General features: G+C 71.0%; 46 protein-coding genes and 2 pseudogenes (1 of these 48 only partly in view). 22 read left to right on the top strand and 26 right to left on the bottom strand.

The genetic code is table 11. The features are described from left to right. Both ACIBI9_RS21550 and ACIBI9_RS21545 read left to right on the top strand, forming a co-directional pair. A protein-coding gene (locus ACIBI9_RS21550; protein WP_397223930.1) for an AAA family ATPase crosses the window boundary here: on the top strand, positions 1 to 496 show its 3' portion. 1499 nt of this gene lie to the left of the window's left edge; only the last 496 of its 1995 coding nucleotides appear in the window; its start codon lies off the left edge, out of view; its stop codon occupies positions 494 to 496. 15 nt (positions 497 to 511) lie between these two features. Continuing rightward, positions 512 to 1207 carry a LuxR C-terminal-related transcriptional regulator gene (locus ACIBI9_RS21545; RefSeq protein WP_397223929.1) on the top strand — a complete coding sequence of 232 codons (696 nt, stop codon included), beginning with the start codon at positions 512 to 514 and terminating at the stop codon, positions 1205 to 1207. A 24-nt stretch (positions 1208 to 1231) separates the two neighbouring features. On the opposite strand, the gene ACIBI9_RS21540 is transcribed toward ACIBI9_RS21545, so the two are convergent. The 4 genes and pseudogenes from ACIBI9_RS21540 to tnpA form a co-directional block, all read right to left on the bottom strand. After that, entirely contained in the window at positions 1232 to 2887 is a 1656-nt protein-coding gene (locus ACIBI9_RS21540) for an ABC-F family ATP-binding cassette domain-containing protein (protein WP_397223928.1), read from the bottom strand. After that, positions 2880 to 4505, bottom strand: a complete 1626-nt coding sequence (locus ACIBI9_RS21535; RefSeq protein ID WP_397223927.1) for an ABC-F family ATP-binding cassette domain-containing protein — start codon at positions 4503 to 4505, stop codon at positions 2880 to 2882. Before ACIBI9_RS21535 ends, ACIBI9_RS21540 begins: the two co-directional genes overlap by 8 nt. Positions 4506 to 4695: 190 nt before the next feature. After that, complete coding sequence (locus ACIBI9_RS21530; protein ID WP_397223926.1) at positions 4696 to 6249, bottom strand: RNA-guided endonuclease InsQ/TnpB family protein; 1554 nt, start codon at positions 6247 to 6249, stop codon at positions 4696 to 4698. Between the two features lie 6 nt (positions 6250 to 6255). Then, positions 6256 to 6653, bottom strand: a pseudogene (tnpA, locus tag ACIBI9_RS21525) (IS200/IS605 family transposase). A gap of 546 nt (positions 6654 to 7199) precedes the next feature. Here tnpA and ACIBI9_RS21520 point away from each other — a divergent pair. Continuing rightward, positions 7200 to 8183 (top strand): LacI family DNA-binding transcriptional regulator, encoded by a 984-nt coding sequence (locus ACIBI9_RS21520; protein WP_397224188.1) that lies wholly within the window; start codon positions 7200 to 7202, stop codon positions 8181 to 8183. 308 nt (positions 8184 to 8491) lie between these two features. Here the strand turns inward: ACIBI9_RS21520 and ACIBI9_RS21515 are convergent, their stop codons facing one another. Beyond that, positions 8492 to 9988, bottom strand: coding sequence for an alpha-N-arabinofuranosidase (locus ACIBI9_RS21515; RefSeq protein WP_397223925.1), 1497 nt, complete (start codon positions 9986 to 9988; stop codon positions 8492 to 8494). Positions 9989 to 10196: 208 nt separating this feature from the next. Between ACIBI9_RS21515 and ACIBI9_RS21510 the strand changes: the two genes are divergently transcribed. From ACIBI9_RS21510 to ACIBI9_RS21500, 3 genes are read left to right on the top strand one after another with little or no spacing between them, the layout of a single operon-like run. Then, a complete protein-coding gene (locus tag ACIBI9_RS21510; protein ID WP_397223924.1) occupies positions 10197 to 11531 on the top strand; it encodes an extracellular solute-binding protein in 1335 nt (444 codons plus the stop codon). A gap of 40 nt (positions 11532 to 11571) precedes the next feature. Continuing rightward, the gene (locus tag ACIBI9_RS21505) at positions 11572 to 12492 is read left to right on the top strand and encodes a carbohydrate ABC transporter permease (RefSeq protein WP_397223923.1); all 921 of its coding nucleotides are present in this window, start codon (positions 11572 to 11574) and stop codon (positions 12490 to 12492) included. After that, a complete protein-coding gene (locus tag ACIBI9_RS21500) occupies positions 12489 to 13322 on the top strand; it encodes a carbohydrate ABC transporter permease (protein ID WP_397223922.1) in 834 nt (277 codons plus the stop codon). The genes ACIBI9_RS21505 and ACIBI9_RS21500 overlap by 4 nt, the downstream gene beginning before the upstream one ends. On the opposite strand, the gene ACIBI9_RS21495 is transcribed toward ACIBI9_RS21500, so the two are convergent. Next, positions 13316 to 14470 (bottom strand): hypothetical protein, encoded by a 1155-nt coding sequence (locus ACIBI9_RS21495; protein ID WP_397223921.1) that lies wholly within the window; start codon positions 14468 to 14470, stop codon positions 13316 to 13318. The two genes, ACIBI9_RS21500 and ACIBI9_RS21495, sit on opposite strands and share 7 nt — an antisense overlap. Positions 14471 to 14559: 89 nt before the next feature. Here ACIBI9_RS21495 and ACIBI9_RS21490 point away from each other — a divergent pair, with 89 nt between their 5' ends. The 4 genes from ACIBI9_RS21490 (at position 14560) to ACIBI9_RS21475 (ending at position 18700) form a co-directional block, all read left to right on the top strand. Beyond that, complete coding sequence (locus ACIBI9_RS21490) at positions 14560 to 15405, top strand: sulfotransferase family protein (protein WP_397223920.1); 846 nt, start codon at positions 14560 to 14562, stop codon at positions 15403 to 15405. Beyond that, positions 15402 to 16592 carry a glycosyltransferase family 4 protein gene (locus ACIBI9_RS21485; protein ID WP_397223919.1) on the top strand — a complete coding sequence of 397 codons (1191 nt, stop codon included), beginning with the start codon at positions 15402 to 15404 and terminating at the stop codon, positions 16590 to 16592. Before ACIBI9_RS21490 ends, ACIBI9_RS21485 begins: the two co-directional genes overlap by 4 nt. Before the next feature lie 97 nt (positions 16593 to 16689). Further along, positions 16690 to 17571 carry a D-alanyl-D-alanine carboxypeptidase family protein gene (locus ACIBI9_RS21480; protein WP_397223918.1) on the top strand — a complete coding sequence of 294 codons (882 nt, stop codon included), beginning with the start codon at positions 16690 to 16692 and terminating at the stop codon, positions 17569 to 17571. Between the two features lie 58 nt (positions 17572 to 17629). Continuing rightward, positions 17630 to 18700, top strand: a complete 1071-nt coding sequence (locus tag ACIBI9_RS21475) for a WD40/YVTN/BNR-like repeat-containing protein (protein WP_397223917.1) — start codon at positions 17630 to 17632, stop codon at positions 18698 to 18700. Positions 18701 to 18714: 14 nt separating this feature from the next. Here the strand turns inward: ACIBI9_RS21475 and ACIBI9_RS21470 are convergent, their stop codons facing one another. After that, on the bottom strand, positions 18715 to 19344 hold the full coding sequence (locus tag ACIBI9_RS21470; RefSeq protein ID WP_397223916.1) for an alpha-ketoglutarate-dependent dioxygenase AlkB: 630 nt from the start codon (positions 19342 to 19344) through the stop codon (positions 18715 to 18717). Between the two features lie 170 nt (positions 19345 to 19514). On the opposite strand from ACIBI9_RS21470, the gene ACIBI9_RS21465 reads away from it, so the two are divergent. Next, on the top strand, positions 19515 to 20282 hold the full coding sequence (locus tag ACIBI9_RS21465) for a VOC family protein (RefSeq protein WP_397223915.1): 768 nt from the start codon (positions 19515 to 19517) through the stop codon (positions 20280 to 20282). A gap of 255 nt (positions 20283 to 20537) precedes the next feature. Here ACIBI9_RS21465 and ACIBI9_RS21460 read toward each other — a convergent pair. Continuing rightward, positions 20538 to 21799, bottom strand: a pseudogene (locus tag ACIBI9_RS21460) (RNA-guided endonuclease InsQ/TnpB family protein). Positions 21800 to 21835: 36 nt separating this feature from the next. On the opposite strand from ACIBI9_RS21460, the gene ACIBI9_RS21455 reads away from it, so the two are divergent. Next, a complete protein-coding gene (locus tag ACIBI9_RS21455; protein ID WP_397223914.1) occupies positions 21836 to 21997 on the top strand; it encodes a type II toxin-antitoxin system prevent-host-death family antitoxin in 162 nt (53 codons plus the stop codon). Here the strand turns inward: ACIBI9_RS21455 and ACIBI9_RS21450 are convergent. The 5 genes from ACIBI9_RS21450 to ACIBI9_RS21430 form a co-directional block, all read right to left on the bottom strand. Continuing rightward, positions 21979 to 22569: an ABATE domain-containing protein gene (locus ACIBI9_RS21450; protein ID WP_397223913.1), complete on the bottom strand. Its 591-nt coding sequence runs from the start codon at positions 22567 to 22569 to the stop codon at positions 21979 to 21981. The two genes, ACIBI9_RS21455 and ACIBI9_RS21450, sit on opposite strands and share 19 nt — an antisense overlap. Before the next feature lie 65 nt (positions 22570 to 22634). Further along, on the bottom strand, positions 22635 to 23603 hold the full coding sequence (locus ACIBI9_RS21445; RefSeq protein ID WP_397223912.1) for a hypothetical protein: 969 nt from the start codon (positions 23601 to 23603) through the stop codon (positions 22635 to 22637). Between the two features lie 5 nt (positions 23604 to 23608). Continuing rightward, complete coding sequence (locus ACIBI9_RS21440) at positions 23609 to 24610, bottom strand: hypothetical protein (protein ID WP_397223911.1); 1002 nt, start codon at positions 24608 to 24610, stop codon at positions 23609 to 23611. A 78-nt stretch (positions 24611 to 24688) separates the two neighbouring features. Beyond that, positions 24689 to 25063 (bottom strand): DUF2203 domain-containing protein, encoded by a 375-nt coding sequence (locus ACIBI9_RS21435; protein WP_397223910.1) that lies wholly within the window; start codon positions 25061 to 25063, stop codon positions 24689 to 24691. 10 nt (positions 25064 to 25073) lie between these two features. After that, positions 25074 to 25748: a GntR family transcriptional regulator gene (locus ACIBI9_RS21430; RefSeq protein WP_397223909.1), complete on the bottom strand. Its 675-nt coding sequence runs from the start codon at positions 25746 to 25748 to the stop codon at positions 25074 to 25076. Between the two features lie 93 nt (positions 25749 to 25841). Here ACIBI9_RS21430 and ACIBI9_RS21425 point away from each other — a divergent pair, with 93 nt between their 5' ends. From ACIBI9_RS21425 to ACIBI9_RS21400, 6 genes are all read left to right on the top strand, one after another. After that, positions 25842 to 27170, top strand: coding sequence for an MFS transporter (locus tag ACIBI9_RS21425; protein ID WP_397223908.1), 1329 nt, complete (start codon positions 25842 to 25844; stop codon positions 27168 to 27170). A 66-nt stretch (positions 27171 to 27236) separates the two neighbouring features. Then, positions 27237 to 28169, top strand: a complete 933-nt coding sequence (locus ACIBI9_RS21420; RefSeq protein ID WP_397223907.1) for an SPFH domain-containing protein — start codon at positions 27237 to 27239, stop codon at positions 28167 to 28169. A 163-nt stretch (positions 28170 to 28332) separates the two neighbouring features. Then, positions 28333 to 29040 (top strand): sirohydrochlorin chelatase, encoded by a 708-nt coding sequence (locus ACIBI9_RS21415; protein ID WP_397223906.1) that lies wholly within the window; start codon positions 28333 to 28335, stop codon positions 29038 to 29040. A 43-nt stretch (positions 29041 to 29083) separates the two neighbouring features. Beyond that, a complete protein-coding gene (locus ACIBI9_RS21410) occupies positions 29084 to 29632 on the top strand; it encodes a GNAT family N-acetyltransferase (protein WP_397223905.1) in 549 nt (182 codons plus the stop codon). 78 nt (positions 29633 to 29710) lie between these two features. Next, on the top strand, positions 29711 to 30166 hold the full coding sequence (locus tag ACIBI9_RS21405; protein WP_397223904.1) for a hypothetical protein: 456 nt from the start codon (positions 29711 to 29713) through the stop codon (positions 30164 to 30166). A gap of 96 nt (positions 30167 to 30262) precedes the next feature. Then, a complete protein-coding gene (locus ACIBI9_RS21400) occupies positions 30263 to 30529 on the top strand; it encodes a hypothetical protein (RefSeq protein WP_397223903.1) in 267 nt (88 codons plus the stop codon). Between the two features lie 6 nt (positions 30530 to 30535). Here the strand turns inward: ACIBI9_RS21400 and ACIBI9_RS21395 are convergent, their stop codons facing one another. The 8 genes from ACIBI9_RS21395 to ACIBI9_RS21360 form a co-directional block, all read right to left on the bottom strand. After that, positions 30536 to 31081 (bottom strand): TetR/AcrR family transcriptional regulator, encoded by a 546-nt coding sequence (locus ACIBI9_RS21395; protein ID WP_397223902.1) that lies wholly within the window; start codon positions 31079 to 31081, stop codon positions 30536 to 30538. Positions 31082 to 31152: 71 nt separating this feature from the next. After that, positions 31153 to 37044, bottom strand: coding sequence for a CHAT domain-containing protein (locus ACIBI9_RS21390; RefSeq protein WP_397223901.1), 5892 nt, complete (start codon positions 37042 to 37044; stop codon positions 31153 to 31155). An 80-nt stretch (positions 37045 to 37124) separates the two neighbouring features. Continuing rightward, entirely contained in the window at positions 37125 to 38909 is a 1785-nt protein-coding gene (locus ACIBI9_RS21385) for a hypothetical protein (protein WP_397223900.1), read from the bottom strand. Beyond that, the gene (locus tag ACIBI9_RS21380; protein ID WP_397223899.1) at positions 38906 to 40423 is read right to left on the bottom strand and encodes a glucoamylase family protein; all 1518 of its coding nucleotides are present in this window, start codon (positions 40421 to 40423) and stop codon (positions 38906 to 38908) included. Before ACIBI9_RS21380 ends, ACIBI9_RS21385 begins: the two co-directional genes overlap by 4 nt. A 10-nt stretch (positions 40424 to 40433) precedes the next feature. Next, entirely contained in the window at positions 40434 to 41255 is an 822-nt protein-coding gene (locus tag ACIBI9_RS21375) for a carbohydrate ABC transporter permease (protein WP_397223898.1), read from the bottom strand. Then, the gene (locus tag ACIBI9_RS21370) at positions 41252 to 42175 is read right to left on the bottom strand and encodes a carbohydrate ABC transporter permease (RefSeq protein WP_397223897.1); all 924 of its coding nucleotides are present in this window, start codon (positions 42173 to 42175) and stop codon (positions 41252 to 41254) included. Before ACIBI9_RS21370 ends, ACIBI9_RS21375 begins: the two co-directional genes overlap by 4 nt. A 43-nt stretch (positions 42176 to 42218) precedes the next feature. Continuing rightward, complete coding sequence (locus ACIBI9_RS21365; protein WP_397223896.1) at positions 42219 to 43484, bottom strand: sugar ABC transporter substrate-binding protein; 1266 nt, start codon at positions 43482 to 43484, stop codon at positions 42219 to 42221. 21 nt (positions 43485 to 43505) lie between these two features. Then, positions 43506 to 44540, bottom strand: a complete 1035-nt coding sequence (locus ACIBI9_RS21360; RefSeq protein WP_397223895.1) for a LacI family DNA-binding transcriptional regulator — start codon at positions 44538 to 44540, stop codon at positions 43506 to 43508. A gap of 141 nt (positions 44541 to 44681) precedes the next feature. Here ACIBI9_RS21360 and ACIBI9_RS21355 point away from each other — a divergent pair, with 141 nt between their 5' ends. Continuing rightward, complete coding sequence (locus tag ACIBI9_RS21355) at positions 44682 to 45086, top strand: nitroreductase family deazaflavin-dependent oxidoreductase (RefSeq protein WP_397223894.1); 405 nt, start codon at positions 44682 to 44684, stop codon at positions 45084 to 45086. A 48-nt stretch (positions 45087 to 45134) separates the two neighbouring features. On the opposite strand, the gene ACIBI9_RS21350 is transcribed toward ACIBI9_RS21355, so the two are convergent. Beyond that, the gene (locus ACIBI9_RS21350; protein WP_397223893.1) at positions 45135 to 48479 is read right to left on the bottom strand and encodes a S8 family serine peptidase; all 3345 of its coding nucleotides are present in this window, start codon (positions 48477 to 48479) and stop codon (positions 45135 to 45137) included. A 91-nt stretch (positions 48480 to 48570) separates the two neighbouring features. Between ACIBI9_RS21350 and ACIBI9_RS21345 the strand changes: the two genes are divergently transcribed. Then, positions 48571 to 49752 (top strand): TrmB family transcriptional regulator, encoded by a 1182-nt coding sequence (locus tag ACIBI9_RS21345; protein WP_397223892.1) that lies wholly within the window; start codon positions 48571 to 48573, stop codon positions 49750 to 49752. 461 nt (positions 49753 to 50213) lie between these two features. Here the strand turns inward: ACIBI9_RS21345 and glgA are convergent, their stop codons facing one another. Beyond that, on the bottom strand, positions 50214 to 51386 hold the full coding sequence (glgA, locus tag ACIBI9_RS21340) for a glycogen synthase (protein WP_397223891.1): 1173 nt from the start codon (positions 51384 to 51386) through the stop codon (positions 50214 to 50216). Between the two features lie 183 nt (positions 51387 to 51569). Here glgA and glgC point away from each other — a divergent pair, with 183 nt between their 5' ends. Further along, positions 51570 to 52805 (top strand): glucose-1-phosphate adenylyltransferase, encoded by a 1236-nt coding sequence (glgC, locus tag ACIBI9_RS21335; RefSeq protein ID WP_364260351.1) that lies wholly within the window; start codon positions 51570 to 51572, stop codon positions 52803 to 52805. 437 nt (positions 52806 to 53242) lie between these two features. Here glgC and ACIBI9_RS21330 read toward each other — a convergent pair whose 3' ends face one another. Then, positions 53243 to 53800 carry a TetR/AcrR family transcriptional regulator C-terminal ligand-binding domain-containing protein gene (locus ACIBI9_RS21330; protein WP_397223890.1) on the bottom strand — a complete coding sequence of 186 codons (558 nt, stop codon included), beginning with the start codon at positions 53798 to 53800 and terminating at the stop codon, positions 53243 to 53245. A gap of 125 nt (positions 53801 to 53925) precedes the next feature. On the opposite strand from ACIBI9_RS21330, the gene ACIBI9_RS21325 reads away from it, so the two are divergent. Continuing rightward, positions 53926 to 54549, top strand: coding sequence for a VC0807 family protein (locus tag ACIBI9_RS21325; RefSeq protein WP_397223889.1), 624 nt, complete (start codon positions 53926 to 53928; stop codon positions 54547 to 54549). Between the two features lie 971 nt (positions 54550 to 55520). On the opposite strand, the gene ACIBI9_RS21320 is transcribed toward ACIBI9_RS21325, so the two are convergent. Both ACIBI9_RS21320 and ACIBI9_RS21315 read right to left on the bottom strand, forming a co-directional pair. Further along, positions 55521 to 56738, bottom strand: a complete 1218-nt coding sequence (locus tag ACIBI9_RS21320; RefSeq protein WP_397223888.1) for a hypothetical protein — start codon at positions 56736 to 56738, stop codon at positions 55521 to 55523. 104 nt (positions 56739 to 56842) lie between these two features. Beyond that, a complete protein-coding gene (locus ACIBI9_RS21315) occupies positions 56843 to 57316 on the bottom strand; it encodes a hypothetical protein (RefSeq protein WP_397224187.1) in 474 nt (157 codons plus the stop codon). Between the last annotated feature and the right edge of the window lie 355 nt (positions 57317 to 57671).

The following is a 57671-nucleotide window of genomic DNA, read 5'->3' as shown; positions in this document are numbered from 1 at the left end:
ACTGACCCCGGACGGCGCGGGCCTGCCCGCAGTGGTGCGCGGCATCAACAAGGCCTTTCGCCTGATTCTCGAGGGCGGCTCGGTGGCCGGACAGGCCCACCTCACGCCGGACCCGGCCGAGCACATGCCGTCCGAGCTGCGCTTTGTCGTCGCCTTCCAGTCACTGCACCGCGCCGACCTGGTGGGCATGCTCAAGGAGGCGGTCGAACTCGTCGAGGACTGCCGGACGCAGGGACGGCTGGGGCGCCTGCCGCAGGCGATGACTCTTCTGTCCATCGCCCAGTTGCTGAACGGCAGGCACCCTGCCGGGCGCGCCACGGCGGCCGAGGGGATGGCGCTGGCCGCTGACCTGGGCCAGCCGTTGTGGCGCGGTTATCTGGCCGGGGTGCACGCCTGGCTGTCCGCGGTCGCCAGCGCGGAGGAGGAGGCCTCGGCGCTGGCCGATGAGGCGATCCGCGAGGCCGACGCCCGCGGCTGGATGCCCGCAGCCTGCTAGGCCGAGTGCGCGCGGGTGATCCTCGACTTCGGGCTGGGCCGCTACGAAGCCGTGCTCGACCGAGTGGACCGGGCGATGGCGGGTCCCACGCGCCATGCCTTCATCTGGCGCTACTGCTGGGCGGACTACATCGAGGCCGCTGTCCGGGTGGGAGATCGACAGCGCATGTCGGACCGGCTGCGGGCGTACACGGAGTGGGCCGAGGCCACGCGTCAGGCCGTACCTCTCGCCGTCCTCCACCGCATCCGCGCACTGCTGGCCTCCGACGATCAGGCAGGCGGGCTGTTCGAGCGGGCGCTGGCCCTGCACGCCGAGGGCGACCAGCCTTTCGACGAGGCGCGTACCCGCCTGGTCTACGGCGAGTGGCTGCGCCGACACCGAGGCCGCGCCGAGGCCCGCAGCCATCTGCAGAGAGCCAAGGAGGCGTTCGACCGCCTGGGTGCCGCGCCTTGGTCCGCTCGCGCGGCCGGTGAGCTGCGCGCCGCCGGCGTCTCGGTCCCCAACCGCGCCACCGACGACCCGCTGGCCTCTCTCACCCCGCAGGAACTCCAGGTCGTACGGCTGGCCGTCACGGGAGCGTCCAACCGCGAGATAGCCACCCAACTGTTCCTGAGCCCGCGTACGGTCGCCTCCCACCTCTACAATGCCTTCCCCAAGCTGGGCATCACCTCCCGCGCCGAGCTGGCACGGCTCACACCCGGCGGTAGGTGATCGGCCGCACGGCGACGCCGTCCGTCAAGAGTCACAAAGCCGGACGTGACGGCCCTGCCAGCGCGCTCGCAACCACCGGTCGTGGCTGGCGATCACGATCGCGCCGGGTCCTGCGGCGCCCATCGCCTCCTCCAGCTCGTCGGAGAGGCGGGGCGAGAGGTGGTTGGTGGGCTCGTCGAGCAGGAGCACCTCCGGCGGGTCCGCCACCAGCAGCGCCAGCGCGAGCCGTCGGCGCTGGCCGACCGACAGCTCCCCCACCCGCAGGTCCACGTCCCGCGCGCCGATCAGGCCGAGGGAGCGCAGCGGGACTGACTCGGCGCGCTCCGCTCCCAGGGCCAGCTCGTACGTCTCCCGCACCGTGCGGTCCGGCCGCTCGAACACGGTGTCCTGGGCCAGCAGCCCGACGGTCAGCCCACCCCGCCGCCGCACCTCGCCCTCCGCGTCGAGCCGGCCGGCCAGCACCGCCAGGAGCGTCGACTTGCCCGCCCCGTTCGGCCCCGTGACCAGCAGGCGCTCCCCGGGCGACACGTCGAGCCGGTCGATGGCGAGCCGTCCCGGCACCCGCACCCCGCGCAACGACAGCAGGGGCGCGTCGAGAGCGGAGTCCTCCGGCGCGTGGGCGGCCAGGGCAGGAGCGGCATCCTCCGGCGCGTGAGTGGCCAGGGCGGGAGCGTGGAAGCGGAGCGGCGCCGGTGGAGGGGGCACCTGGTCGCGTTCCAGCTCGGCCAGCCGCCGGGCGGCGTTGCGCACCCGGCGCGAGATCTGGCTCTGGACGCGCCCGCCGCGGTGCCCGTACCCCATCTTCTCGTTGTCGCGCCGCAGCCCGTCCAGCGCCACCCGCCGCGCCGTCACCGCGACGGACCGGCGCAGCTCGCCGAGCTCCTCCTGCTCCTCCACGTGCCGCCGCTCCCAGCGCTCCCGCTCGGCGCGCTTCTCGGCCAGGTACGCGCCGTACCCGCCCCCGTACCGGACGGGCCCGTCCACCGCGGGGTCGAGATCGACCAGGTCCGTGCAGACCGCGTCCAGGAACGCCCGGTCGTGGCTGGCCACGACCACCACCCCGGTCATGCCGCACAGTTGCTCCTCCACGAACATCGCGGCGGCGTCGTCCAGGTGGTTGGTGGGCTCGTCGAGCAGCAGCGCCGCGGGCCGTCTGATGAGCAGCGCCGCCAGGGCGAGCCGCCCGCGCTGCCCGCCCGACAGCGACGCGAGCGCGCGGGAAAGCGGCACGCCGCCCAGGCCGAGCCGGTCGAGGACGATCTCCGCGCGCCGGTCCGCGTCCCAGGACTCGCGCTGTTGCGCCTGGTCGAGCCGGGCCCCGTACGCTTCGAGCAGAGCGGCGTCGTCCGGGGCGTCGGCGAGCGCCCGGGTGAGCCGGTCGAGTTCGGCCAGGTCCGCGCGCGCCTCGCGCAGGGCGTCGTCGAGCACGTCGGCGATCGTGGCCCGGCCGTCGAACGGCAGCTCCTGGTGCAGGAAGCCGAGGTCGGCGGGGCGGACGACGGCGCCGGAGTCGGGCTGGTCCACCCCCGCCAGCAGCCGCAGCAGGGTGGACTTGCCCACGCCGTTCTCGCCGATCAACCCGATCCGGCGGCCGGGGGCGGCGGTGAGGGTGACGCCGTCGAGCACGCGCCGCGTGCCCAGCGTCCGTACGAGGTCGCGGGCGAGCAGCGCGTCACTCACCGGCGGGCCCTCCGGTCTCCAGCAGCCGGCCGCCGGACAGCTCCAGCCACCGCTCCACCCCGATCTCCGCGAGGAACCGCTCGTCGTGGCTGACCACGACGAACGCGCCCTCGTACGAACCGAGCGCGCTTTCCAGCTGCCCCACGCTGACCAGGTCGAGGTTGTTGGTGGGCTCGTCTAGCAGCAGGAGCTGGGGCGCCGGATCGGCGCAGAGCACGCAGGCCAGCGTGGCGCGCAGCCGTTCGCCGCCCGACAGCACGCCCACCGGCAGGTGCGCGCGGGGGCCGCGGAACAGGAAGCGGGCGAGCAGGTTCATCCGCTCCGCCTCCGGCATGCGGGGGGCGAACGCGGCCAGGTTCTCGGCCACGGTGCGCTCGACGTCGAGCAGGTCGAGCCGCTGCGACAGGTAGGCGACCCGGCCGTCGGCCCGCCTGGTCGTGCCGCCGTCGGGCTCCAGGTCGCCGCTGATCAGGCGCAGCAGGGTCGACTTGCCCGCGCCGTTGGGGCCGGTCAGCGCGATGCGTTCGGGTCCGCGGACCGTCAGGTCGATGCCCGGCTCGGCGAACAGGTTGCGGGCCTGCAGGTGCTCGCCGTGGAAGACCGTGCGCCCGGCGGGCACGTTCGTGCCCGGCAGCTCCAGCGTGATCTTCTGGTCGTCGCGCAGCGCCCGCCCGGCCTCGTCGAGCCTGGCCTTGGCGTCGCTGACGCGGGCGGCGTGCATCTGGCCCGCCCGCCCGGCCGACTCCTGGGCTCCTCGCTTCATGTTCCCGGCGAAGATGCGCGGCAGGCCGGCGTTCTTGAGGTTGCGGGCGGCGTTGCTCGCCCGGCGGTCGGCGCGCTCGCGGGCCTGCTGCATCTCTCGCTTCTCGCGCTTGAGCTCCTGCTCGGCGCTGCGCACGGTCCGCTCGGCGGCCTCCTGCTCGGCGCGTACGGCCTCCTCGTACGCGGTGAAGTCACCGCCGTAGAAGCGGACCTCGCCACGGTCGAGCTCGGCGATGCGGTCCATCCGGTCGAGCAGCGCGCGGTCGTGGCTGACCACGAGCAGGCAGCCGTTCCAGTCGCCGAGCACATCGTAGAGCCGGCGGCGGGCGTCGAGGTCGAGGTTGTTCGTCGGCTCGTCGAGCAGCAGGACGTCGGGCCGCCTGAGCAGCTGCGCGGCCAGACCGAGCGAGACGACCTGGCCGCCGCTCAGCGTCCGCAGCGTGCGGTCGAACACCAGGTCGCCGAGCCCGAGCCGGTCGAGCTGGGCACGGGTGCGCTCCTCGATGTCCCAGTCGTTGCCGATAGTGGTGAAGTGCTCCTCGCTGGCGTCGCCCGACTCGATGGCGTCCAGGGCGGCGATCACCGGGGCGATGCCGAGGACCTCGGCCACGGTCAGGTCGCCGGTGAGGGGCAGGCTCTGCGGCAGGTAACCGAGCAGCCCGCTGACGGACACGCTGCCGCCTCCGGGCCGGTATTCGCCGGCGATCAGCTTGAGCAGCGTGCTCTTGCCCGCGCCGTTCGGGGCGACGAGGCCCGTACGGCCGCCGCCCACGGTGAAGGACAGGTCGCTGAAGACGGGCGTGTCGTCAGGCCAGGAAAAGGACAGGCTGGAGCAGATGATGAACGCATCGGACATGCGAGAAGACCTCGTGAAAGAACGCGGGCGCGCCGAAGCCGCCCGGCAAAGGGGTTTCGGGGAACGACGACGAGGGCCACATCGGCGGCGGTCAATGTGCGCCTGCCGGGGCCGCTCAACCTCCGGTATCACCCGGAGATGTCGTCGTCACCTGCCACGTCTGGTCTCCTAGCTTCTGATCACGAGCTTTTCACACCATAGCACCCCGCCGGGCGCTACCTAACCGCTGATCCCTTTCGCCCGGGTCCGGGCCACCGCCTCCGCGACCGCGCCGCGGTTTCCGTCGGCCCAGCCGACGTGCTGGACGACGCGCTCGATGCGCCAGCCGTCCGGCGTGCGGAGCATGTGGTTGGTGTACGAGCCGCGCAGCAGGTAGAAGTCGCCGCCCTCGGACCCTTCGAGGAGGTGCTGCGCGCGTACATGTAGGAGTGGCAGTTGAAGCGCTCCCCACGACTGAAGTCGGGGGGATTCCAGCCAGCTCGGGGCTCACCGTAGCGTGGCCCTGAGCTGCTGTTGCTTGGCGGTTCGCCTTCCGGCCCACACGGTTGCGTGGTTTGCGCGCCCCAGCCCGCGCACCCGGTCTGGGTTGTGCGTGCTCCGCCCTCCCGGCGGTGAGGATGTTCTTGGCGGCGTTCACGTCGGCGTGCTCGGTGTGTCCGCACGAGGTGCACCGAAAGACCGCTTGGCTCTGGCGGGACTTCCGATCCACCACCGTGCACACGTTGCACGTCTGGCTGGTGTACGCCGGGTTCACGGTGATCACGTGGGTGCCCGTGTAGCGGGCCTTGCTGCGGGTGGCCAACTCGATCCGGTGCCAGCCTTTGTCCAGGATGGACCGGTTCAGACCAGACTTGCTCGCGGCCCCGTTGGGCAGGAACGCGCCCGGCTGTCCGGGGTCTGGTTTGGGCGCCACCCCGGCGGTCATGTTCTTGGTCGCCAGGGCCTCGAACACGATCAGCTCGAAGCCGGCGGCCAGGGTATGGGCGATCTTGGCGGCGAAGTCAGCGCGGCGACGCCGCACCTTCGCCAGCGCCTTGCCGAGCTTCGCGGCGGCGTGCTTGCGCCGGGCAGAGCCCTTCTGAGTGCGGGCCAGGCGACGCTGGAGCGTGGCGGCGTGTTCGACCTCCCGCTCGCGGGCGAAGAGCTGGTGGTGGAAGATGCCGTCCGAGCGGGTGACGACCTTGGCCACACCTCGGTCGATACCGACCGCGCTGCCCGGGTGGTCGTGCCGCTCCGGCGTGACCACGCCGTCTTCGACGAGGAAACTGACATACCAGTGCGTGCCGTCCCGGCTGACGGTGGCGTTCTTGACCCTGCCGCCGAGCGGGCGGGTGATGCGGAAGCGGACCCAGCCGAGCTTGGGGAGTTTCGCCCGCGCCCAGCGCCGGTTGAGCCGCTCGATGGCGATCTTGGCGCCCTCGGGGAACCGGAACGACGGCCGCGTCTTGGCCTTGGATTTCCAGCGGACCTTCCAGGTCCCGTGCCGGGCACACGCCTGGTCCAGGTCGATGAGCGTCTGCTGAAGGCAGTGGCCGGGCACCTCTGCCAGCCACGTGAACTCGCCCTTGGCCTCAGCGAGCTGGCGGGCCTGTTCGTGGTAACCGATCCACGCGTCCCGACGGCGGTAGGTGCGGCGCTGCTCCAGGGCGGTGTTCCACACACTGCGGCAGACGGCGCCGATCCGCTCAGCGAACTCTGCCTGACCAGGGGTCAGGTCCAAGCGGTACTGACGTCCGGTCAGCATCCGCGATCACCGGTTCTTCTGGTTGGCGACGTACCGCTTGACCACATCCAAAGGTGCCCCGCCCACGGTGGCCACGATGTAAGAGTTGGTCCACAGCGTCGCAAGTTTCGATGTCAAGCTCGGGAACTCCTGACGCAGGACGCGGGAAGAGCGGCTCTTGATGGCCTTGACCAACTTGTGGATCCCGAACTGCGGGTCCACCTCGACCAGCAGGTGAACGTGGTCGGGCATGACCTCCAGTTCCACCGGCCACGCGTCTTTGTCCGCGATCACCTCGCGGATCAGCTCTTTCAGTCGCGTCTCGATCCGGCCGCCCAGCACTGGCCTGCGGTACTTGGGCACCACACCACGTGAAAGGCGCACTGGAAGGCGATGTTGCTGTTCGTGCGCAAGGTCACAGCCACACGGATCAATATACGGAGTTGATCTATCTATCGCTCAAAGATTCGACAGAAGGGCTTACCCCCATGGCTGAAGCCAGGGGTCCGCGCCCTAGATCTACGATCGTCGAAGGCGCCTGACACGGCGCTTCTGTCCACCGACGACGACTGATGACGTGTCCGTGTTCCAGGGCTGGGGCAGCACGAGGGCGGCCCGGCAAGCTACCCCGCCCGAGATCGGGGCGTGCTCCCCACGGCCCATCGCGCAACCAGACGACGTGGGGGGTGGCGAGCGAAGCGAGCGGGGGTTTCCGGGTGGGCTCCAGCAGGCCCACCGCGTAACCAGGCAACGGGCGGGCCCACGGCGAACGAAGCGAGCGCAGGTTTCGGGGTCGGAGGGGGCGCTGTCTGGAATCCCGAGCGGGAAGCGCACGTCGTGAAAGGCCGTGCTTTTCTGGAGGCGGGTCGGGCGGTGATAATGGTCCGCGCGTTCGGGGTCGGCGGCTGTTAGCGTTATCGGCAAGGGGGTGAGCCTCCGTGAAATCCAGGGACGGCAGGCCTGCGGTGCTCATGGACGTAGCCGTGCTCGCCGGAGTCTCGGCCATGACCGTGTCGCGCGTGCTCAACGCGCCGGATCGGGTGCGGGCCGAGACCAGGGCGCGCGTGCTCGCCGCCGTACAGGAGCTCGACTACCGGCCCAACCAGGCCGCGCGCCAGCTCGTCACCGGGCGGTCCGGGGTGCTCGGGGTGGTGAGCATCGACACCACCCTGTACGGGCCCGCCTCCACGCTCTACTGCATCGAGCAGGCCGCCAGGAACGCCGGGTTCAACGTGAGCATCGCCAGCCTGCCCTCGCTCAGCCGCAGGTCGATGGAGGAGGGCGTGGAACGGCTGCGTGACCAGGCGGTGGACGGCGTGATCATCGTCGCGCCGCACGAGTCGGCCGCCGACGGGCTGCGGCATCTGCCGGCCGAGATGCCCGTGGTCGCGGTCGACGCCGGAGACGACATCCCCGTGCCCGTGGCCAAGGTGGACCAGCGTACGGGCGCCGCCAGGGCCACCCGGCACCTGCTCAGCCTCGGCCATCACACGGTGTGGCACGTGGCCGGGCCGGCCGACTGGCTCGACGCGAACGGGCGCATCGAGGGGTGGCGGGGCGTGCTGGAGTCCGCCGACCGGCCGGTGCCCGAGGTGCTGCGTGGCGACTGGAGCTCGCGTTCCGGCTACCAGCTCGGGCAGCAGCTCGCCCGGGATCCCGAGGTCACCGCCGTGTTCGCGGCCAACGACCAGATGGCGCTCGGCGTGCTGCGCGCCCTGCGCGAGGCCGGGCGGCGGGTGCCGGAGGACGTGAGCGTGACCGGGTTCGACGACATCCCCGAGTCGGCCTACTTCTGGCCGCCGCTGACGACCGTACGCCAGGACTTCGGCGAGGTGGGCAGGCACGCCTTCCACCTGCTGCTGGACCGGATGGCGGGGGCCTCGGTCGAGGCCCGGCGGCTGGTGGAGCCCGAGCTGGTCGTGAGGGAGAGCACCGCCCCGGCCGCGGAGGCGTAGCGGGGAGGTTTGCCCCGGTCACCCCGGCGCCCGCCGCCTCGTCTCCGCCGGCCCGTCCCGCGCCTGACCAGCTCCCGCCTCAAGCGAGGTCGGCGATCAGTGCCGCCCCCGTGGCCGTGCGACGCCGTGCACACGCCCGCCTCCTCCGGCCGACCGCCGGCGAGGTGACCAGCCAGCTCCCGCCTCAAGCGACGTCGGCGCTCTATGCCGCCCTCGTGACGGCGGCGATGAGCTCCGATGCTCCGGCGGCCGGGCCGCGTATGCGCACGTCTCGGGTCAGGGCGAGGGGCGGGCCTTGGCGTGAGTGATCAGGGGCGGGCCAGGCGGATCACGTTCCAGGAGACCGGGGGCAGGAGCACACGGGCCGGGTCCTGCTCCACGTCCGGGTTGGCCCGGGGCGCGATCCGCTCCGGGTCGTCGGCCGTGTTGCGGGCGTAGACGTCCGGGTCGGTCAGGGTCGTGGCCTCGACGATGCGGGCGCCGCCGAGCGCCCGGGTGTCGATCTCCAGGGAGAGCGGCCCGTCGGTGGAGCGGTTGACGGCGAACAGCGTCGTCCCCTCCTCCGAGTGGGTGGCCACTGCGTGCAGCAGCGGCACCTCGCCGAACTGCGCCGTCTCGTACGCGGGCGACACCGGCTCCACCCGCAGCACGTCACCGGCGGCGAGCCGGGACGCCTGCGCGAACGGGTGGAAGGTGGTCTGGCGCCACGCCCGCCCGCCCGGCTCGGTCACGATGGGTGCGATGACGTTGACGAGCTGGGCCAGCGACGCGGCCGTGACCCGGTCGCTGTTGCGCAGCAGGGTGATCAGCAGGCCGCCGAAGGCGACGGCGTCGGCCAGGTGGTAGTGGTCCTCCAGCAGCCGCGGCGCGACCGGCCAGTCGGCGGGCGGGGCGGCGTTCTGGAAGCGCGACAGGTACCAGACGTTCCACTCGTCGAAGGAGATGTCGATCCGCTTGCGCGACTTCAGCCGGGCGCCGACCGCGTCGGCGGTGGCCACGACCGAGCGGATGAAGTACTCCATGTCGGTCGAGCAGGCCAGGAAGCTGCCCAGGTCGCCGTCCTTCTCCTCGTAGTACGCGTGGCAGGAGATGTAGTCCACCACGTCGTACGCCTCCTCCAGCACCGTGGCCTCCCACGCGCCGAAGGTCGGCATGCTGGAGCTGGAGCTGCCGCAGGCGACCAGCTCCAGGGACGGGTCCACCATGCGCATGGCGCGGGCGGTCTCGGCGGCGAGCCGGCCGTACTCGTGGGCGGTCTTGTGCCCGGTCTGCCAGGGGCCGTCCATCTCGTTGCCCAGGCACCACATCCTGATCCCGTGCGGCTCCTTGGAGCCGTTGGCGATGCGCTGGTCGGCCAGCGCGGTGCCGGACGGGTGGTTGCAGTATTCCAGCAGGTCGAGGGCCGCCTCGATGCCGCGGGTGCCGAGGTTGAGCGCCATCATGGGCTCGACGCCGGCCTTGCGGCACCAGCGCATGAACTCGTCGACGCCGACCTCGTTCGTCTCGGTGCTGTGCCAGGCCAGGTCCAGGCGGCGGGGACGCTGGTCGACGGGGCCGACGCCGTCCTCCCAGCGGTAGCCGGAGACGAAGTTGCCGCCCGGGTAGCGGACGGTGGACACCCCCAGCTCCCTGGTCAGGTCGAGCACGTCGCCGCGGAAGCCGTCCTCGTCGGCGGACGGGTGGCCCGGCTCGTAGATGCCGGTGTAGACGCAGCGCCCGAGGTGTTCGACGAACGTGCCGAAGGTGCGCCGCCGGACCGGGGCGACCTTGAAGGCGGGATCGAGCGTGAGTTTGGCCTGGTGCACGGAGAGATCTCCTGGGTTTCGCGGGCGTTACGTGATCCAGATTGTTAGCGATAACAAGGAGGCCGGTCAAGAGGGCGCACGACCATGTCGGGCTGGTCGGGGAGGGGACTTGACACACCGAGTGTTACCGCTAACACTCGGGTAACCCCAACGAAACAAACGGCCCCCGACCTCAGCGGAAAGCGACAGCTCGCAGGAAGAGGCCACCGTGCAAGATCCCCCTCACATCTCCCGCCGCCTGCTTCTCGGCGGGAGCCTCGCACTCGCCGGCGCCGCCGCCACCGGATGCGCCATCCCCGTCGGGTTCGGCTCGTCCCAGACCCGCGTCCAGTACTGGCACTTCCTCGGCGCGAGCGACGGGATCATCATGAACAAGATGGTCCAGGCATTCGCCAAGGACAACCCGGACACCTTCGTCGAGGAGAACGTGCTCGCCTGGGGCGAGCCGTACTACACGAAGATCGCGATGGCCGGCTCCGGCGGCCGCTCCCCCGATCTGGCCACCTGCCACCTGGCCCGCCTGGCCGGGATCGGCGCGGGCCAGATCCTCGACCCCATCAACGTGAAGCTGCTGGAGGAGGTCGGCCTGCGGGCCGCCGACTTCAGTCCGCCCATCTGGGAGCGTGCCCACCTCGACGGCGTGCTGTACGCGATCCCGTTCGACGCCCACCCGATGGTGCAGTACTACAACACCGACATCTGCGGGAAGGCCGGGCTGCTCGGCCCCGACGGCAAGCTCAAGCCCACCACGGGCGTGGACGAGCTGGTCGCGGCGCTGAACAAGGCCAAGGAGGTGATGGGCGGCAAGCCCCCGCTGGCCTACGACGCGCTCGGCATCGGCACCGTGGGGCCCTGGCGCGTGTGGTACTCGCTCTACCCGCAGAGCGGCGGCACGCTGCTGTCGGACGACGGCACCAAGATCGCCATCGACGACGCCAAGGCGCTCGAGGTGCTGCGGTTCATGCGCCGGCTCGGGGAGGAGGGGCTGTGCGACCGGCGCACCGACTACGGGGCGTCTGTGGCCAACTTCACCAACGGCCAGGCCGCGTTCCTGTGGAACGGCGACTGGGAGACCACCGGGCTCAAGGAACGCAAGACGCCGTTCAGCATGACCCGGTTCCCCAACGTGTTCGGCTCGGGGGCGGCGCAGGCCGACTGCCACTCGTTCGTGCTGCCGCACCAGCGCAACCGCGACCCCGAGGTCGAGCGGGCCACGTACCGGTTCATCGCCTACCTGGTCAAGAACAGCGCGGACTGGGCGGTCGCCGGGCACGTGCCCGCGTACCTGCCGGCGCTGGAGGAGCCCGAGTACCTGTCTCTCCAGCCGCAGTCGGAGTACCGCTCGGTCATCACCGACGTCGCGCTCGACCCGCAGGTGTGGTTCACCGGGTCGGCGTCGCGGCTGTGGCTCGAGTTCGGGCAGGCCTTCTCCCCGGTCATCACCGGGGACCGCACGCCGGAGGAGGGCCTGGCCGCGGCCAAGGCGGCGCTCAACCGGCTGCTGTCCGCCCCGAACCCCTTCCCCGCCGAGGAGCGCCCATGACCGAGCTTGCCGAGGTCAAGGAACCGACGAAGGAGGGCGCATGACCACCACCGTCGCGGCCCCCGCGACCGCCGCCCCCGTCGCCGAGGCGAAGGTCCGGCGCGGCTGGACGCAGCACGGGCTGCTGTTCGTGGCGCCGTTCCTGCTGATCTACCTGGCCTTCCTGGTCTGGCCGACGGTGCTCGGCTTCCGGATGAGCCTGTCGAGCGTGAACATCGCGGGCGGCAACAACCACCTGGTCGGGTTCGCCAACTACGCCGAGGCGTTCACCGACCCGCGCATGTGGCACTCGCTGTGGAACACGCTGGTCTTCACCGTGCTGAGCACGGTCCCGCTGGTGCTGCTCGGCCTCGGGTTCGCGCTGCTGGTGCACCATCTGCGGTTCGTGCAGTGGCTGTGGCGGCTGTCGTTCTTCGGGCCGTTCCTGCTGCCGTCCGCCGTCGTGTCGCTGCTGTGGCTGCAGATGATCTACCCGCCCGACTACGGCCTGCTCAACGGCACGCTCGGCACCGACGTCCTGTGGCTGGGCGACCCCTCGGTCGCCATGTGGTCGATGGTGCTGACCACGGTCTGGTGGACGGTCGGCTTCAACTTCCTGCTCTACCTGGCCGCGCTGCAGTCGATCCCGCAGCACCTGTACGAGGCCGCCGCCATCGACGGCGCCTCGGCCTGGGACAAGCTGCGCTCGATCACCCTGCCGCTGCTGGGCCGCACGACCGCGCTCATCGTGGTGCTGCAGCTGCTGGCGTCGCTGAAGGTGTTCGACCAGATCTACCTGATGACCGCCGGCGGGCCGCAGGACTCCACCAGGCCGATCATCGAGTACGCCTACGACGTCGGCTTCACCGGTTACCGCACCGGCTACGCCTCGGCCGTCTCGTACATCCTGTTCGTCCTGATCGTCATCGTGTCCCTGGCGCAGCTGCGGCTGTTCCGCAAGCGGGCGGAGGTCTCGTCATGACCAAGCGGTTCAGCTTCAGCCAGCTCGTCCTGCTGGTGGTCGCCCTGGCCCTGGCGGTCGTCTGGCTCGCGCCCATCGCCTGGGCGATCGCCACCTCGCTCAAGCCGGAGACCGAGACCACGAAGGTCCCGCTGCAGTGGTTCGGCAGCGAGATCACCCTGGACTCCTACCGGCTGGTCCTGGGCACGGGCGGCATCGTCAAGTGGGCGATCAACTCGACCGTCACCGCGGTGATCGTCACGTTCCTGACCGTGCTGTTCTCGGCGATGGCGGCGTACGGGTTCGCGCGCACGCAGTTCAGGGGGCAGCGGGTGCTGCTGGCGGTGATCCTGGCCGGGATCATGGTGCCGCCGCACGTGCTGATCGCGCCGCTGTTCGCGGAGATGGTGGCGCTCGGGCTGGTCGACACGTGGTGGGCGATCATCCTGCCGCAGGTGGCGGCGCCGCTGATCGTGTACGTGCTGTTCAAGTTCTTCCAGGACGTGCCGCCGGAGCTGGAGCAGGCGGCCTTCGTGGACGGGGCCGGGCGCTGGCGGGTGTTCTTCACGATCGTGCTGCCGCTGTCGCGCCCGGTGCTGGCCGCCGTGTCGATCTTCACGTTCATCACGACCTGGAACAACTTCCTCTGGCCGTTCCTGGTCTCCACCGACCCGAACACGATGACGCTGCCCGTCGGGCTGGCCAACGTGGTGCAGGGGACGTTCGGGCTGCGGTACGCGCAGATCATGGCCTCGGTCGTGCTGGCCGGGCTGCCGCTGCTGGTGGTGTTCGTGCTCTTCCAGCGGCAGATCGTCCGGGGCGTGGCCCACACCGGCCTGGCCGGTCAGTGATCCCGCAGGTGCTCCCGCAGGGCGTCCCGGTCGTCCGGGACGCCGTGGGCGCGCAGGACCTCCTGGAGGTTGATCCAGCTCCACGCGTCGTCGCTCAGGTCGGCGATGGCCGTGAGGGCGGCCCGCCGTAGCTCCGGCGCGTCCTCGACGGTCTCCAGGAGGTCGCCCGCGATCGGGAAGGCGTCCATGGGCTTCGCGGCCGCCAGGCGGGCGATGAGGGCCTGCGCCCTGGCGGGCGCCTCGCCCGGCAGGCGTCGCTTGCTGACGCGGGCGGCCAGCGTGGCCAGGTCGCCCTCGGCGTACGGGAGCCGGGTGGGACCGGTGGCGGTGAGGAGCCTGACGACGGCGTCGCGGGCCTGCCGGGGCACGTCCTCCCCGTGCAGGTTGACCAGCGCGAGGGCGGCGACGTCGCGTACGAGGCCGTCGGCGTGGCCGAGACCGCGCTCGATCGCCTCCGCCGGCCTGGGCAGCAGGGAGAGCGCGAACATCGCCGTCGCGACCGTGACCGGGTCGGCGTCGGCCTCGGCGAGGCCGGCGAGTGCGGGCCCGGTGGTGTCCGCCTCCTCGGGGAACCAGCTCACGAGGTACGCCGCGGCCGTCCTGACCTGCGGATCCCCGTCGGTCAGGAGGGAGATCGGCAGGTTCTCCCTGACGGCGTCGTAGGAGGCCAGCATGGCGGCGTCGAACATGCGCTCCAGCTTGTAGTCGTACGTCTGCCGGACGTAGGCCCGGTCCCTGCGGACGGCGTCGTTCGGCGCCTCGTTGACCCACTGCTCGAGGTGGGCGTCGGACTCCTCCTTGCTCCTGGACTGCACGCCCGCGCTCTCCTCGCGCCAGCGCGCGATGCCGACGCCTTCCGGCAGGTGGCCCTCCTCGTAACCGAGGGCCAGGGAGGCGAGCAGATAGAGGATCGGCTCGCGGTCGGGCGTGGCGGGGTCGGCGGCCAGGCGGGCCAGGAACGGCACCGCGTGCGGGGTGGCCGGGAAGCGGGTGCCCTGGTGGAAAATGTTGCCGTAGAGCGCCGACATGGCTTTCTGGCGTTCGCCTTCGTCGGCGGACGCGAGCGCCCGAATCTGGCCGGGCACGTCCGTGGCCCTGCCGTAGGCGTGCTTCAGCTTGCCCCAGGAAACGCGATCGAGATCGTCCACGCGCGCGAGCGTAGCGGTAAATATGGGATTACGTCCGCTGTTTACCGTTGCCAGGGAATTGCCAGGAACGATGGGTAGTCTGCCTCGGCATGAACTGGCAGCGCAAAATGAACAAAGCGCTGGTCAGGTTCACCGGATTCCAGATCGAACGTGTAGGAAAAGCGGCTCCTCCCCAGCCCGTTCCCGAGATCAGACCGCCCGCGGATCCGGCGACCGACCGGCTGCTCGACTCCCCCGTGTTCCTCCTGTCCCCCGTGCGGTCCGGTTCGACGCTCCTGCGCGCGATTCTGAACGCCCACTCCGCCCTGCACGCCCCCCATGAGCTGCACGTACGCCGGCTCCGCGTGCAGTTCGACACGACCCTGGCGGCCAAGGCCATGGCGGCGCTCGGCCACAACCAGGCCGATCTGGAGCATCTGCTGTGGGACCGCGTCCTGCACCGGGAGCTGGTCCGCAGCGGCAAACGGGTCATCGTGGACAAGACCCCCGCGAACGCCTTCGCCTACCAGCGCATCGCCGCCTGCTGGCCCGATGCCCGTTTCGTCTTCCTGCTCCGCCACCCCGCGTCGATCGCCGCGTCCTGGCACGAGGCCAGCCCCGACAAGCGCACCCCCGAGGAGGCCGCGCTGGACGCGCTGCGGTACATGAAGGCCGTGCAGCGGGCCAGGTCGGCCCTGCCCGGCCTGACCGTCAGGTACGAGGAGCTGAGCACGGATCCGGAGACGGTGACGCGCGAGATCTGCGAGTTCCTGGGCCTGGCGTGGGAGCCGGGGATGCTCGCGTACGGGAAGCAGGCCGTCCTGGAGAAGGGCCTCGGGGACTGGCGCGACAAGATCCGCTCCGGCGCCGTGCAGCCCGCGCGGGAGCTCCCCGCCGCGGACCAGGTCCCGGACGCACTGAAACCCATGTGCCGGACCTGGGGGTACGTGACGTGAAGATCCGCTATCTCATGCTGCACGCGTACGGCATGGGCGGCACCATCCGCACCGTCGTCAACCAGGCCAACGCGATGGCCGCCGCGGGCCACGACGTCGAGCTGGTCAGCCTGGTGCGGCGACGCGACACCCCCCAGTTCACGCTCGACCCGCAGGTCGGGATCACCACGCTGGTGGACCAGCGCGCCGGCAGGGTGCCGGACTCGTTCGGGCGCAGGGCCTGGCGCAGGGTACGCGGCAAGATCGTGCCGAAGGGCGAGTTCGCGGCCGACTACTTCACCGAGCGGGTGGAGTGGGCGGCGATGGAGTACGTCTCCAGCCTGCGCGACGGCGTCCTCGTGACCACCAGGCCCGCCCTGAACCTGATCGCCGCCCGCCGCGCCGCCAAGGACGTCGTCAAGGTCGCCCAGGAGCACATGAACCTGTCGGCGTACCCCGACACCATCCGCAGGGAGATCGCCCGCCACTACGGCCGGTTCGACGCGGTCACCGTGCTGACGCGCACCAACCGGCTCGAGTACCAGCGCCTGCTGCCCTCGACCCCCATCGTGCAGATCCCGAACGCGGTCCATCAGGCCGACCAGGAACGTTCCCAGCAGGTCAATCCCGTCGTGGTCGCGGCCGGGCGGCTGGTGCCGCAGAAGGGGTTCGACCTGCTCATCACGGCCTTCGCACAGGTGGTGCGGGAAAATCCGGAATGGCGGTTGCGCATCTTCGGCACCGGGCCGCGCAGGGGTCAGCTGCAGGGGCTCATCGACGGGTTCGGGCTGGGTGAGCACGTGTCGCTGCGCGGGCGCACCGAGCGGCTGGACAAGGAGCTGGCGGAGTCCTCCGTGTACGCGCTGAGCTCCCGGTTCGAGGGCCTGCCGATGGTGATGATCGAGGCCATGACGCACGCGCTGCCCGTGGTCGCCTTCGACTGCCCGACCGGGCCCCGGGACGTGCTGACGGACGGGGTGGACGGCGTCCTCGTGCCGGCGCGGGACGTGGACGCGCTGGCCGCCGCGCTGAGCCGGGTCATGGGGGACCGGGAACTGCGGGTGCGGATGGGGAAGGCAGCGCACAAAGCGTCGCGTGCGTACGCGCCTGAATTGGTGATGCCATTGTGGGAGGATTTGTTCTCCGAGTTGCTGGCGGGTGAGCGCGTGACCGACAACTTCTGGACGTCCGGCAAAAGATTTACCTGAACGATTCCTCCGGCGTAGCCGAGCTTTCCGCGCCCTTTGTCACGAAATTTCGGTTATTTCGGCAAAAGCAGCTCAAAGAGCGCGGCAATCTGGAGCGATGCGTATCCGGAAAGCTCACCTGACCGCTGCGGCAGGTGCCCTTGCCCTGGTCACGGGGCTCACCGCGCCCGCAGCCGCCGCCACTCCCGCCGCCGCCCCCGTTCACGCCGTCCAGCAGGACGCGCCCACGGTGTACGGCAGCGCCGCCTACCTGATGGACGCCTCCTCCGGCAAGATCCTCTTCAGCAAGAACGCCGACGACCGCCTCCCGATCGCCAGCGTCACCAAGATGATGACCGCGTACGTCGTCCTGAAGACCGCCAAGCCCACGGACGTGGTGCAGATCAAGCGGGAGGACGTCCAGTACGCGGAGGACGGCGGCGGCACCACCGCCGACCTGCGGCCCGGCGACCGCCTCACCGTCGGCGAGCTCCTGTACGGCCTCATGCTCCCCTCCGGCGCGGACGCCGCCCACGCGCTCGCCCGCACGTACGGCCCCGGCGTCGGCGGCTTCGTCGCCAAGATGAACGCGACGGCGCGCGAGCTGGGCATGAACGACACCGAGTACGTCAACGCCGACGGCCTGCCCAAGCGGGGCGGGGACGGCTACTCCACCGCCCGCGACCAGAGCGTGCTGGCGGTCAAGGCGGTGCAGGTCCCGCTGATCAAGGAGGTGGCCGGGACCCGGTACCACTCGCTGGACGCCACCTCCGAGCACCGCTCGTACAGCTGGCGCAACACCAACAAGCTGCTCGGGACGCCGGGCGCGATCGGGCTGAAGACCGGGTTCACGCGGGCGGCCGGGTTCACGCTGGCGTTCGCGGGCGAGAAGCGCGGCCACACGCTGGTGGGCGTGCTGCTCGGCGAGTCGGTCTCCAGCCGCCGCTTCGACACGGCGGAGGCCCTGCTGTCCTGGGGCGCGGCCCGCGAGTCCGCCTGACCCCTGAGCCGGGCGGACACCATGGACGGTGTTGATCCTTTGGGCTAGTTTGCCCGACATGAAGCTTCGAATCGCGTTGAGTGCGCTGTCAGCGGCCGCCGCCGTACTCGCCGCCCCGGTAGTCCGCGCTGGCCCCGCCCACGCCGGCACCCCCAAGCTCGGCTGGGAGCTCAAGGAGACCGGGGTGACCGCGCGCCTGCGCGGCCTGTCGCCCGTCAGCCGGGACGTGGTGTGGGCCTCGGGCTCGGGCGGCACCGTGCTGAGGACCGTCGACGGCGGGCGGAGCTGGCAGAACGTCTCCCCGCCCGACACCTCCGCGCTCCAGTTCCGCGACATCGAGGCGTTCGACGAGCGCAGGGCCGTGGCGCTGTCGATCGGCGAGGGCACGGACTCGCGCGTCTACCGGACGGAGGACGGCGGGCGCACGTGGACGGAGACGTTCAGGAACGACGAGCCCCGGGCGTTCTACGACTGCCTGGCCTTCTTCGACCGGCGACACGGGCTGGCCATGAGCGACCCGGTGGACGGCCGGTTCCGGATCCTGGCCACGGACGACGGCGGGCGGAGCTGGCGGGTGCTGCCGGCCGACGGGATGCCCGAGGCGCTGCCGGGCGAGGCGGGGTTCGCGGCGAGCGGCCAGTGCCTGGTCACCGCGGGCGGCCGGGACGCCTGGCTGGCCACCGGCGGGGCGGAGCGGTCACGGGTGTTCCACTCGGGCGACCGCGGGCGTACGTGGACGGTCTCCGACACCCCGATCCCCGCGGGCGACCCGGCACGCGGCGTCTTCGGCCTGGCCTTCCGCGACCGCCACCACGGCCTCGCGGTCGGCGGCGACTACCGCCCCGACCAGCCCTCCCCCAGCGCCGCCGCCCTCACCCGGGACGGCGCCACCACCTGGCAACCCGCCACCGCCCCGCCGCCCGCCTACCGCTCCGGCGTGACGTGGCTCCCCCACCTGCCGTTCGCCGCCATCGCGGTGGGGCCTTCGGGCAGCGACGTGACGTGGTCGGGCGGGCGCGCCTGGGAAACCTTCGACAACGGATCGTTCGACACGGTCTCCTGCACGCGCGACCTCTCCTGCTGGGCCTCCGGCGAACAGGGCCGCCTCGCCCACCTGACCCTCCGCTGACCGCGTAGGGGGTGTCAGCGGACGCCGCGGGGGCGGAACTGGATGCTGATGCGCGGCCCCGCCGGGCGGGAGGTCTTCGGGATCGCGTGCTCCCACGTGCGCTGGCAACTCCCGCCCATCACGATCAGATCCCCGTGCCCCAGATCCCGCCGGATGGACGGCCCGCCGCCACGGGGCCGGAGCAGGAGCGGGCGGGGGTCGCCGACCGAGACGATCGCCACCATGGTGTCCTCGGTGCTCCCCCGCCCGATCGTGTCGCCGTGCCAGGCCACGCTGTCACGGCCGTCGCGGTAGAAGCAGAGCCCCGCCGTACGGAACGGCTCCCCCAGCTCATCCCCGTAATGATCGTCGAGTGCCCGGCGGCAGTCCTCGAGCACCGGATCCGGCAGGGTCTCGTCCTCGTCGTAGAACTTCAGCAGCCGCGGCACGTCCACCACCCGGTCGTACATGCGCCGCCGCTCCGCCCGCCACGGCACCGTCTCGACCAGCCGCTCGAACAGCGTGTCGGCCCCCGTGAGCCAGCCCGGCCGCAGGTCGATCCAGGCGCCGTGGTCGAGGTGTGTCCTGCGGACCGTGGCGCCGAGCGGCCCGACTCCGAGCTCCTCGTCGAGGCCGAGCAGAGACGCTTGGAACGAGGCTGTCATAGGGCCAAGTGTATGCCTTTGTTCAAACATGCATTCGACTGGGGTGTCGGCTCGCCTTTGCCGGTCGGTCGTGCGAGGCTGGCAATCGCCGGATACGAGTGGCATCGCCCTCAGCCCGCACCGCGAGGTGAAGAGGCCACCCATCGCTTCGTCACACGAAGGAGCAGGCCATGCTCACCACCGACTACCTACCGGGCGCTCCCTGCTGGATCGAGGTCAACACTCCCGACGCGGAGGCGGCGAACACCTTCTACACGGGGCTGTTCGGCTGGGAGTCCGTCACGCTGGGCCCCGAGTACATGCAGTATCGCTTCTGCCAGGTCGACGGCAAGACGGTCGCCGGGATCAGCCAGGTGACGCAGGACGGCTGGAGCCCGGCGTGGCTGACGTACTTCCAGGTGCCCGACGTCGACGTGATCGCCAAGACGATCGAGCAGGCGGGCGGCACGGTGCTCTTCCCCCCGAGCGACGTCGAGGGCCAGGGCCGCATGGCGGTCTTCGCCGACCCGGCGGGGGCCGCGTTCGCGGTGTGGCAGCCGGGCCGGACGAAGGGGCTCGGCATGGTCACCGAAGCGGGCTCTCTCGGCTGGGTCGAGCTCCACACCCCCGACCCCGCCGCCATCCGGGCCTTCTACCAGTCGGTGTTCGGCTGGCGCATCGAGGACCTGCCGATGGGTGACATGTCCTACCCCGTCATCTCGCCCGCCGACGGCGGTGAGGCTTCGGCGATGGCCGGGATCATCCAGCTCCAGCCCGGCGACAGCCCGCACTGGCTGCCGTACTTCGAGGTGCCCGACTGCGACGCCACGGCGGCCATGGCGCAACAGCTCGGCGGCACGATGCGGGCTCCCGCCATGGACGTGGAGGGAGTGGGCCGCATGGCCTTCCTCGCCGACCCCTACGGCGCCCGCTTCGCGGTCATCACCAGCTCGACCTGACCCGCCACAGGCCCGGCCTGCGCTGGCGGCGTATTCGGCGAGTTCGGCCCTGCTGGCGGGCGCGGTGCTCCAGGCCGCCGCCGTGGCCGTGTTCACAGCCGGGCGCCGCGATAGAGCCGAAACTTCGCGCTCAGCCCGTGGCGGGCGACGAGGTGCGTGAGCGGTGGGCGGCGGCGCGTTCGCGGGCGCAGCGGGTGCTGCATTGACGCGCTCCCCGGGCTGAAGCTCGGGGATTCGGCCTGTGCTGCCGCGTACTCACGCGGCAGCACTTCCGTGGCTTCCTGCTTCGCCGACCGTGCCCTTCCGCCGGCGCGTGCGCGCGGGCGGCTTGGTCTTACCGGCCTCCACAGGCGTTTTACGTCTCCGCTTCCCGCCCATTCCAGGCATGGGTTTCCGTCCAGCGGCGACGATTCGATGTCCTTCGTTGCGGACGTTGATCGCGGCGTTGATGTCGCGGTCGTGGACCGCCCCGCACGGGCAGGCCCATTCCCGCACCCGCAGTGGCATGCTGTCAGCGACCGTCCCGCAGGTCGAGCACAGTTTTGACGACGGGAAGAACCGGTCGACGCGTGCGAACGTCCTGCCATACAGCTTGGCCTTGTACTCCAGCATGCCGGTGAACGCCGACCACCCGGCGTCGTGCACGCTCTTGGCCTGCCGACTCCGCGCCAACCCATTCACCGCCAGGTCCTCCACGTACACCGCTTGGTTCTCGCGGATGATCTCGTGGAGAGCTGGTGGCAGAACTCGCGGCGCGCGTCGGCGACCCTGGCGTGCGCTCGGGCGACCTTGAGGCGAGCCTTGGCCCGGTTCACCGAGCCCTTCTCCTTCCTCGTCAGCACCTTGTTCAGGCGCTTGAGCTTCTTCTCCGCCCGGCGCAGAAACCTAGGCGAGTCGACCTTGCGGCCATCAGATAGCACGGCGAAGTGACCGAGCCCCAGATCGATCCCCACCTCGCCACCGGTCTCGGGCAGCGGCTCAGGCTTGACCGCGACCACGAACGAGGCGAAGTACCGGCCCGCCGCGTCCTTGATCACCGTGACCGAGGAGGGTTCGGCGGGCAGGTCCCGCGACCAGCGCACCGCGACATCCCCGATTTTGGGCAGACGCAGCCTCCCGTCCGCCGTGATGGCGAAGCGGGCGTTCTTGGTGAACCGGATCGCCTGCTTGTTGTCCTTGCGGGACCGGAAACGCGGCGGCCCCAGCTTCGGCCCCTTGCGCCTGCCTGCGATCGAGTCGAAGAAGTTGCGGAACGCGGCGTTGCAGTCGGCCAGGGCCTGCTGCAGCGCCACCGCCGACACCTCGGCAAGCCAGGCCCGCTCGGGGGTCTTCTTCGCCACCGTGATCACCCGGACGGACAGTTCGGCGTCGGTGACGAACGGTTCGCCGTTCTCGTGAGCCTGGTTGCGGATCGCGAGGGCGTCGTTGAACACCACCCGGGCGCACCCGAACGTCTTGGCCAGCCCGATCTGCTGACCCAGGCTCGGGTCGATCCGGTAGGAGTAACGAAGCTGCACGGTACACAGTGCACCATTGGATCTATGGCTACTCGCATGGGAATTCGAGAAATCCGCGAACACATCGGCGAACGCGTCAACGCCGCCCGCTACCTGAACGAACCCACCATCGTGGAACGCAACGGCACCCCATACGCGGTCCTAGTCCCCTACCAATGGTGGGCCGAACACCAGGACCATCACGACACCACCCAGTGACGCCGGTTCGCCCTGGCGCCGAACCGGCTGTTCCTGCCCAGCTCCGCGGGACGATCCGCTTCACCTCCGTCTTGAAGGCCGGAGCACTGCGGACGACTCTGGTAGCGTCGCGGGCTGCCGTCCCCGAAGTCCAGGTACGGCCGCCCGCAGCCCCGCGCGGCGCACAGCCCGCCGGGAATGCGCTGGTGGTCGGCCAGCAGCACCGCCAGCGCCATCGCCGACGACGCCAGGAACCACTCCCCCCACGGCGCGTCGTCCCCGCTGTCGACGTGCACGTGCCAGCTCGTCGTGCCCCCGTGGCTGGTGAGTCTGGGCGCTCGGGCCGATCCGGCGAGCAGCCGGTTGAGCAGGTCGGCCGCCTCGCCGGCGGTGGCCGCGCCCAGGACCTCGCGCAACCGCGCCGCCGCCGCCCGCATCGCCGTCACGTCGGCCTCGCCGAGGTCGAGGTCCCCGATCTCCCCGTGGTCGCGCAGGACCCGCGACACCGACTCGACGGACGGCCGTTCGTGCAGCAGTGCCACGCACAGGTCGACGGCCCTGGCGGCCATCGCCTTGGTCGAGTGAACCTCCACCTCGAGAAGGTTATGCCAGTGCGGGCCCGGGGAATCCCCGCCGCCTCCCCGGGCCCCGCGCCGCCTCAGCCGCCGCACGCCGCGAAGACGAACATGCCCTTCAGCATCCGGTACTGGTCCCGGACCTTGACCGCGCCCGTCTCGGTGTCGATCTGGACGATGGTCATCCTGTTGCCGCTCTCCAGGTACCGGACCAGGTGGACGGTCACCTGGGTGTCCCCGGTCCAGTCGACCATGTCGATGTCCCCGGCCGGCAGCTTGATCTTCTTGCGGCCGACGACCTGGTCGCTCTGCATGTCGTACAGGACGAGCTGCGGCTTGCCGCCCGCCACGAGGGCCGCGACCGTGCGGCCGTCTGCCGACAGCGCCTGCGGCGAGTTCGACGACACGACCTGCGGCGGCGTGCCGCGTACGAGCTGCTCGCCCGTGTCGCTGTAGACGGCCAGGTCGGTGACGCCCTCGTCGCCGTCGGCGCTGGTGAGCACCTCGCCCCCGTCGCCGCTGAAGCCCAGCACGATCATGTCACCCGGCACGGAGCCGAGCCGGGCGCCGGTGGCGGTGTCGAACACGCGCGTGCTCCGGACCTTCTCGCCGGAGATGACGGCGGCCAGCCGGGCGCCGTCGTCGGACAGGCGCAGGGTGACGTTGCTCTGGTCCACCCGGGGCAGCGCGTCCTTGCCGAACAGCTTGACGCCGCCCCCGAGCGTGCGCACGGCCAGCTTGCCGGTCTTGGTGATGTACGCGACCCGCTGGCCGTTGCCGCTGACCGCGATGGGCGCCGAGGCGTACACGAGCTTCTTGCCCTTCACGTCGAGCGCGACCGTCTGGGCGTCGTGCAGCATGCTCTGGCTGCCGTCGTGCATGACGAGCCGCCAGTCGCCGCACGGCTTGGCGTCCCCGTCCTTGCCGCAGCTCTTGATGGCGGCGTACCGGACGCTGTCGTGCCCGTGGTGTGCGTCCGGCTCCGCGTACGCGACGCCCCCCGGCACCGCGACCACGGCGGCCGCGAGGACCGCGAAGATCTTGGCTTTCATGTCGTTCACTCCCCCGCCTTCACATAGGCGTACCTGGTCTTGCTGATCGTGTATCGGCCGGTCTGCTTGACCGCCCCGGATTCGGGATCGACGGTGAGCTCCCGTACCACCGCCGTCTCCCCGATGTCACCGCTCTCCACCGTGGCGTGGAGCAGGCCGTCCGGGCCCCACCACGCGAGGTCCGGCGGCACGCCGGGCGTGAGCGGCAGATCCGCGCCGCCGGACAGCTGCCCGGTCTCCACGTCGTAGGTGCGCACCCTCGGCGGCTTCTTCGTGTCGGCGTTGCCCGCGGTGAACACCGCCACCGTCCGGCCGTCGGGGGCCAGGGCGAGCGTGGGGGCGTTCGCGACGAGCTGGGGCGGCGTCGCCCTGATCGAACCGCCGCCGAGCCGGTGCGCGGTCAGGCGGAGCGTGTTGTCGCTCAGGTAGCGCTTGGTCAGCACCTCGTCGCCGTCGCCGCTGAACCCGGCCAGGTCCTCCCCGCGGGGCAGCGTCGTGATCCTGCCGGTCGCGACCGTGATCACCTTGGCGGGCAGGCGGACGGACTCGTCACCGTAGTCGATCACGACCGTGTCGCCCTTGGGAGACAGGTAGACGCCGACGTCGGAGGTGCCCACGCCCTTGGGCACCGCCGCCTTGGGGAGCGTCCTGGCCGGGCCGCCCGCGACCGGCTGGACGACCAGGCGGTGGTCGCCCTTGCGCTCGTACGCCATCACGCGGCCGTCGGCGCTGATGGCGAACGTGTTGGTGTCGTGGATCTCGTTGCCCTTGGCGTCGGTCTGCGAAATGGCCGCGCCGGGCACGGCGACCTTCCTGCCGTCCCGCATGATCAGCTGCCAGTGACCGCAGGGGTAGTCGACGTCGTCCTTCTTGTGGGTGCAGGTCTTGACCCAGGCGGCGCGGGCCACCGGGGACGCTGACTGGGCGTGGGCGGCGCCGGGCGCGAGCCCCAACCCGCCGATGACCGCCGACGCCAGCAGGGCCGCGGTCGCTGAGGGGTGCCTCATCGGTGTGATCCTTTCGCTCACACCGTTAGACACCCACTTGACGTGCCCGGTTGGTCACAGATCGGCCACGGCTGCCGCTCACGCCCTCCCGGGGTCCAGGGGGCGGCGGCCCGCGAAGCCGAGCTCCGTACGGTGATACCAGGCGAGCTCCCGCTCGCCCTCGATCCAGCACAGCCGCACCGACACCCCGTCGATCACGGCGGGGAAGTCGACCAGCACCGGCGCGATGCCCTTGACCTCGATGCCCCGCTCATTCCACCCGCTGAGGATCTCCTCGATGCGGGCCTGCAGCCCCTTGATCTCGGCGAGGCCGCCGAGCGGGGAGCTCCCCGAGCTCCGCCGGTCGAAGTCGATCTCGGCCAGGTCCGCGCGGGCGGCGATCACCTCGCGGGCGTCACGCATGACGCCGGGAAGCAGCTCGCGGGCCTCGTCAACGGTGAAGATCCGGTCCATGCCACAGACGTTACGGCGTGTACGCCTCGATGAGCAGCCGTTCGGCGTGGTCGAGATAGTCGTCGAGGTACGCGGCGGCCTTCTCGGAGTGCCCCGACTCGAGGAGCCCGAGCAGGGTCCGGTTGCGGTCGACGAAGGGCTCGTGGAAGGCCCGCGGGTTCTCCATCACGTGGAAGACCAGCCGCAGCTCGGCCAGGAGCTGGCGCATGGCCTCGTCGATCCTGGGGCTCTCGTTCAGCGAGACGAGCGCCTGGTGGAAGCGGATGTTGGCGGTGCCGACGCCCTGCCAGTCGTCCTGCTCGGCGGCGCGCTCGGCGTCGAGCACGGCCTCCTTGATCACGGCCAGCGCCTCGGGGGCCGGGCCGCGCCGTACGGCCGCCCCTTCTAGCACGCGGCGGACGCGATAGAGGTCGGCGACGTCCTCGGCGGACGGGAGCCGGACGAACACGCCCCTGTTGAGCTGGTGGTCGAGCAGCCGCTCGTGGCCGAGCAGCCGGAACGCCTCGCGCAGCGTGTTGCGCGACACGCCGAGCCCCTCCGAGATCGACTCCTCCGACAGCCGCTGCCCCGGGCGGAAGAAGCCCTCGCTGATGCGGTCGCGCAGGATGTCGGCCACCCGCTCCGCGGTGCTGCTGCGGCCCAGCCGGGGGCGGTCCTGAGCGAGATCGGCAACCACGTTATCCACATTTGACAGCGAATCATGGAGCAAACCTCTTGTCGAATTGTTCAACGATTCTTATGTTGAAGAGGACCCCCTAGACGAACAAGGAGCGATCGAATGACAGGCTCCGCGCAACAGACCCGGCGGGTGATCCTCGCCAGCCTGATCGGAACGTCGCTGGAGTGGTACGACTTCTTCCTCTACACCACGGCCGCGACCCTGGTCTTCCCCAAGCTGTTCTTCCCCGCTCTCGACCCGTTCAACGCGACGCTGGCGTCGCTGACCACCAACGCCGTGGCGTTCGTCGCCCGGCCGCTCGGCGGCATCGTGTTCGGCCACTTCGGCGACCGGGCGGGGCGCAAGACCGTGCTGGTGGTGACGCTCCTGGTGATGGGCGTCTCGACGTTCCTCATCGGCGTGCTGCCCGGCTACGCGAGCGCCGGCGTGCTCGCGCCGATCCTGCTGGCGGCGCTCCGGTTCGTGCAGGGCCTGGGGCTCGGCGGCGAGTGGGGCGGCGCGGTGATCATGTCGCTGGAGCACGGTGACGGGCGGCGGCGCGGCTTCAACGCGAGCTGGCCGCAGGTCGGCGTGCCCGCCGGATACGTGCTGGCCACCGGGCTGCTCACGCTCCTGTCGTTCACGCTGTCGGACGCGGCGTTCCTGTCGTGGGGCTGGCGGGTGCCGTTCCTGCTGTCGGGCGTGCTGGTGTTCGTGGGCCTGTGGGTGCGGCTGCGGGTCAGCGAGTCGCCGCTGTTCGCCCAGGTCGAGCAGCAGGGCGCCAAGGCCGAGATGCCGCTGCTGGAGGTGCTGCGCACGCACCCGCGGGCCCTGCTGTCCGCCTTCACCGCGCGGATCGGGGTGGACGTGGCCTTCTACACCTTCACCGCGTACATCATCGTCTACCTCACCACGGTGCTGAAGCTGCCGCGTTCGTACGCGCTCAACGCGGTGCTGATCGGCTCGGCGCTGCAGCTCGTGCTGATCCCGCTGGCCGGCGCGCTGTCCGACCGGTTCGGGCGGCGGCCGGTCTACTTCGCGGGCGTGGTGGGCGCGGCGGTGTGGGTGTTCGCGTTCTTCCCGTTGCTCGACACCAAGTCGTTCCCGCTGATCGCGCTGGCCGCGGTGGTCGCGCTCGTCACCCATGCCGCCATGTACGGGCCGCAGGCGGCCTTCATCGCCGAGCTGTTCAGCACGAGGCTGCGCTACAGCGGCGCCTCCATGGGCTACCAGGTGGCCGGCATCGTCGGCGGCGCCCTGGCCCCGATCATCGCCCTCAGCCTGTTCGACACGTACAAGACCACGGTCGCGGTGTCGATCTACGTGGTGGCCGCCCTGGCGGTCACGGCCCTGGGCCTGGCCATCGCCCCGGAGACCCGCCACCTCGACCTGGCAGCGGGGCCCAAGGTCAAAGCCACCCTGCCCGGCCAGGTCGGACCGTTCGCCTGAGCCGGACCACGCCGCGAAGAGTCGCGGGCGGCGGCTGCCGACGCCGCCCGCGCGGAAGGGGTACTGATGAGAATCGCCCTGATCGTCGTCGCCGCGCTCATCGCCGTCCCCCTGCTCGTCGGGGGCCTGGGGGGCTTTGAGAGCACGAGCGGCGGCGAGGTGGCCGTCGTCCGCGACGGCGGCCCGCTCGACGACAACAAGGTACGCCAGGTGATCAACCCGGGCTCCGGCGTGACCTGGACCGGCATGTGGTCGTCCACTCACCTCTATCCGGCGCAGCAGCGCTTCTACACGATCACCGCCGACCCCAAGCGGGCCACGACGCTTGGCGTGGACGTGGTGACGGTGCCCAGCAGCGACGGTGTGAACCTGGGCATCGAAGGCACCCTCTACTTCACGCTCAACCTGGACCACGAGACGCTGAAGACGTTCGACGACAAGTACGGCACCCGTACCTTCCGTGCCCAGGACGACCGCTCGCTCTACGCATGGGACGGGGACGAGGGCTGGTCGGCGTTCTTCGGCCAGGCGGTCCGCCCCGTGATCGACAACGCGCTGCGCGGCCAGATCGGCGCCATGCGCTGCGCCGAGCTCGTGCCGTCCTGCTCGCTGCTGGAGAGCTCCACGCTCAAGCCGCAGGACAGCAACGCCAACATCGTCAAAGTGCAGAACGCGGTCAACGCCTCGCTGGCCCGCGACCTGCCGGCCACGCTCGGCGGCGACTTCCTCACCGGGCTGCGCTTCACGCTGGCCAAGGTGACGCTGCCGGGCGAGGTGCAGCAGGCCGTGGACCGCTCACTGGCCGCCTCGGCGGCCGTCTCCGAGGCCCAGGCGAAGGTGGCCCAGGCCAAGGCGGAGGCGGACGCGAACCGGGCCAGGCAGGACGGTTACGACAAATGCCCGGCGTGCGCGGAGATCGAGAAGCTCAAGTCGCTGCCGCAGGGCATCACGGTTTACGCCCCCGGGAATCCCCAGTCCGTCGTGGTTCCGTCGCGGTAGTCAAGGTGTGGTTGACTCGTTTTGCGCGCAGCGTCTGGGTTGTGACGGAATCGCCACCTATTCACAGAACAACCTCCACCTAATACGCATAAACTGCGCGGCTGTGAGCCTGCCTGTACGTGAACGTTCCCCCCGGCCGGGCGGCGGTCGCCACCGCCGTCCCGTGCCCACGTCCCTGCCGCCGGACGCCCCCATGCTCGTGCTCGCCACCCCCGGCGCCACGTCCGGCGTGGCCGAAGAGATCGCGGCCGTGGTACGTGTCGACCACCCGCAGATCGAGGTGCGGCTGACGAGCGTCACCGACCTGGCGGACTCCCTGCCCTCCGGCCGCGACGCCGTCATCGTGCCCCTGCTCACCTGGGACGATCCGGTCGTCCTGGCTGAGATCGGCAAGGCAGTCGCGGCGAGCGGCAGCGGCGCCGTCGTCACCGAGGCGCTCGGCCCGCACCCGCTGCTGGCCGAGGCCCTGCACATCAGGCTCGCCGAGCGCGGCCTGGCCAGGGCCGACCGCGTACGGCTGCTGAACGTCTCCAGCCCCGTGGACGGCGTCATCATGGCCACGGTGGGCGGGGAGCGCGCGGTGCACGCGGTGCAGGCCACGGCGGTGCTCCTGGCGTCCAGGCTCACGCTGCCGGTCGTCTCGGCCTCGCTCGACAGCGAGCCGGGCGTCGCGATGGCGGCCCAGCGGCTGCGCGCGGCGGGCGCCGAGCGCCTGGCCATCGCGCCCTGCATGATCGGCCACGAGGCCCCCACGGGGATCGTCGAGCAGGCCGCCTCCTCGATCAACGCCGGGCACGCGGAGCCGCTCGGCGCGCACAGCGCCGTAGCCGAACTTGTCGCGCGAGCTTACGGGAGTCAACTCGCCACTTGACAAGGGCTTGTAGAGATCACGGGACTCGCGTTACCGTCTGCAAATGCGGCGGGTGGTGTACGACGGCGAACGGCTCGGCCTCCGTGACGTCACGGAGGCCGACGTGGCCGCGCTGCACGCCGTCTACGGCGACACCGCGGCCACCCAGCACATGCCGTTCGCACCCCGCAGCCCGGCCGAGGTGGCGCGGCTCGTCGACCAGGCCCTGGAGGCGGCCGCGGCCGAGCCACGCCGGCTCTACGTGCTGGCCGTGATCGACACGGCCCGCCGCGACGTGATCGGGGTGGCCCGCCTGCACATCGAGGCCGACCACCCGCACAGCGCCGAGATCGGCTTCGGCCTCCACCCCGACCAGTGGGGGCGCGGGGTCGGCACGGACCTCGTGCGCTTGTTACTGTCGTTCGGGTTCAAGCAGCTCGGGCTGCACCGCGTCTGGGGCGCCCGCTCCCCGGCGAACTTACCCGCCCAGCTCGCGATGCTGACCGCCGGGATGGTGGAGGAAGGCCGGATCCGGCACCACGTGCACACGCCGAACGGGTGGCGCGACTCGATCGTGCACTCGGCGTTACAGGACGAGTGGACCGAACGCTAGAGCGCCACGGGGAGTGGCGTGAACCGGGATTGTCGGTGCCGGGTCCTACGATGAGCCTCCTCACGGAGGGATAGTCCAATGCTCGACGCGCTGATCGTGCCCCTGTTCGTCACCACGGACCTGCCGCCCGAGTCGGAGCTGGCCGAGTTCGGGGAGTTGCTCGCCGAGACGGCGCGCGTGCTCCGCCACGAGGGCGACGACTACGAGGCGTTCCTCGCGGGCAAGGTGTTCTGGCTGGACCGTCCCGTGCTGCCCGAGCAGCGCCCCGCCGCCGAGGTGGAGCTGCGCTTCGCGGGCATGCTAGGCTACCTCGCCGCCTCCGGCCCCGGCCACACGTCGCGTGACGTGGTCGGCGACGTGCGCCGGGCGATCGGCGAGGCCGTCACCGGCCGCTACGGCGACGTGGGGGTCGCCCCGGCCGTGTTCGCGATCCGCGACCACGACGTCCGCGAGCGCACCCCCGATTCCGCCCTCTACTTCGACACCCGCGACGCCACCCCCGATCTGGTGAGCGCGACCAGGACCTACCTCTAGCCAGGCGGGCGCGCCTCGTGCGATCGTGAACGGCGATCAGACCCACGGCCGCCGCCGCGCGACACGGTGGCGGGCTGACGACGAGGAGGTCCTCGCATGGCCGTGCTCGGCGCGATCTGCTTCGGGCTGGTGATCGGCTGGATCACGTACGGGACGCTGCGCCGCAGGCAGGGCGCGGCGGGCCTGACCGACCTCGCGGCGGTGCTGGCCCCGGTGCTGGCCGCGGTGGGCGGCGGGGCGGTGACCGCGCTGGTGGGAGCAGCCGAGGTGTTCGGAGCGTACGCGGTGGGCCTGGCCATCGGCTTCTTCGGCTACCTGGTCGCGGCCACGCTCATGCCGGACTCGAAGTGGCTGGGCGACTGAGCCCTCCTACGGGACCAGCAGGCAGTCGAGCACGAGACCGGCGATCCGCCCCGGCCGTCCGGGGTCGGCGCGCTGCCGCTCGGCGGTGATCGCCGCGAGGACGACGGCCCGCACGTCCTCGGCGTCCACGTCCGCCCGGACGGTGCCGGCCTCCTGGGCCCGCGCGAGCAGCTCGGCGCAGGCCCGGCGCAGGTCCAGCGCGAGTCGCCGGGTGAGCTCCGACAGATCGACCTCCGCCCTGGCGAGCGCGTCGGCGAGGTCCTGCTTGGCGCGGGCCTCGCCGACCAGGCCGAGCAGGAACGGGAAGAACGCCGACCCGCCCTGATCCGCCTGCACGGCCTGGCGGGCCTGCTCGGCGAGCCCGCTGAGGCGGTCGGCGAGCACCGCCTCGACCAGCGCCTCCTTGGCCGGGAAGTGGCGGTGGACGGTGCCGGGGCCGACCCCGGTCCGGCGCGCGATCTCGTCGAGCGACACGGCCAGGCCCTCGGCGGCGAAGGCCTCTCGGGCGGTCTGGAGGATCCGCTCCCTGTTGCGCCGCGCATCGGCACGCATCGGCCGCTGGCTGTCCATCTTCCCCCTCGCGTCTTGCTGCGTCCCACCGTACGGGCCGGCTCGCCGTCTCGTCAGGAGGGCAGGCCCACCAGGACGTACGGGGCCCACAGGTCGGGCTCGGCGGGTCCGTAGAGGTCGCGCAGCTCCAGCACGGCCTCCCGCAGCGCCCGTGCCGGGCCCAGGCCGGAGCGCAGCCCGGTGTGGACGTCACGCATCAGGGCCCTGGTGACCTCGTCGGAGACCGGCCAGAGCGGGAGGAGCACGGACCTGGCGCCCGCGTGGAGGAACGCGTGCGCCAGGCCGGCCACGTCGTCACCGCCGCCGGGCGTGGTGGCGCGTTCGTGGGAGCCGAGGACGACGAGCCGGGCGTTCACGGCCATGCTCATGAGCCGCCTGCCGGTCAGGAGGCCGTCGGCGAGCCTGACGCCCGAGCCGAACGGGTCGCCCGGGTCGAACACGGCCGTGCACGACAGCTGCACCACGTCCCAGTCGCCGGGGAGCCGGGTCGCGGTGGCCTCGGGGCCGGTGTGGGGCGGGGCGCCCAGCAGGGCACCGGCGTCCCGCGCCGCCGCTTCGAGCGCGCCCCGAACCTCGCCTTCGGGTTCGGGATCCGGGTTGTATCCGAGCACCAGCGATCGGGTGCCCGTCGCGGGGCCTCGGCGGGTGAGGCGGGTCAGGGCGGCGACGGAGGGGGCGTAGGTCACGGGGGCGCGTTCGAGGAGCGAGCGGCCGTTCGGGGCGAGCGCGTGGAGCGGGACCCGGTGCAGCTCGGCATGCGGGACCAGATAGAGGTGGTCCAGGTCGTCGCCGAGCGTGCTGAGGGCGTCCGACAGCAGGAGGTCGGCCAGGCGGCGCCAGACGGCGGCGCGGTGGCGGCGCGCCTCGATGTCCAGCAGCCCGGGACGGCGGCCGACCGTGGTGGCGGTGAAGTCGGCCAGCAGGTCGTGGCCGACGGTGGTGGGGAAGGCGCGCGGCTCGGCCCAGCCGGTGCGGTGGGCGAGCACCGTCACGCTCTCCTCACCGAGATGGAAGCCGACCACGGCGATCCCGCTGCCGGGTCGGCCTTCGGAGGTCACGAGGGCGTCGAGGCTGAGCTGGTCGAGCGGCGGGTCCCGGTGCAGGGCGACGTAGCCTGGGGCGAGGGGTTCCATCCGGCGCCACAGCGCCTCCACCTCGGCCTCGGCGGTGCGGGCGCGTCCGAGCAGCGTCGCCGCTTCCGCCGGGTCTCGGGTGTTCCGCGCGGCCGACCTGAGCGTCTGCACGGTGTCGAGCCCGCGCCGCTCCGCCTCCACGAGCTCGGCGGGCACGCCGTCCGGCACGGGCCAGCGCCGATGGCTGAGGTCAGCGGCGGTGGGCCGGTCCTCGGCCAGCCAAGGCCAGGACTCGTCATCACCCCCCACCGGCTCCGGCCAGTGGGGGTGGCCGAGGTGGGCGGTCAGGGTGGTGGACTTGGCGTGCTCCAGGTGCCGCCAGGCTGCCAGGCCGCGGCCCAGGCGTACCGCGAGCCGGATCGCGTGGTCGCGGTACGCCTGGCCCAGGTCGCAGGCCCGTTCGGCGTCGGCGAGCGCGCTCGGCAGGTCGCCCAGTCGCTCGGCGGCGACGGAGCGGTTGTGCAGGGCGATTCCCAGCTCCAGCTCGTGTCCGAGCTCCTCCAGCAGCCCGATCGCCTCCGACAGGTGCCGGTGGGCTCGGGCGTAGGAGGTGGTGGCCACGTACAGCGCGCCGAGCCGGCCGAGGGCGAGCGCCTCCCCCGGCCGATATCCGATCTCCTGGGCGAGGGCCGCGGCCTCCGCCAGGTCGACCTCGGCTCGGGAGGTGTCCTCGAGGCGCGCGAGCAGGATGAGCGCCAGGACCACGCCGCGGGTCCGGCCGCGGGCGTGTTCGAGGTCCAGGGCCCGCTCGGCGAAGAGTCTGGCCTGGTCCGCCGAGTCCCGCAGCGCGCAGACGAGGCTCAGGTCGGCGTAGCTGTCGGCGAGGTCCGTACGGGAACCCGTTTCCTCCACGATCGCGATGGACTGCCGGTAGAGGGCCTCGGCCTCCGCCAGCTCGCCCAGCTTGAGGTGGAGCCCTGCCCGTCCGGCCAGCAACGGGGCCCGCAGCGCGCGCCAGACCGGCGAGGACAGCAGCTCGAGCCCCTCGTCGAAGGCGTGCGCCGCCTCCGTCCAGCGGGCCTGGTCGGCGCGGACGCGACCGAGCAGGTCGAGCGCCTGGACGAGGTCCGCGGGGAGCGCGGCGTCCGAGTCGCGGGCCCGGGCGACCGCCTCGATGAGGTGGCCGGCGGCCTCGTCCAGGCGGCCCAGCTCCCGGGCCGCCGCGCCGAGGTTGCGCAGGTGGTCGATCATGAGGGCGTCGCTCAGCTCGTAGCCGCGGGCGGCGTACGCGCGGGCGGCCTCCAGGTCCCCCAGCGCCCGGCAGAACGCGGAGAGCTTGGCCAGCAGGAACGAGTGGTACTCGGAGGCGAGGGGGCGGCCGTTGACGGGGTTCGCGGCGAGCGTCTGCTCGGCGAGGGCGCGGGCGGTCTCCAGGTCACCCGCGGCCTCCGCCTCCTCGATGCGGAGCCAGGTCTCCAGCCGTTCGGCCCGGTCGCCGTCCGCCGCCCTGATCGCCTGGCCCAGGGTCGCGTGGCCGCGGGTCACGTCGCCGAGCGTGAGCTGGATGCGGGCCAGCCGCGACAGCAGCTCCGCGTCCAGGCCCCCGCCCATGACCGCGATGAGCTCGAAGGCGCCGCTGGACTGCGCCGAGCCGCCGGACGACGCCAGGTCAAGGGGTGGGGTGAGGGTGGAGAGGCCGGCTTCGAGGGCGGCTCGGGCGCGGCGGAACTCGCCGCGTTCCTCCAGCGCGAAGCCGAGCTTGATCGAGCTGAGCGCCGCCAGCCGGGGCTGGTCGCCGGCGTGGAATCCGGCCACCGCCAGCTCCAGCGCCTCCACCTGCGCGTCCAGGTCGCCGGTACGGGCCGCCAGCGCGGCCAGCCGGTCGCGGACGACGGCCTCCTTGAGCGGGTCACCGGCGGACAGCCCCAGGGCCGAGTTCAGCCGTTCCGCGGCCTCGTCCCACGAGCCGAGCCGCAGGTCCAGCGCGGCCCGCCCCAGCACGGCGATGAGCACGGCCCCCACGTCACCCTCGGCGGCGGCCAGCTCCAGCGCCCGCTCCAGGTCGGCCAGCGCGTCGTCGTGGCGGTCGAGGGCGGTCAGGCAGGAGGCGCGCATGGTCAGCGCGGACGACTCCTTGACGGGGGCACGCAACCTGGCGAACGCCTCCGCCGCCGCCCCGAACTCCTCCAGCGCCCGCCCGGCCTCCCCCTCCGCGTAGGAAAGCGCGCCCAGGTTGTAGCGCGCCGAGGCGGCCCCGTCGTAGTGGCCGAGCGACTCGTACTCGCGCTCGGCCAGCCCAAAGGCCATCCTGGCGCCGTCGGCGTCGCCGCGGCCGCGGCGGCGGCCCGCGATGCGGTACCACTCGTCGGCGGGCTCGCGCCGCTCGCCCCTGCGCCGCACGATCTCCACCAGCCGGGTCTCGCACGCGGCGGCCTGGCCGGGGTGGCCGCGCTCCACCAGCAGGACGGCGTGCGCGTCGAGCACCCGGCACGCGTCCTCCCACGCCCCGGCGGCCTCCAGCTCGATGGCGCAGGCGGCCATGCGTTCCGCGGCCGCGGTGAGGTCGTCCTGGTCGAGGGCCGCCCGGGCGGCGTGAACGAGCGCCATGGCGGCCGGCACGGTCTCGCCCAGCTCCCGGTGGAGCTCGCGGGCCCGGACCGCGCAGGCCACGGCGCCGCCCGGGTCGCCGGCGGCCAGGAACGCCTCGGCGGCGTGCCCCTGCTGGACCGCCTCCTCCGCCGCCAGCCCGGCGCTCTCGCACAGGGCGATGGCGCGGTGGTGGTGTTCGAGGGCGCGGACGGGGTCGCCGGCTCTGAGCAGCACGACGCCCATGCTGCCGAGCTGGAGCGCCTCGGCCCGGACCTCGCCCAGCGAGCCGTAGACGGCCGCCGACCGCGCGAACGACTCCAGCGCCGCGACCAGCTCGCCCAGCTCCTGGTACACCCGCCCCTGCTCAGACAGCGCGTACGCCGTCCGAGCCCCCTCATCGGAGCCGAACGCCTCCGCCGACCGCCCCAGCACGACGCAGGCCACCCGCAGCCGCCCGAGCGAGGCCAGCCGCAGCCCGGACTCCAGCAGGAACTCGCCGGGCGAGCCGGCCTGCCGCTCGGCGTAGCGCAGCAGCTCGACCGCCACGTCGTCGTCCCGCGTGACCATCGCCAGCTCGGTCGCGGCCCCCGCGAGCCGCTCGTCCGGCGGCGGTGTCCCGTCGAGTGCCGCGCCGAGCTGCGACAGCAGCTCCGGGTCCCCTTCCCCGGCGAGCTCGAGCACCTCCCCCAGGTCCCCCGGGTCGCCCCGCGCCGAGAAGCGCGCCAGCAGCGCCCCGCACAGCACCCGCCGCGCGGGCGCCGGGTCCTGGCCGGACTTCACGGCCAGCTCCAGTCCCTGGCGCGCGGACGCCACCGCCTCGTGCAGGTCCTCCACCCGTCCCGAGTGCGCGGCCCGCCATCGCAGCACCTCCGAGACGAGCCCGTACGCCTCCGCCCGCGGCGACAGCAGCTCACCTGCCGCCAGGGCCTCGCGTAAGGCGGCGATCGCCTCGTCGGCGTGCCTGGCGTCGAGATCGAGCTTGAGCGTCTGGCCGAGCAGCATCAGGACCCTGGGCCGGGCCGGATCCCGCTCCCCGTGGGCGGCGAGCGCGGCACGCGCGGCCGCGATCGGTTCCCCGGGGTCTCCGCCCGTCACGACGGCCCGTCTGAGCAGCGCGTTCGCCAGGTTGGCGAGCAGCCTGGCGCGGTCGGGGTGCCCGCGCGGAGCCTGGCCGGCCGCCTCGCGCATGACCTCGACGGCGGTCTCCAGGTCGTCGGAGTCGCCGGTGACTCCGTAGCGGTTCCAGCGGCGGTCTCCGAGCAGCCCGAGCCGCACGACGGGGTCGGTGCCGAGCCCGCGCGCCGTCTCGCCGGGCGTCATGTGCAGGGCCTCCAGCATCTCCGTCCCGGCCTCGAGCGAGCGCTCGTCCCCCGTGACGACGAACCACTCGACCAGCCCGGCCGCGTACGGCGCCAGCACGCCGGGATGGGCCCACTTCTCGTGCCAGAAGTCCAGCGCGCACTGCCCGACCCGGATGAACGCCAGCAGATCGCGGTCGGCGTACGAGCCGGTCGAGCGCGCCCAGGTGAGCTCGACCAGCGCCAGCAGCGCCTGCGACCGCTCCTGACCGGCGGGCGGCGCCTGCGCGGCCGTCACGTACGCCCCGGCCAGCTCCTCGTCGCCGAACGCCGCCAGCCCGAGCGCCGTGGCCAGCTCGTCCACGTGCGCCGGCTCGGCCAGCGCCGCCCTGAACAGCACGTGCACGGCGTCGTCGACGACCTCCAGCTCGCCCGTAGCCCCGAACAGCCGCACCAGCCCGTCGCCCAGCAGCGCCAGCGCGCCGGGCGCCCAGGCGGGGTCGGGCGAGCGCGCCGACTGCTGCAACAGCAGCTCGCCGAGCCGGTCGGCCACCTCCTGCGTGGGCTGCGCCATGGCCCGCCGCACGAGGGCGTGGATCAGCAGCTCCACGTGCGGGTACGCCGCCGGGTCCACATGCTGGAACACCTCTTCGACGAGCCCCGCCCACGTGCCGGCCGAGTCGCCGGGGGGCGCGTTCGCGCCGCGCAGCCGCTCCGGGAGCCGCCCGGGATCGACCACGGCCACGGCGGCGAAGAACGTGCCCGCCACCGCCGCGTCCTGCGTGAACCGCTGGTCCAGCCGGTAGCGGGCCAGGTGGAGCATGCCGATCAGGCGCCAGGTGACGGCGTCGGTCCGGTCGCCGGCGCACGCCCGCATCGCCTGCTCGGCCTCGACCAGCGCCGCGGGATCCCAGATCAGGTCGGGATCCGCGGCCTGCTCGAACCGCTCGATGCGGGCGGCCAGCGCCCGAGCCGGTTCGGTCATGGGCACAGGCTCTCACCGGCGTGCGCGCCCGTACAGAACCGTGCCCTTGACCTCCACATCGCCCCGTACGGTATCGCCCTTTACGGTGTCAGCTCGATGAAGGACACGCCCGGCATGGGCAGATCGAACTCAAGAGTGACCGTGCTGCCGGCGGCCGTGGCCGGAGGGGCCAGCTCGTCCAGCGTGTTGGCGGCGCGGAGCTTGTCCCACTGCTCGTCCGCCGGCCAGTCGCCGCCGCCCATCGCCTGCCAGGCCGCCTGCACGTTGGAGTGGTCGCGGTCGATGCGGTGGTGGGTGAGCGTGTACTCCCCGTCGCCGAGCCCGTCGACGGTGAGGGACACCGTACGGGTGAGCTCGGGGGTGCCGTCGGCCTGGGCGTGGTTGAGGGTGCCGTTCCAGACCAGCACGCCGATCCTGCCGTCCTCGTGCCTGGCCGCCCACGCCTCGACGCCGGCCACGTCGCCTTCCAGGGTGGCGGCCAGCTCCGCGTCGCCCAGCCGGGAGGCCAGGGTGAGCGCGTGGAAGCGGGGCTTGCGCAGGTTGCCGACCGTCAGCAGGCCGAACCCGCCGTGGAACAGCCGCGGCGGCCGGCCCAGCTCCTCGAAGTGGTCGGAGGCCACCCAGTGCGACAGCGCGGCGATCCTGCCGGCGGCCGACTTCATGCCGTGCAGCAGGAACGCCGCCCCGAACGGCCCGTCGCCGATGCCGTGGAAGTGGGTGGGCGTGGGCCCCCATTCGGTCCACCAGATGGGGACGTCCACACCGTACCTGTCCAGGACGGGACGCCAGTCGAGCGGCGCGTTGCCGTAGGTGTGGCTGGAGACGAAGTCGAGCGCCGCGCCCGACTCCTCGACGTGGGCGAGCAGCTCCTCCACCCAGCCGTCGGCCGCCGAGGCGGGCCCGCCGACGCGCAGGTCCGGGTGGACGTTCTTCACGGCCGCGGCGGTGACGTCGTAGAGCAGGAAGTACTCCTCGGGCGTGCCGGTCCAGAAGACGGCCAGGTTCGGCTCGTTCCAGACCTCGAAGGCCCAGTGGTCGATCAGCTCGTGGATCCCGTACCTCTCGGCCAGGTGCTCGACGAGCGCCCTGACGAGGTCGCTCCACGCCTCGAAGTCCTTCGGCGGCGAGACGACGGCGCCGTAGCCGAAGACGGTCCTGGAGGGGTCGGCGGCCAGGTCGCGCGGCATGTAGCTGAGCTCCACGATCGGCCGCAGGCCCAGCGCCACCACCTTGTCGTAGACCTCGTCCACGCGGCTGAAGTCGTAGACCGCCTGACCGTCGACCTCGCGGTAGACGCCCAGGTCGTCGCAGAGGATGGCGTGCGCCCTGACCGTCTGGACGCCGAGCTCGTCACGCATGACGCGCAGCGCCTCGGCCAGCTCCTCGCCGATGGGCCGGCCGCCGCTCTCGTCGGTGCTCAGCAGGTGCGACAGGTGCTCCGACCCCACCATGTACGCCCACGGGCGCGGCAGCTCGCGGGTCACCCGCCCCGCGTCCACGTGGACCGACACCCCGGCCGGCCCTTCGAGCGGGGCGGCGTGGACGGGCTCGGACAGCGGGCCGGCGTGGTCCACGGCGGCGACCGCGGCCACCTGGTAGGACGCCGCTCCCTGCCCGGTGTCCACGTACCGGCAGGACGGGACGGCGGGCACGTCCACGTCCGGCGGCGTGGCCGGCGCGCCGTCCCTGTGCACCACGTAGCCGATGGCCCCGGGCACGGCGTCCCAGGTCAGCGTCACCTGGCCCGCTCCCGGGACCGCCGACAGGCCCGTCGGGGCCGGCAGCTCGGGCCGGGAGGCCGGGGTGATCGCGCCGGACTCCTGGCCGATGCGCTCCTGCCAGTCGCGGTGGGCAGCCATGTTCATGAAGAGACGTTCCATTCCTCGATTTCCATTACCGGGCGCAGCTTGGCCTCCACGCCCGAGCCCGCGAAGTAGCGGTGCAGGTCGCCGCCGGTGAGCACGTTGCCCAGGGCGGCCATCACCATGCCCTGGTCGAGTGCCAGGTACCACTTGGACACGACCCCCGAGCGGACCGCGACGGCGTCGTAGAAGCCGCCGGGGCCGTAGGCGTCGAAGTTCCGGCGGAGCTTGTCCAGGTTGTCGATGGCCGCGGCCTTCGCGTACGGCAGCGCCAGGAAGCTGGCGTGCGGCGTCACCACGCCGTCGCCGTAGGCGGCGGGCTCCGGCTTGGCCGGGCGGCAGCCCTCGTAACCGGGGTCGGTGCTGGTGCGCTCGCGGTCGGAGGTGTAGCCGGGCTCGTCCATGCCGAGCGGGTCCACGCCGTACTCGCGGTAGCCGCCGTGCGGGTCGTTGGACGGCGAGAAGCCCCAGTAGCCGTACTCGGCCTCGTTCAGGCCGTGCTCGATCTGGGCGCGGACGAACACCGGGTGGTTGCGGCCCCAGCTCTTGGGCGCCCACTTCGCCTCGGGGACCACGAGGTCCGGCATGAGGGCCTCGAACATGGAGCCGCCCCAGTTCGGGACGAAGCGCATGCCGCGGTAGGCGTACGTGCCCTCCCAGACGTTCACGCCCAGGTACTTCTTCCACGAGCCGACCGGCTTCTGGTCCTGCCAGCCGAAGTCGCAGCCGTTGTCGGGGAAGGTGCGGTACGGGCCGAAGTAGCTCTCGCGCGGGAGCTGGCCGAGCGCGATGCCCACGTACTGGCCGATGCGGGTCTCGGCGGGCGCGCCGTAGTGGTGGCAGGTCGAGTAGACGGTCGTGCCGGTGCCGGCGTAGTCGCTCGCGACGTGGCAGCCGTCGGGCGGCTCGGGCCAGAAGCCCCCTCGGATCAGCCCGGTGCCCGCGTCGGGGCGGGCGGCGGGGTCGTAGTAGGAGGCGAAGTTCATGGAGGTCAGCAGACGGTTGGCGCGGGTGGCGTATTGCGGGGTCGCGTTGCGGACCATCATCAGGGCCGCGGCCAGCCAGCCGTTGTCCACGCTGGAGGCGAACAGGCGCACCGGATCGCCGGTCTCCGGCCAGGTGTGGATCAACTGGAGGGTGCCGGGATCGTACCAGTTGTAGAACTGGCCGGTGGGCGTGTTCCGCTCCAGCCGCTCCAGCGCCTTGATCACCCTGGCGATCCTGGCGGCGGCGTCCCCGCCGCTGATCAGGCGCAGGTCGCGGGCGGCGAGGGTGCTCCACAGGTACGTGCCGATGTTGGTGGGCGAGGTGACCTTCGCCCTGGTCGCGAGGTCGCCGGTCACCTTGTCGGCGGGCAGGCCGGTGGCCGGCTCCACCATGGCGGCGATCGAGCGCCAGGTGTCCTTGGCGTAGCGAAGCAGGGTGGCGTCCGCGGAGGCGCCGGCGAGGGCAGGGGCGGGGACGGCCGGCACCGTCAGGGCCAGCACTAACACGCCGGACAGGACTGTCTTGCGCATGGGGGCTCCTCTACTTGAGGCCGGTGGTGGCGATGCCCTGGATGAAGAAGCGCTGCAGGAAGACGAACAGGAACAGGATCGGCGCGATCACCACGACCGAGCCGGCGACCAGCAGGTTGTAGTGGGTGGCCTCGTGCCCGTTCAGGATGTTGAGCGCGACCGGGAGGGTGTACATGTTTTCGCTCTGCGCGACCACGGCCGGCCACAGGAAGTTGTTCCACGAGCCGAGGAACGTGATCAGCCCCAGCGTGGCCAGCGGCGGCCCGCACAGCGGCAGGATGATCGTGAAGAAGATCCGGAACTCTCCCGCGCCGTCCACCCTGGCCGCGTGGATCAGCTCGTCCGGCAGGTCGGCGATGAACTGCCGCATCATGAACACGCCGAGCGGCGTCACCACGGTCGGCAGGATGATCCCGATGAACGTGTTGACCATGCCGAGCTTCGCGATCAGCACGAACTGCGGCATCATGAGCACGATCGCCGGGATCGCGAGCTGCACCAGCACCAGGCCGAAGGCGAGGTTCTTGCCGCGGAAGGACAGCTTGGCGAAGGCGTAGCCGACCATGGAGCAGAACAGCAGGTTGGTGGCGACCAGCACGAGCGCGATGAGCATGCTGTTGGCGAAGGCGTTGCCGATGTTCACCCGCTGGAACAGCTCCACGAAGTTGTCCAGCGTGAACGTCTCCGGCCAGAACGTCGGCGGGTCGCGCCTGATCTCCCGCTCCGGCTTGACCGAGCTGAGCGCCGTCCACAGGAACGGCCCGGCGACCAGCGCCAGCCCCAGGCTCAGCCCCAGGTAGACGACCGCCCGCTGGCGGCGGGTCCGGCTCATCTGCGCCTCCCCAGCCTCAGCTGCAGTACGGCCAGCGCCACGATCACCACGAACAGCACGGACGAGGCGGCCCCCGCGTAGCCGTAGTTGCCGACCCCGAACTGGTTGAAGATGGCCAGCGAGGCCGACAGCGTGGAGTCGAGCGGGCCTCCCCTGGTCATGACCAGCGGCTCCTCCAGGAACTGCATGAAGCCGACCGAGCTGTAGACGGTGCAGAACAGCAGCACGGGCCGCAGCGAGGGCACGGTGACCGCGCGGAAGCGGGCCCAGCGCCCGGCGCCGTCCACCTCGGCGGCCTCGTACAGCTCCCTCGGGATGCTCTGCAGCGCGGCCAGCAGCACGACCATGTTGAAGCCGAAGCTGCGCCAGGCCGTCATCACGATGATCGACGGCAGGGCCGTGGACGTGCTCTGCAGCCAGTTGGGGCCCTGGACGCCCACCAGCTCCAGCAGCCGGTTGACCAGCCCGGCCTCCGGCTCCAGCAGGAACTTCCAGGCCACGGCGATGCCGATGATGCTGGTGATGTTCGGCAGGTAGTAGCCGAGCCGGAAGAACGCGGCCGGCAGCCGGGCGATGCCCGAGTTGAGCAGCACGGCCGCGGCCAGCCCGAGCCCGATGGTCAGCGGCAGCGCGGTGACCACGAAGACCACGGTGTTGAGCGCCGCCTTGCGCATGGCGCCGTCGTTCATGAGCCGCAGGTAGTTGTCGACCCCGACCACGTTGACGGCGAGCGGGTCGCTCACGTCGGTGCTGCGCATGTCGGTGAAGCTCATGCCGATGCCGACCAGCAGCGGGCCCAGGTAGAAGACCGCGAACAGCACCACGAACGGCAGGATGAAGATCCAGCCGATGCCGGCCTGGCGTAAGGTGCCCCTGAGCCTGATCGGCGCCACCCGCCGGGCGGGAACCGCCATGCTCATAGGGCCTCCCGCGTCGGCGCCGCGCGAGAGCCGCCCAGCCCGTTCACAGGCCGGTGCCGATCGTGTCGGCCTGCGACTGGATCGCCTTGAGCGTCTGCTCGGGCGTCTGCGCGCCCCGGGCCAGCTTCTCCAGCTCGGTCTCCAGCACCCTGGCCACCTGCTCCCACGTCGGGAACGGCGGCGGCGTCTTGGCGTCCTTGAGCTGCTCGCCGAAGACCGCGAGCTGCTTGTCGGCGGTCAGCTCCGGCTCCTGCCAGGCCTGCACGACCGCGGGCAGCGACTTCACCGTCGTGTACCACTTGGCCTGGACCTTCGGCTCGCTCAGCCACTGGATGAACTTCCAGGCCGCGTCGCGGTTCTTGGCCTTCTTGAACACCACCATGTCGGACCCGCCCAGGAAGCTCGTCGCCGAGACCGGCCCCTTGGGGTAGGGCGCGACGTCGAACTTGTCCTTGAAGCCGGGGCCGCCGTCGTTGTTCAGCACGCCGACCATCCACGGGCCGGAGAAGAAGCCGCCGACCTCGCCCTTGATGAAGCTCTGCGGGAAGGCGCCCTCCGGGGTGTTGTTGGGGGCGAGCTTCTGGGTGAACAGCGAGGCGTACTGCTTGAGCGCCGTGAGCGCCTCGGGGGTGTCGAACGTGTACTTGCCGTCCTTGACGATCTCGCCGCCCGCCTGCCAGATGAGAGGCAGCACCTCCTGCCAGGAGGCTCCCTGGGTGTAGCTCTGGTTGAAGCCGTTCTTGGCGCCGCCCTTGTCCTTGAGCGCCTTGGCGAACGCGGTGAACTCCTCCCACGTCTTCGGCGGCTCGACGCCGGCCTTCTTCGCCTGGTCCGTGCGGTAGTAGAGGACGCGGGTCTCGACGTACCAGGGCACCCCGTACGCCGTGCCGTTGACGTCGACCGTCTGCCAGGCGCCGGGGAAGAACACGGACTTGTCGACCAGGTTGCCGGGCGTCGGCTCCAGCGCGCCGGTCTTGGCCAGCTCGCCCGACCAGGTGGAGCCGACCATGCTCACGTCGGGCGTGGCGCTGCCCGCGATGGCCGCGGTGATCTTGTCGTGCGCCACGTCCCAGCCGATCGCCGTGACGTTGACCTTCACGCCCGGGTTGGCGGCCTCGAAGTCCTTGACGAACGCGCCGAGCGCCTTGCCCTCCTCGCCCATCGCCCAGACCGTGACCTCCCCCGTGATCTTGCCGGTCGTGACGTTCTGTGCCTGCTCAGGAGTTCTGTCTGCGCTGCGGCCGCAGCCGGCGGCCAGGATCGCGAGGGCCAGCACGCCTCCCGTGGCGCGCCGGGTGGTGGTGTTCACGGACTACCTCCTGGGGGTTGGTCACCGCGGCCGGAACGGATCTCCGGCTCGGCGGTCAGGGCTCGGTGACGTCTCGGGGTGGTCGCCGCAGCTGGAGCGGACCACCAGCTCGGTGGGCAGGCTCTGGTGGCGGGGCAGGTCGCGGGCGCCGGTGATCAGCTCGTCGAGCGCGCGGGCGGCGCGGGCGCCGAGCTCGCGCATGGGCTGGCGTACGGTGGTCAGCGCCGGGCGGGCGTGGCGGGCGGCCATGATGTCGTCCCAGCCGGTCACGGCCAGGTCGCCGGGCACGCTCAGGCCGAGCTCCTCGGCGGCCAGCAGCGCGCCCAGCGCCACCTCGTCGTCGGAGCAGATGATCGCCTCGGGCCTGCCCTGGCCTCTGAGCAGGTCCCTGGCGGCCTCGAAGCCGCACTCGACGGTGTAGTGGCGCGTGTCCACGGCCTCGATCGCGCCGCCGAGCACCGCCCGCACGCCCTGCCAGCGCTCGTCCACGTCGTCCCGGCTGGTCATGGGCGCGCCGAGGAAGGCGAAGCGCTCGTAGCCGTGCCCGGCCAGGTGGGCGGCCAGCTCTCCGGCCGAGGCTCTGTTCTCGCTGCGCAGCGTGTCGGCGCCGGTCAGCGGGTCGCGCGAGATGAAGACCAGCCTCATGCCGAGCCGCAGCAGCTCGGCGACCAGCGGCTCGGGGACGGTGTGGCCGAAGATCAGCATGCCGTCGACCCGCCCGGCGAGGTCCTTGACCAGGTCGTTGACCCGCGTGCGCCCCTTGGTGGACAGGATGACGACGGAGCGCCCCAGCTCGGAGGCGACCTCCTCGTAGCCGAGCAGGACCTCGGTGTAGTAGGGGCCCGCGAGGTCGGGGAAGACGATGCCGTTGGCGGCGTGGCGGCCCTCGGCCAGGCTCACCCCGAGGCGGCTGGGCGTGAAGTTGAGCTCCTCGACCGCCTTGAGCACCTTCTCGCGCGTCCTGGCCGCGACCGGGCCGGTGCCGCGCAGCGCCCGGGACACGGTCGCGATCGACACGCCGGCCCGCTGGGCCACCTCGTAGATGGTCACGTCCATCGAGCGTCTCCCTATTATGTAAGCGCTTCCACTTTGGACTGTAAGCGCTTACACACATGCAGTCTGCCAGGATTGTTAACTTCTCGTACAGACCCCGGCGAGTAACGGTGAGGTCACGCCCTTGAGGGGTAGTCGTCGATCATGCTCTATGGCAAGGAACATGTACGGCGATACCAGGAGACCAACGGCGAGGAGGGACATGACTGGAACAACACGACAGTCCTCCTCCTCACCACGAAGGGCCGCAAGTCCGGCCGGTCTTACACGACGCCGCTCATCTATCAGAAGCACGGCGACGATCACGTGGTCGTCGCGTCCAAGGGCGGGGATCCCGACCACCCTGAGTGGTACAAGAACATCCTGGCCAATCCCGAGGTCGAGGCACAGGTCAAGGGCGACAAGTTCAAGGCCCGCGCCCGTACGGCGGCGAAGGACGAGAAGCCGGAGCTCTGGCGGCTGATGGCCCGTACCTGGCCGGACTACGACGAGTACCAGAAGAAGACCGACCGCGACATCCCGGTCGTCGTGCTCGAACGCGTGAAATGACGGATGCCCCGCCGCACCCGGTCAGGGCGCGACGGGGCTCCCATCACGTCATCTGAGCTGGTAGGCCCTGATGACGGTCTCGGTGAAGCCGTTGCCGCCGGTGTCGGCGGCGTTGACGCGCAGCGAGGCGAACCCGCCGCGCGCGCTGACCGGGTGCCACGTCTGCGCGGCCCACGTGCCCTTGCCCGCCGGGTGCACCAGCGTGGGCAGCCACGTGCGGCCGTCGTCGTAGGAGATCTCCACCGTGAGCTTGCGCAGCGGCAGGTCCGGCGAGCCGTCCTGGCGCTGGACGCTCAGCGGGATGCTCATGTGACCCACCGCCGCCCGGTTGCGGTCGTCCAGCTCGGGGGCGATCTTGACGGTCAGCAGCGGCAGCACCTGGCGCTTGCCCGGCTCGGCCGACTTCGACCTGAACTTCCACTCGGCGCTGACCCGGGTGGAGAACTTGGTCTGCTTCGCCTCGCGGTCGGCGGTCATGGTCAGCCGGTATTCGCTCGTCTTCGTCTCGGCGGGCACGTCGACCGGGCCCGGCAGGTAGTCGGCGGCGTAGATCTCCTTGCCGTCGCGGTAGACCTTGGCCTGCGGGGCCGTGTACTCGCCGTAGGAGACGCGGTCCGGCGTGCTGTCCTCGAACAGCCCGGCCGAGAACTGCATGGTGTTCCCGTCGCGCCAGTTGTAGTCGCCGTCGGGGTTGAGCGCGGCCGCGAAGACGCCGGTGTTCCAGCGGTCGGTGGTCTTCTGGCCGGCCCGGTAGAAGGTGGTCTCGCCGAAGAAGAACTGGTCGACGTCGTTCCAGCCCTCCGGCGGCGTCAGGTACTGGATGAAGGACGGGTACCAGCCGGTGTCGGCGGGCGTGTAGTACTCGGTCCTGCGGAACGGCAGCGAGAAGCGCGACACCTGGCCGTACGGCATCCAGGCCAGCTCCTTCCCGTACAGCACCGGCAGGGCGAAGCGCTCGCCGAACTTGGCGTCCTGCTGTGTGGCGTACGTGGAGGTGACCTCGGCGAGGTCACGGCGGCGCGGCTGGTAGCCGGGGTCGGCAGGGATGCGCGGCTCGGCCTTCATCAGGTGGTAGAAGTACGGGCTGTCGTCGTAGCTGCCGTCGGCCTTCGGCTTGGCCCACTGCGTCCACCGGTAGAAGGCGAAGTTCTTGCTCACGGTCCGGCTCGTCGGGATGGCCTTGATTCCCTCGACGCGGTCCGCGCCCCACATGCCGGCCAGGTCGACGTCCACGCCCATGGGCTGCACGCCCTCGGCGAGCTGGAGCAGGCCGAGCATGCCGATGGCCAGCCGCGCGGTGGGCTCCTCCGTACGGACGGTGACCGGGCGGGCCTTGCGGGCCTCGGCGGCGACGGTGCGGTCGGCGTCGAGGGTGAACTCCGGGTCGGCGGCCATCACCAGGGTGCCGTCGCTGTCCATCATGAGGGTGACGACGGTGTAGCGGTGGCCCTTCTGCAGCCTGAGGTCCAGCGTGCCGTTCGCGATGTCGTAGTTGCGCTGCTCCTTGGCGTCGAGGTCGATCACGCCGGCGAACGCGGCCTGCGCGGGCTGCCCGTCGGTGCCGGTGAAGGTCAGCTTGAGCGCGCGCTTCTCCGGCTCGACCCGCATGCCGATGCCGGTGCGGACGGTGGCGTCGGCGTTCCTGGCGATGACCGTGCCGCTGAACATGCCGACCGGGCCCGGCTGGGCGGTCACCTTGACCTGGGCGGTGCCGTGCGCGGGCACCTCCACGGCCGTGGCGCCGAGCTTGAACGGCGTCACCGTCGCGCCCTCGCCGTCCTTGGCGATCACGCTGAGGTCCAGCCGGACGGCGGCGTCGCCGTCGTTGCGGTAGGTGAGCGTCTGCTCCTTGGGCGCGGGGCTGGGCAGCTCGATCTCGCCCAGGTTCAGGGTGGCGGGCTCGGCGGTGACCTGCTGGGTGACGGCGCGGGCGACGTCCACGCGGCCAGAGCCCTGGACGTAGGCGCCCAGCTCGTCACCGGGCGCGGTGGAGGCCATCAGCGCCGACTTGATCCGGTCGGCCTTCCAGTCGGGGTGCTGCCCGGCGACGATCGCGGCGGCCCCGGCCACGTGCGGGGTGGCCATGGAGGTGCCGCTCAGCGAGGTGTACGAGTCGTCGACCGGGGAACCCAGGCCCGTGCCCGCGGCCCGCGCGGCGACGATCTCCACGCCCGGCGCGATCAGGTCGGGCTTGACCGCACCGTCGCCCACGCGCGGGCCCGTGCTGCTGAACTGGGCGACCGTGTCGTCGTCGCGGTAGGAGGCGCCGACGGAGAGCGCGCGGTCCGCGGTGCTCGGGGAGCCGAGCATCTGGGGGCCGTCGTTGCCCGAGGCGATGACGAACAGCGTGCCGTACTTCTCCGACAGGCTGTTGACGGCCTGCTCCACGGGGTCCACGCCGACCGAGTCGGGCTCGCCGAGGCTGAGGTTGGCGACGCGGGCGCCGTTCTCGGCCGCCCAGGTCATTGCCTCGATGATGGCCGAGTCGGGGCAGTCGCCGGTGCGCACGCAGACCTTGCCGATCAGCAGCTTGGCGCCGGGGGCGACGCCCTTGTACCTGCCGCCCGAGGCGGCGCCGGAGCCGGCGATGGTGGCGGCGACGTGGGTGCCGTGGCCGTTGAGGTCGCGGACGTCGGGCTCGTCGGTGAAGTTCTGGGCCTTGGTGACCAGGCCCTGGAGGTCGGGGTGGTCGGCGTCGTACCCGGTGTCGAGGACGGCGACGGGCACGTCCTTGCCGGTGTGACCGGCCGCCCATGCCTGGGGCGCGCCGATGTGCGGGACGCTGACGTCGAGGGAGAGCTTGGCCTTGCCGTCCAGCCAGATCTTCTCGGGCGCGGCCGCGGCCGTCCTGGCCTGCCCGGTCAGGGCCTTCCACAGCGTGCCCGCGCTGGTGCGGGGCTCGCTCTGGGCGACGCCGTTGATGGCGGGCAGCGGGCGCCCGCCCGCGGCGCGCAGCGTGGCCGCGACGGTCTGGTCCGGGTACGTCGTGATCAGCGGGAGCGCCGGGCTGGCGGCGTCGTCGTAGCCGAGCGCGGCGAGCCGGGTGACGTTGAACAGCCGGGGGTCGAGCCGGCCGGCGGCCAGGAGGGGCATCGCGTCCGTGGGGACGATGCTGAGCCCGTCCTTGCCCCGGCGGTGCACGAACGTGACCTTCTCCCTGCCGGGGCCGGGCTTGACGTCGAGCTGGGTCTGCTTGTCGGGGAGCTCGCGGATGGTGACCTTGTCGCCGGTGACGAGGGTGATCGTCTTGGGCGGTCCGGACGGCTTTTCCGGCTGGGTCGAGCCCGGGGTCGCCTTGATGGAGGGGGCGGGGGTGGGGGCCGCCTGGGCCGGCGTGGCGGCCGCGATGAGGGCCGTTACCACGACGCCCAGAAGGGCGGTTCTCTGAAGCACATCCCGATTTCTAATTGTCAGTGAAATTTGGTGACAAGGTGGTTGATGTGGCCTATTGCGGCAACTGCCGGAATTGGCCAAGATCGTGGGCATGCTTGAGGACAGCCGGGCGCTGGAGGTCGTGGGCATCAGCGCCTTCGACGAGCGGGTCTACCGCGGGGTGCTGGCCAGCCCCGGCATCACCGTGCAGGAGCTCGTCAGACGCAGCGGCGAGAGCGCGGGGCGCATCCAGTCGTCCCTGAGCCGGCTCCGCGCCAAGGGGCTGGTCAGCCGCCTGTGGGGCCGCTCGCCCCGCTGGACGGCGACGAACCCTGGGGCCGCGATCCGCTCGCTGGTGCGCGGCATGCAGGGCGAGCTCGACCGGCTCACCGACACCGCCGACGAGTTGGAGGCAGCCTTCCGCATCGTCGGCCAGGGCACGGACGAGGGCGGCCAGCTCGAGGTCCTGGCCGGGCCAGAGGAGCAGGCCCGGTGGTACGTACGGTTGCAGCAGGAGGCCAAGGAGGAGGTGCTGACCTTCGACCGGCCCCCGTACGTGCTGGACTACCACAACCCGCTCCAGACCGGCCTGCTCCGCAGCGGCGTCCGCTACCGGACCATCTACGTGCCGGAGGCCTTCGACCACGCGGGGGCGCTCGACGAGGTGGGCAGCCTGATCAAGGCCGGCGAGGAGGCGCGGGTCCTGCCGGAGCTGCCGTTCAAGATGGCGATCGTCGACCGGTGGCGGGCCGTCATGCCGCTGCAGATGGACCCGCCGTTGACGCGCGGCGTGCTGATCACTGGGTCCACCATGGTGATGGCGTTGGTGGAGCTGTTCGAGCGGATGTGGCGCGAGGCGCTTCCGGTGCGGCCGGAGCTGTGGCACGAGCCCGGTGATCCGCTGCAGGAGACGACAGACCCTGGGCCGTCCGCGGCGGACCTCGCCCCTGCGGCCGGGCCACTCAGCCCAACGGCGGGGGCACTCAGCCCCGCGGAGGGGCCACTCGGCCCTGCAGCCGCGCCACTCGGCCCTGCAGCCCGGCCACTCGGCCCTGCGGCCGGGTCACTCGGCCCTACCGCCAGTGCGTTCAGCCCTGCGGCCAATGCGCTCAGTCTGGAGGACCGCAGGCTCCTGGCGCTGCTCGCGGCCGGGCTCAAGGACGACGCCATCGCCCGCCAGCTCGGCACCAGCCCGCGCACCCTCCGCCGCCGGCTGCGCCACCTCCTGGACGAGCTCAACGCGGAGACCCGCTTCCAAGCCGGCGCCCAGGCCAGCCGCCGCGGCCTGGTGTGAGCCCGGGGGCGGCGCGTCCCACTCCCCTCGCCCCAGCCGACCGACGGGGACGCAGCCGTCCGCGACTGCGCCCGCACCACAACCCGCCCGCACAGCACGCCAGCCCCTGAGTGCCCGGCCACATGGCGCGGTCGCCCCCGCCAGGACCCGCTCCCCCAGCGCGACCGCCGCCCAGCAAAGGCCCGCTCTCACAGCACGCTCACCACTACCAGGACCCACTCGCACAGCGCGACCGCCACCCCGACAAACGCCCACTCTCACAGCACGGCCACCACTACCACGGCCCACTCCCACAGCACGACCGCCACTCCCCCACCAGGGCCGCTCTCACAGCGCGATCACCGCTACCACGACCCCACTCGCACAGCACGATCGCCACTCCCCCACCAGGGCCCCTTCGCACGGCGCGGTCGCCCCCTCCAAGGGACCTCCACCGCCGTCGCCGGAACCGCCGGCGAGGCTCAGGGCCGCAGGGTCGCGTACAGGTCCATGGTGCGGTGGGCGATGCGTTCCCAGGAGAAGTGCTCGACGGCCCGGGCCCGCCCCGCCACCCCGAGCGCCTCGGCCCGCGCCGGATCCCGCAGCAGCGCGTTGACGCGCTCGGCCAGGTCGGCGGCGAAGCGGTCGGGGTCGTACGGCGTGCCGTCGGCCCCCTGGGAGATCGGGACGAGCAGGCCCGTCTCCCCGTCGGCCACCACCTCGGGAATGCCGCCGGTGGCCGTCGCCACCACGGCCGTCTCGCAGGCCATCGCCTCCAGGTTCACGATCCCCATGGGCTCGTACACCGACGGACACACGAACACCGTCGCGTGCGTCAGCAGCTGGATGACCTCGGGCTTGGGCAGCATCTCCTGGATCCAGAACACCCCGTCGCGGTCGAGGCCGCGCACCAGCTCGGTGACCTCCGCCGCGATCTCCGGCGTGTCCGGCGCGCCCGCGCACAGCACGATCTGGGCGTCCCGGTCGAAGGACCGCGCCGCGCGCAGGAGGTGGACCAGGCCCTTCTGCCGGGTGATGCGGCCCACGAAGACGACGTACGGGCGGCGCGGGTCCACCCCGTGCTTCTCCAGCACGTCGAGGTCGTGGTCGGGGGCGTACTCGGCGGTGTCGATGCCGTTGTGGATGACGCTGACCCTGTCCGGCGGGATCTCGGGGTAGGCCGACAGGACGTCGCGGCGCATCCCCTCCGACACCGCGATGACCGCGTCCGCGCTCGCCAGGGCCGTGCGCTCGGCCCAGGACGAGATCGTGTAGCCGCCGCCGAGCTGCTCGGCCTTCCACGGCCGCAGCGGCTCCAGGCTGTGCGTGGTGATCACGTGCGGGATGCCGTGCAGCATCTTCGCGACATGCCCGGCGAAGTTGGCGTACCAGGTGTGCGAGTGGACGACGTCCGCGCCCTCGCACGCGGCGGCCATCTCCAGGTCCACGCCGAGCACCTGCAGCGCGGCGTTGGCGGCCGCCAGTCCCTCGGGCACCCGGTAGGCCGAGACGCCGGGCTCGGTGCGGTCGGCTCCGAAGCAGCGCACGCGTACGTCGGCCAGCTTCCGCAGCTCCCTGGCCAGGTATTCCATGTGCACCCCGGCCCCGCCGTACACCTCGGGCGGGTACTCCCGGCTGAGCAGATCAACACGCATGAGACGACCTTATGGTGGGCCGCGCCCGGCGGGCCACCACCAGCAGCGAGTTTCGCGCTTGAGGTCAACCTGGGCCGCTCAATGATCTCCCGATGTCCATTGCGCAACAAATCTGGACACGAAGGGAGGTCTCCATGCCGGGATTCGTCGATAGATCGGCCATTTGAGGGTAGCGTCCTGGGCATGAGGTCCCGGAGGGTGCTTGCGGTTGTGCTGGCAGGTGGAGAGGGTAAGAGGCTCATGCCGCTCACGGCGGATCGGGCGAAACCGGCGGTGCCGTTCGGGGGGATATACAGGCTCGTCGATTTCGTCCTGTCCAACCTGGCGAACGGCGGCTTCCTGAAGATCGTCGTACTGACCCAGTACAAGAACCACAGTCTTGACCGGCACGTCTCGCGCACGTGGCGGCTGTCGGCGATGCTCGGCAACTACGTGACGCCCGTGCCCGCGCAGCAGCGGCTCGGCCCGCGGTGGTTCTCGGGGTCCGCGGACGCGCTGTTCCAGAACCTGAACCTGATCTATGACGAGATGCCCGAGCACGTGATCGTGTTCGGGGCCGACCACATCTACCGGATGGATCCGCGGCAGATGGTCGAGCAGCACGAGGACTCGGGCGCCGACGTGACGGTGGCGGCGATCAGGCAACCGCTGTCGCTGGCCGACCAGTTCGGCGTGATCGAGACCGATCCGCAGGGGCGCAGGATCGTGGCGTTCAGGGAGAAGCCGAAGGACGCGGTGGGGCTGGCGGACTCCCCCGACGAGGTGTACGCGTCGATGGGCAACTACGTGTTCAAGACCCAGTCGATGATCGACGCGCTGCGGGAGGACGCGCTCGACCCGACCAGCAAGCACGACCTGGGCGGCAACATCATCCCGATGCTCGTCAAATCGGGCGGGGCCGACGTCTACGACTTCAAGAACAACATCGTGCCGGGCTCCAGCGAACGCGACCGCGGCTACTGGCGCGATGTAGGAACGCTCGACGCCTACTACGAGGCCCACATGGACCTCATCTCGGCGCACCCCGTCTTCAACCTCTACAACGACAAGTGGCCGATCTTCACCGGCCACGATCCGCTGCCCCCGGCCAAGTTCGTGCACAACGACGGCGACCGGGTGGGGCGGGCCATCGACTCGCTGGTGTCGCCCGGCGTGATCGTCTCCGGCGGCACGGCGATCCGGTCGATCCTGTCGCCCAAGGTCGTACTCCACTCGCACTCGCTGGTGGAGGACTCCGTGCTGATGGAGAACGTCAAGGTCGGCCGGGGCGCCGTCATCCGCAAGGCGATCATCGACAAGAACGTCGTGATCCCTGACGGCGCCAGGATCGGCTTCGACCTCGACTACGACCGCACCCGGTTCGCCCTGACCAGGGGAGGGGTTGTAGTGATCGGCAAAAACGAAATCGTCGACCGCTAACCACCCGACCCCACCGGCGAGCCGACCACCTACGTCAGCCGGCCAGCAGCCCGAGCCGACCCACGGCACGCCCAGCTGGCCAGCACCCCAAACCGCCCCATGCACGCCCAACTGGCCAGCTGCCTGAGCCGGCCAACCGCCATGCCCAGCCAACCCGCAGCCCGACCAGCCCCAGACACCCAGCCGACCAGCAGTCTGAGCTGGCCTGCAGCCCAAGCAGCCAGCCCACGCACCCCCAGCCAGCAGTCTGAGCCGGCCTGCAGCCCGAGCAGCGAGCCCACACACGCCCCGGGCGTCCACCCATACCGCCGCCTGACCAGCCGACCCACACACGCCCAGCCAGACGCCCAGCGGCCCGAGCAACCAGCCCACGCATGCCCGGCCAGCCCGCAGCCTTGGGAATCGCCCAACCGGCCCGCAGCCTTGTCGGCAGTCGTCTAACCAGCCCGCAGTCTGAGCAGTCGGTCCACGTACGTCCTGGCGTGCTCAGGGCCGATCGGCCGGTTGAAGAAGATCGCGTGGTAGTAGATCGGGGCCAGGATCACCTCAATGAGCTCCAGCAGCTCAGGCGGATCCTCGCCACGCTCGCGCGCCCGCGTCAGCATGACCTCGAGCTGCACAGCCCGTTCCGTCATGAACGTCTGATAGTCCTCACTGCGCGTGCTGATCTGGGCCGCCCGCACGTACAGACGACCCAGCGGACCGGCCACGTCGGCCGCCGCCTGCATCGCGTACGCCTCCAGGTCGCCGCGGAGCGAGCCCGTGTCGGGCACCGGCGAACCCTTCGCGAGTTGCTCGGTCACCGCGTCATCGACCAGCGCAGGCAGCGTCCCCCAGCGGCGGTAGATCGTCGCCTGGTGAACACCTGATCGCTCAGCCACCCGGGCGATGCTCAACGTGTCCCAGTCCTCCTCGCGCAACAGGTCGATGACCGCATCGTGGACGGCCGCGCGGACCTTCGCGCTACGACCGCCGGGCCGTCGTGAGGGCTGCATGCAGCCACCTTAACGCGAGACCTCTTGCATTAGGACCTCCCAGCATGTTTAGCTTGAAGCGAAATAATTCGCATTAAGGGGGCGAACGGGCACAACGGCCGACGCTCCGACGAAAGGAGCCGCACGTGAACCGTTCTCTGATCAAGGTCGCCCTGTGGGACGTCCTGCCGCCGGTCGCCGCCTACTACGCCTTACGCACGCTCGGCGTGAGCGAGCACTTTTCCCTGCTGGGCGCCTCCCTGACGGGCTTCGTGCGCGCCGCCCACGTCGGGATCCGCGAACGCAGGCTGGACGGCTTCGCCGCCTTCATGTGCCTGATCTTCGGCCTCGGGCTCGCACTCGCCTTCCTCACCGGCGACGAACGCTTCATGCTCGCCGTCAAGTCCGTCAGCACCGGCGTGATGGCGGCCGTACTGGTGGCCACCTGCATGGCGGGCCACCCGGCGGCGTACGGGATGGCCAAACGCTTCGGCGCCGACGACGCCGCCACCGCGGCCCGCTGGGATGTGCTGTACCAGGCGGACCCGAAGTTCCGGCGCGTGTACATGGTCATGACGCTGACCTGGGCCGCAGCCCTGCTCACCGAGTCGGCGGTGCGGATCCCGCTGATCTACCTGCTCCCGGTGGACATCATGGCGGGCCTGTCGTCCGCCCTGCTGATCGGCACACTGGCGCTGGTGGCGGCATGGAGCGCCTGGTACGGCCGCCGCGGCGAACAAACCGCCACAGCCCACCACCAAGCCACGTGACCTCACCCTTCACCTCGCAGGACCTTCGTGAGTCCCTCCGCCCAGGCACACCTGGCGCGGAAAGCATGGTGTCCGACTGCACTTCGCCCGACCGCACGGGGCCAGAAGACGTCACACCCGGCTCCACGAGCCGCACCCTTCCCACGGCCACACAGGCGTCGAAGAACCTAGCGCAGGAATGCACTTCGCCTGACACGCAGAGGCCCGAAGGCATCACATCCAATGCACGAGCAGCGCCCTTTCCGCCGCCGCGCAAGGGCCGGAAGCATAGCATCCGACTGCACTTTCCCGAGCACACGAGGGGCCAGAAGGCGTCACGCTCGATTACGCAAGCAAGGCCCTTCCCACGGCCGCACCGGCCTCGAAGGATACATCGCTCTAATGCACTTCACCCGATACACGGGGCGAGAAGACGTCGCATTCAGCAGGGCGCGATCAGCACCCTTCACCTGGTCACGCAGACGTCGGAGGACATCGCACGCGATTGCACTGGCTAGAGCGCACGGGGGCCAGAAGGCGTCACGCTCAATTACGCAACCGAGACCCTTCCCACGGCCACACTGGCCTCGGAGGAAATAGCACCTGGCTGCACTTCGCTCGGCGCACAGGGGGCCGAAAGGCGCAACATCCGGCAGCGCAGGCAGCGCCCTTCGCAGGGCCATACAGACGCCGGAGAACATAGTGCCCGAATGCGCTTGCCCAACCGCTCAGGGGGCTGGAAGACGTCAAATCCAGCAGGCGCGAGCAGCGCCCTTTGCTTGCCGTGCAGGGGGGGAGGGTGGTGCCGCATCCGACTACGTGAGCAGTGGCGCGGACAACTGTGAGGAGGGGCGCACATTCCCATCAAGCGCTGAGTGCGGAGATCGAGCACCCTGCTGCGGAGATCGGTTTACAGGGGTGGGAATGTGCGGCGGGGTGGGGTCCCGGGGCGCGCCACCGCGCGTCCCCGAGAGCCCGAATCATACTGTCCGTCAGAAACGAACGCCCCAAGGCCAGCCGTGGTGGCCCCAGTCACCGTTCCAAGGCCACCAACCGTGGGCGTCCCACTTGTAGGGCCACCCCCAGTGGTGGTGGTGCTTGTGGCCGTAGTCGTCGTTGTCGTCGTCCTTCTTGCCGTGCTTCTTGTCGCGCCGGTCGTCGTCGTAGGAGTCGTACTTCTTGTCGTCGTCGTAGGAGTCGTACTTCTCGTCGTCGTAGGAGTCGTACTTCTTCTCGTCGTCGTAGGAGTCGTACTTCTTCTTCTCGTCGTCGTAGTCGTAGGAGTCGTACTTCTTCTCGTCGTACTCGTACTTCTTCTTCTCGGACGAGTCGTAGCGCTTCTTGTCGTAACTGGCGTAGTCGTAGTACTTCTTGTCGTAGTCCTTCTCGTACCGGTCGTACTCGGAGGCGTCGTAGTCCTTCTCGTCCCGGTCGTAGTCGTACGACTTCTCAGACTCGTCGTAGTCGTAGGACTTCTCGTCGTGCTTCTTGTCGTACTTCTTCTCGTCCCGGTCGTAGTCGTAGGAGTCGTAGTCCTTCTCGTACCGGTCGGAGTCGTACTTCTTCTCGTCGTCGTACTTCTTCTCGTCCCGGTCGTAGGAGTCGTAGTCCTTCTCGTACCGGTCGTAGTCGTCCTTCTTCTTGTCGTAACCGGCGTCGTCGTACTTCTTCTCGTCGTACTTCTTCTCGTACCGGTCGTAGTCGTAGGAGTCGTAAGACTTCTCGTAGTCGTAGTCGTACGACTTCTCAGACTCGTCGTAGTCGTAGGACTTCTCGTCGTGCTTCTTCTTGTCGTGCTTCTTGTCGTACCGGTCGTAGTCGTAGGAGTCGTAGTCCTTCTCGTACCGGTCGTAGTCGTCCTTCTTCTCGTCGTACCCGTAGGAGTCATCCTTCTCGTAGGAATCGTCCTTCTCGTACGAGTCGTAGTCCTTCTTCTCCTGGTCGTAGGAGTCGTAGTCCTTCTCGTACTTGTCGTTGTCGTAATACTTCTTGTCGTCCTGGTGCTTACGGTACGAGCCGTCGCGCTTGTCACAGGCGCCTGCATCGCGGCGGCCCGCGTACACGCCCCACTTGTCGATCTTCAGCGTGCTCCAGACGTCGGACACACAAAGATCGCCCTGGCTAGCGCTGGCCGGGCCGGCCATGCCGACGAGCGCAGCGGCGACGATCAACGCACCACCGGCTCCGGCCGCTATGAAGTTACCTTTCATGATCTCCCCCCGATATCACGAAGTGACTTTGTCACTCTAAGTAGTTATCACCGTAACGCGGCGTAACGGCACGCCCGGAACCTCTCGTCACTTTGTCGACGCCCTCAACCAAGATCGCTCGGGTATGTCCTCAGCTGACGGCACATGCGGCCAGTTGAGCGGTGATGTCGATCTTGGGAAGATCGTTCCCGACGGCGATAGCTTTCGGTTATGACCCCAGGTCCTGGACCTGCCGGGCCCAGACGCCACATCATCGCCACCATGACGGCGCGACTCCTGCGCGGGCGGTGGGCGGCGGCGTCACTGGCCGCCTGCACGTTATTGGCCAGCGCCTGCGCGACGACCCCCGATGCCGCCCCACCACCGCCTTCACCACCGGCCTCGAACTCGACCCCACTGCTGCTCCCGGCCCCTGCCTCACGGTCGCCCGGATTTGAAGATCCGGCCGTAGGGGGCGCCTCGCCCAGCGCGATGGGATGCCCGTCACGCTGCAGCATCGTGACCACGTCGTAGGCGCGCACGGTGCCGGTGTTGATCGAGGCGACCACCCGCAGCACGTCCGACCACATCCGGCGGATCTCGCGCAGGCGATCTTCGCTCAGACGAAGGTCTTCAACGCGTCATAGTCGGCCTCAGCGCTGATCCCCCGGCCCTTCTGGTCCGACAGGTCGGCCAGCGTGGGCGGGTAGGTCGGCCAGCGTAGGCCGGCAGGTCAGCCAGTTGGGCAGGCAGGTCAGCCAGCGTGGGCAGGCAGGTCAGCCAGCCGTGGGCCGGTAGGTCGCCCAGCAGCGTGGGCCGGTAGGCCGGTAGGCCGGTAGGCCGGCCAGCGTAGGTCGGCAGGTCGGCAGGTCGGCAGGTCGGCAGGTCGGCAGGTCGGCAGGTCGGCAGGTCGGCAGGTCGGCAGGTCGGCAGGTCGGCAGGTCGGCAGGTCGG

Source organism: Nonomuraea sp. NPDC050451 (assembly GCF_044458585.1).
Note: the sequence above shows the minus strand (reverse complement) of the source record. Positions and strands in the feature narration are given on the sequence as shown.

Coding starts and splice junctions, on each gene's coding strand:
- ACIBI9_RS21535 (WP_397223927.1), bottom strand. CDS start 4,505: ATGTCCGATGCGTTCATCATCTGCTCCAGCCTGTCCTTTTCCTGGCCT.
- ACIBI9_RS21530 (WP_397223926.1), bottom strand. CDS start 6,249: ATGCTGACCGGACGTCAGTACCGCTTGGACCTGACCCCTGGTCAGGCA.
- ACIBI9_RS21520 (WP_397224188.1), top strand. CDS start 7,200: ATGGACGTAGCCGTGCTCGCCGGAGTCTCGGCCATGACCGTGTCGCGC.
- ACIBI9_RS21505 (WP_397223923.1), top strand. CDS start 11,572: ATGACCACCACCGTCGCGGCCCCCGCGACCGCCGCCCCCGTCGCCGAG.
- ACIBI9_RS21500 (WP_397223922.1), top strand. CDS start 12,489: ATGACCAAGCGGTTCAGCTTCAGCCAGCTCGTCCTGCTGGTGGTCGCC.
- ACIBI9_RS21490 (WP_397223920.1), top strand. CDS start 14,560: ATGAACTGGCAGCGCAAAATGAACAAAGCGCTGGTCAGGTTCACCGGA.
- ACIBI9_RS21480 (WP_397223918.1), top strand. CDS start 16,690: ATGCGTATCCGGAAAGCTCACCTGACCGCTGCGGCAGGTGCCCTTGCC.
- ACIBI9_RS21475 (WP_397223917.1), top strand. CDS start 17,630: ATGAAGCTTCGAATCGCGTTGAGTGCGCTGTCAGCGGCCGCCGCCGTA.
- ACIBI9_RS21470 (WP_397223916.1), bottom strand. CDS start 19,344: ATGACAGCCTCGTTCCAAGCGTCTCTGCTCGGCCTCGACGAGGAGCTC.
- ACIBI9_RS21465 (WP_397223915.1), top strand. CDS start 19,515: ATGCTCACCACCGACTACCTACCGGGCGCTCCCTGCTGGATCGAGGTC.
- ACIBI9_RS21455 (WP_397223914.1), top strand. CDS start 21,836: ATGGGAATTCGAGAAATCCGCGAACACATCGGCGAACGCGTCAACGCC.
- ACIBI9_RS21445 (WP_397223912.1), bottom strand. CDS start 23,603: ATGAAAGCCAAGATCTTCGCGGTCCTCGCGGCCGCCGTGGTCGCGGTG.
- ACIBI9_RS21440 (WP_397223911.1), bottom strand. CDS start 24,610: ATGAGGCACCCCTCAGCGACCGCGGCCCTGCTGGCGTCGGCGGTCATC.
- ACIBI9_RS21435 (WP_397223910.1), bottom strand. CDS start 25,063: ATGGACCGGATCTTCACCGTTGACGAGGCCCGCGAGCTGCTTCCCGGC.
- ACIBI9_RS21425 (WP_397223908.1), top strand. CDS start 25,842: ATGACAGGCTCCGCGCAACAGACCCGGCGGGTGATCCTCGCCAGCCTG.
- ACIBI9_RS21420 (WP_397223907.1), top strand. CDS start 27,237: ATGAGAATCGCCCTGATCGTCGTCGCCGCGCTCATCGCCGTCCCCCTG.
- ACIBI9_RS21410 (WP_397223905.1), top strand. CDS start 29,084: ATGCGGCGGGTGGTGTACGACGGCGAACGGCTCGGCCTCCGTGACGTC.
- ACIBI9_RS21405 (WP_397223904.1), top strand. CDS start 29,711: ATGCTCGACGCGCTGATCGTGCCCCTGTTCGTCACCACGGACCTGCCG.
- ACIBI9_RS21400 (WP_397223903.1), top strand. CDS start 30,263: ATGGCCGTGCTCGGCGCGATCTGCTTCGGGCTGGTGATCGGCTGGATC.
- ACIBI9_RS21395 (WP_397223902.1), bottom strand. CDS start 31,081: ATGCGTGCCGATGCGCGGCGCAACAGGGAGCGGATCCTCCAGACCGCC.
- ACIBI9_RS21390 (WP_397223901.1), bottom strand. CDS start 37,044: ATGACCGAACCGGCTCGGGCGCTGGCCGCCCGCATCGAGCGGTTCGAG.
- ACIBI9_RS21385 (WP_397223900.1), bottom strand. CDS start 38,909: ATGAACATGGCTGCCCACCGCGACTGGCAGGAGCGCATCGGCCAGGAG.
- ACIBI9_RS21380 (WP_397223899.1), bottom strand. CDS start 40,423: ATGCGCAAGACAGTCCTGTCCGGCGTGTTAGTGCTGGCCCTGACGGTG.
- ACIBI9_RS21375 (WP_397223898.1), bottom strand. CDS start 41,255: ATGAGCCGGACCCGCCGCCAGCGGGCGGTCGTCTACCTGGGGCTGAGC.
- ACIBI9_RS21370 (WP_397223897.1), bottom strand. CDS start 42,175: ATGAGCATGGCGGTTCCCGCCCGGCGGGTGGCGCCGATCAGGCTCAGG.
- ACIBI9_RS21360 (WP_397223895.1), bottom strand. CDS start 44,540: ATGGACGTGACCATCTACGAGGTGGCCCAGCGGGCCGGCGTGTCGATC.
- ACIBI9_RS21355 (WP_397223894.1), top strand. CDS start 44,682: ATGCTCTATGGCAAGGAACATGTACGGCGATACCAGGAGACCAACGGC.
- ACIBI9_RS21345 (WP_397223892.1), top strand. CDS start 48,571: ATGCTTGAGGACAGCCGGGCGCTGGAGGTCGTGGGCATCAGCGCCTTC.
- glgA (WP_397223891.1), bottom strand. CDS start 51,386: ATGCGTGTTGATCTGCTCAGCCGGGAGTACCCGCCCGAGGTGTACGGC.
- glgC (WP_364260351.1), top strand. CDS start 51,570: ATGAGGTCCCGGAGGGTGCTTGCGGTTGTGCTGGCAGGTGGAGAGGGT.
- ACIBI9_RS21330 (WP_397223890.1), bottom strand. CDS start 53,800: ATGCAGCCCTCACGACGGCCCGGCGGTCGTAGCGCGAAGGTCCGCGCG.
- ACIBI9_RS21320 (WP_397223888.1), bottom strand. CDS start 56,738: ATGAAAGGTAACTTCATAGCGGCCGGAGCCGGTGGTGCGTTGATCGTC.